This is a genomic window from Pseudomonas sp. WHRI 8519 (assembly GCF_040224055.2).
Lineage (GTDB): Bacteria > Pseudomonadota > Gammaproteobacteria > Pseudomonadales > Pseudomonadaceae > Aquipseudomonas > Aquipseudomonas putida_X.
The window spans coordinates 3,366,479-3,424,149 of sequence record NZ_CP167996.1 but is presented as its reverse complement, the minus strand read 5'-3'; the positions used below and the strand labels follow the sequence as shown (position 1 = coordinate 3,424,149).

Annotated in this window: 44 protein-coding genes and 3 pseudogenes (2 of these 47 running past the window's edge); 16 read left to right on the top strand and 31 right to left on the bottom strand. The window is 60.9% G+C overall.

The window, feature by feature from the left end; genetic code table 11:
* Positions 1 to 595: the 5' portion of an ABC transporter substrate-binding protein gene (locus ABRP30_RS15600; RefSeq protein ID WP_349975787.1), read on the bottom strand. Its footprint begins 458 nt before the window's first position; the window shows 595 of its 1,053 coding nt (coding positions 1-595); it begins with the start codon at positions 593 to 595; its stop codon lies beyond the left edge, outside the window.
* A 419-nt stretch (positions 596 to 1,014) separates the two neighbouring features.
* On the opposite strand from ABRP30_RS15600, the gene ABRP30_RS15595 reads away from it, so the two are divergent.
* The gene (locus ABRP30_RS15595) at positions 1,015 to 1,551 is read left to right on the top strand and encodes a 2,4'-dihydroxyacetophenone dioxygenase family protein (RefSeq protein WP_349975788.1); all 537 of its coding nucleotides are present in this window, start codon (positions 1,015 to 1,017) and stop codon (positions 1,549 to 1,551) included.
* A 110-nt stretch (positions 1,552 to 1,661) separates the two neighbouring features.
* A complete protein-coding gene (locus ABRP30_RS15590) occupies positions 1,662 to 2,546 on the top strand; it encodes a LysR family transcriptional regulator (protein ID WP_349975885.1) in 885 nt (294 codons plus the stop codon).
* Positions 2,547 to 2,834: 288 nt separating this feature from the next.
* On the opposite strand, the gene ABRP30_RS15585 is transcribed toward ABRP30_RS15590, so the two are convergent.
* The 7 genes and pseudogenes from ABRP30_RS15585 to ABRP30_RS15555 all read right to left on the bottom strand — a co-directional run.
* Positions 2,835 to 4,436 carry a GMC family oxidoreductase N-terminal domain-containing protein gene (locus tag ABRP30_RS15585; protein ID WP_349975790.1) on the bottom strand — a complete coding sequence of 534 codons (1,602 nt, stop codon included), beginning with the start codon at positions 4,434 to 4,436 and terminating at the stop codon, positions 2,835 to 2,837.
* The gene (locus ABRP30_RS15580; protein ID WP_349975791.1) at positions 4,433 to 5,269 is read right to left on the bottom strand and encodes a shikimate dehydrogenase; all 837 of its coding nucleotides are present in this window, start codon (positions 5,267 to 5,269) and stop codon (positions 4,433 to 4,435) included. Before ABRP30_RS15580 ends, ABRP30_RS15585 begins: the two co-directional genes overlap by 4 nt.
* 5 nt (positions 5,270 to 5,274) lie before the next feature.
* Entirely contained in the window at positions 5,275 to 6,708 is a 1,434-nt protein-coding gene (locus ABRP30_RS15575; RefSeq protein WP_349975792.1) for an aldehyde dehydrogenase family protein, read from the bottom strand.
* Between the two features lie 276 nt (positions 6,709 to 6,984).
* On the bottom strand, positions 6,985 to 7,617 hold the full coding sequence (locus ABRP30_RS15570; protein WP_349975793.1) for a cupin domain-containing protein: 633 nt from the start codon (positions 7,615 to 7,617) through the stop codon (positions 6,985 to 6,987).
* Positions 7,618 to 7,815: 198 nt separating this feature from the next.
* On the bottom strand, positions 7,816 to 9,225 hold the full coding sequence (locus tag ABRP30_RS15565) for an amino acid permease (RefSeq protein ID WP_349975794.1): 1,410 nt from the start codon (positions 9,223 to 9,225) through the stop codon (positions 7,816 to 7,818).
* 284 nt (positions 9,226 to 9,509) lie between these two features.
* Positions 9,510 to 10,274: a methyl-accepting chemotaxis protein gene (locus ABRP30_RS15560; RefSeq protein ID WP_372490495.1), complete on the bottom strand. Its 765-nt coding sequence runs from the start codon at positions 10,272 to 10,274 to the stop codon at positions 9,510 to 9,512.
* Between the two features lie 141 nt (positions 10,275 to 10,415).
* Positions 10,416 to 11,366 (bottom strand): annotated as a pseudogene (locus ABRP30_RS15555) (cache domain-containing protein); the annotation flags it as partial.
* A gap of 360 nt (positions 11,367 to 11,726) precedes the next feature.
* Here ABRP30_RS15555 and ABRP30_RS15550 point away from each other — a divergent pair.
* The 5 genes from ABRP30_RS15550 (at position 11,727) to ABRP30_RS15530 (ending at position 17,745) form a co-directional block, all read left to right on the top strand.
* A complete protein-coding gene (locus ABRP30_RS15550) occupies positions 11,727 to 12,272 on the top strand; it encodes a PepSY-associated TM helix domain-containing protein (protein ID WP_349975796.1) in 546 nt (181 codons plus the stop codon).
* 998 nt (positions 12,273 to 13,270) lie between these two features.
* Positions 13,271 to 13,924, top strand: a complete 654-nt coding sequence (locus tag ABRP30_RS15545; RefSeq protein ID WP_349975797.1) for a hypothetical protein — start codon at positions 13,271 to 13,273, stop codon at positions 13,922 to 13,924.
* Positions 13,925 to 14,420: 496 nt separating this feature from the next.
* Complete coding sequence (locus tag ABRP30_RS15540) at positions 14,421 to 15,848, top strand: hypothetical protein (protein WP_349975798.1); 1,428 nt, start codon at positions 14,421 to 14,423, stop codon at positions 15,846 to 15,848.
* 17 nt (positions 15,849 to 15,865) lie between these two features.
* Positions 15,866 to 17,032, top strand: coding sequence for a hypothetical protein (locus ABRP30_RS15535; protein WP_349975799.1), 1,167 nt, complete (start codon positions 15,866 to 15,868; stop codon positions 17,030 to 17,032).
* Positions 17,033 to 17,079: 47 nt separating this feature from the next.
* A complete protein-coding gene (locus ABRP30_RS15530; RefSeq protein ID WP_349975800.1) occupies positions 17,080 to 17,745 on the top strand; it encodes a hypothetical protein in 666 nt (221 codons plus the stop codon).
* A gap of 165 nt (positions 17,746 to 17,910) precedes the next feature.
* Here the strand turns inward: ABRP30_RS15530 and ABRP30_RS15525 are convergent, their stop codons facing one another.
* The 3 genes from ABRP30_RS15525 to mobH form a co-directional block, all read right to left on the bottom strand.
* Positions 17,911 to 18,741, bottom strand: a complete 831-nt coding sequence (locus ABRP30_RS15525; protein WP_349975801.1) for an ATP F0F1 synthase synthase — start codon at positions 18,739 to 18,741, stop codon at positions 17,911 to 17,913.
* Between the two features lie 3 nt (positions 18,742 to 18,744).
* Positions 18,745 to 19,302 carry a hypothetical protein gene (locus tag ABRP30_RS15520; RefSeq protein ID WP_349975802.1) on the bottom strand — a complete coding sequence of 186 codons (558 nt, stop codon included), beginning with the start codon at positions 19,300 to 19,302 and terminating at the stop codon, positions 18,745 to 18,747.
* Positions 19,303 to 19,812: 510 nt separating this feature from the next.
* Complete coding sequence (gene mobH / locus ABRP30_RS15515; protein ID WP_349975803.1) at positions 19,813 to 21,513, bottom strand: MobH family relaxase; 1,701 nt, start codon at positions 21,511 to 21,513, stop codon at positions 19,813 to 19,815.
* Positions 21,514 to 21,734: 221 nt separating this feature from the next.
* Between mobH and ABRP30_RS15510 the strand changes: the two genes are divergently transcribed.
* Entirely contained in the window at positions 21,735 to 21,929 is a 195-nt protein-coding gene (locus ABRP30_RS15510; RefSeq protein WP_349975804.1) for a hypothetical protein, read from the top strand.
* 125 nt (positions 21,930 to 22,054) lie between these two features.
* A complete protein-coding gene (locus ABRP30_RS15505; RefSeq protein ID WP_349975805.1) occupies positions 22,055 to 22,420 on the top strand; it encodes a histone-like nucleoid-structuring protein, MvaT/MvaU family in 366 nt (121 codons plus the stop codon).
* 82 nt (positions 22,421 to 22,502) lie between these two features.
* Here the strand turns inward: ABRP30_RS15505 and ABRP30_RS15500 are convergent, their stop codons facing one another.
* From ABRP30_RS15500 to ABRP30_RS15490, 3 genes are all read right to left on the bottom strand, one after another.
* On the bottom strand, positions 22,503 to 23,441 hold the full coding sequence (locus ABRP30_RS15500) for a zincin-like metallopeptidase domain-containing protein (protein ID WP_349975806.1): 939 nt from the start codon (positions 23,439 to 23,441) through the stop codon (positions 22,503 to 22,505).
* An 85-nt stretch (positions 23,442 to 23,526) separates the two neighbouring features.
* Complete coding sequence (locus tag ABRP30_RS15495; RefSeq protein ID WP_349975807.1) at positions 23,527 to 23,850, bottom strand: hypothetical protein; 324 nt, start codon at positions 23,848 to 23,850, stop codon at positions 23,527 to 23,529.
* 297 nt (positions 23,851 to 24,147) lie between these two features.
* A complete protein-coding gene (locus ABRP30_RS15490; RefSeq protein ID WP_085663843.1) occupies positions 24,148 to 24,513 on the bottom strand; it encodes a DUF3085 domain-containing protein in 366 nt (121 codons plus the stop codon).
* Positions 24,514 to 24,965: 452 nt separating this feature from the next.
* Here ABRP30_RS15490 and ABRP30_RS15485 point away from each other — a divergent pair, with 452 nt between their 5' ends.
* Positions 24,966 to 25,328, top strand: coding sequence for a hypothetical protein (locus ABRP30_RS15485; RefSeq protein ID WP_349975808.1), 363 nt, complete (start codon positions 24,966 to 24,968; stop codon positions 25,326 to 25,328).
* 4 nt (positions 25,329 to 25,332) lie between these two features.
* Here the strand turns inward: ABRP30_RS15485 and ABRP30_RS15480 are convergent, their stop codons facing one another.
* The 13 genes and pseudogenes from ABRP30_RS15480 to ABRP30_RS15420 form a co-directional block, all read right to left on the bottom strand.
* The gene (locus ABRP30_RS15480) at positions 25,333 to 26,871 is read right to left on the bottom strand and encodes a conjugal transfer protein TraG N-terminal domain-containing protein (RefSeq protein WP_313854448.1); all 1,539 of its coding nucleotides are present in this window, start codon (positions 26,869 to 26,871) and stop codon (positions 25,333 to 25,335) included.
* 9 nt (positions 26,872 to 26,880) lie between these two features.
* Positions 26,881 to 27,186 (bottom strand): hypothetical protein, encoded by a 306-nt coding sequence (locus ABRP30_RS15475; RefSeq protein WP_349975809.1) that lies wholly within the window; start codon positions 27,184 to 27,186, stop codon positions 26,881 to 26,883.
* Positions 27,183 to 28,538, bottom strand: coding sequence for an integrating conjugative element protein (locus ABRP30_RS15470; protein WP_349975886.1), 1,356 nt, complete (start codon positions 28,536 to 28,538; stop codon positions 27,183 to 27,185). Before ABRP30_RS15470 ends, ABRP30_RS15475 begins: the two co-directional genes overlap by 4 nt.
* Positions 28,538 to 29,515 carry a TIGR03756 family integrating conjugative element protein gene (locus ABRP30_RS15465; RefSeq protein ID WP_349975810.1) on the bottom strand — a complete coding sequence of 326 codons (978 nt, stop codon included), beginning with the start codon at positions 29,513 to 29,515 and terminating at the stop codon, positions 28,538 to 28,540. Before ABRP30_RS15465 ends, ABRP30_RS15470 begins: the two co-directional genes overlap by 1 nt.
* Before the next feature lie 226 nt (positions 29,516 to 29,741).
* Positions 29,742 to 32,481 (bottom strand): annotated as a pseudogene (locus ABRP30_RS15460) (conjugative transfer ATPase).
* On the bottom strand, positions 32,481 to 32,900 hold the full coding sequence (locus ABRP30_RS15455) for a TIGR03751 family conjugal transfer lipoprotein (RefSeq protein WP_313854454.1): 420 nt from the start codon (positions 32,898 to 32,900) through the stop codon (positions 32,481 to 32,483). The pseudogene ABRP30_RS15460 and the gene ABRP30_RS15455 overlap by 1 nt, the downstream one beginning before the upstream one ends.
* Positions 32,863 to 34,371 carry a TIGR03752 family integrating conjugative element protein gene (locus ABRP30_RS15450; RefSeq protein WP_313854457.1) on the bottom strand — a complete coding sequence of 503 codons (1,509 nt, stop codon included), beginning with the start codon at positions 34,369 to 34,371 and terminating at the stop codon, positions 32,863 to 32,865. The genes ABRP30_RS15455 and ABRP30_RS15450 overlap by 38 nt, the downstream gene beginning before the upstream one ends.
* Positions 34,361 to 35,167 (bottom strand): TIGR03749 family integrating conjugative element protein, encoded by an 807-nt coding sequence (locus ABRP30_RS15445; RefSeq protein WP_313854459.1) that lies wholly within the window; start codon positions 35,165 to 35,167, stop codon positions 34,361 to 34,363. Before ABRP30_RS15445 ends, ABRP30_RS15450 begins: the two co-directional genes overlap by 11 nt.
* Positions 35,167 to 35,805, bottom strand: a complete 639-nt coding sequence (locus ABRP30_RS15440) for a PFL_4703 family integrating conjugative element protein (RefSeq protein ID WP_258641841.1) — start codon at positions 35,803 to 35,805, stop codon at positions 35,167 to 35,169. Before ABRP30_RS15440 ends, ABRP30_RS15445 begins: the two co-directional genes overlap by 1 nt.
* Positions 35,802 to 36,203 carry a TIGR03750 family conjugal transfer protein gene (locus ABRP30_RS15435; RefSeq protein ID WP_186556100.1) on the bottom strand — a complete coding sequence of 134 codons (402 nt, stop codon included), beginning with the start codon at positions 36,201 to 36,203 and terminating at the stop codon, positions 35,802 to 35,804. Before ABRP30_RS15435 ends, ABRP30_RS15440 begins: the two co-directional genes overlap by 4 nt.
* A 7-nt stretch (positions 36,204 to 36,210) precedes the next feature.
* A complete protein-coding gene (locus ABRP30_RS15430) occupies positions 36,211 to 36,588 on the bottom strand; it encodes a TIGR03745 family integrating conjugative element membrane protein (protein WP_186556099.1) in 378 nt (125 codons plus the stop codon).
* 15 nt (positions 36,589 to 36,603) lie between these two features.
* A complete protein-coding gene (locus tag ABRP30_RS15425; RefSeq protein WP_186556098.1) occupies positions 36,604 to 36,843 on the bottom strand; it encodes a TIGR03758 family integrating conjugative element protein in 240 nt (79 codons plus the stop codon).
* Positions 36,830 to 37,159 (bottom strand): RAQPRD family integrative conjugative element protein, encoded by a 330-nt coding sequence (locus ABRP30_RS15420; protein WP_186556097.1) that lies wholly within the window; start codon positions 37,157 to 37,159, stop codon positions 36,830 to 36,832. The genes ABRP30_RS15425 and ABRP30_RS15420 overlap by 14 nt, the downstream gene beginning before the upstream one ends.
* A gap of 282 nt (positions 37,160 to 37,441) precedes the next feature.
* Here ABRP30_RS15420 and ABRP30_RS15415 point away from each other — a divergent pair, with 282 nt between their 5' ends.
* From ABRP30_RS15415 to ABRP30_RS15390, 6 genes are all read left to right on the top strand, one after another.
* Positions 37,442 to 40,723: a non-ribosomal peptide synthetase gene (locus ABRP30_RS15415; protein WP_125859239.1), complete on the top strand. Its 3,282-nt coding sequence runs from the start codon at positions 37,442 to 37,444 to the stop codon at positions 40,721 to 40,723.
* A 40-nt stretch (positions 40,724 to 40,763) separates the two neighbouring features.
* Entirely contained in the window at positions 40,764 to 42,428 is a 1,665-nt protein-coding gene (locus ABRP30_RS15410) for a cyclic peptide export ABC transporter (RefSeq protein ID WP_349975812.1), read from the top strand.
* Positions 42,429 to 42,503: 75 nt separating this feature from the next.
* On the top strand, positions 42,504 to 44,723 hold the full coding sequence (locus ABRP30_RS15405) for a TonB-dependent siderophore receptor (RefSeq protein ID WP_104961193.1): 2,220 nt from the start codon (positions 42,504 to 42,506) through the stop codon (positions 44,721 to 44,723).
* A gap of 164 nt (positions 44,724 to 44,887) precedes the next feature.
* Positions 44,888 to 45,196, top strand: a complete 309-nt coding sequence (locus tag ABRP30_RS15400; protein WP_125859237.1) for a hypothetical protein — start codon at positions 44,888 to 44,890, stop codon at positions 45,194 to 45,196.
* Positions 45,196 to 46,743, top strand: coding sequence for a PepSY-associated TM helix domain-containing protein (locus ABRP30_RS15395; protein ID WP_349975813.1), 1,548 nt, complete (start codon positions 45,196 to 45,198; stop codon positions 46,741 to 46,743). The genes ABRP30_RS15400 and ABRP30_RS15395 overlap by 1 nt, the downstream gene beginning before the upstream one ends.
* Entirely contained in the window at positions 46,736 to 47,047 is a 312-nt protein-coding gene (locus ABRP30_RS15390; protein WP_104961196.1) for a DUF3325 family protein, read from the top strand. The genes ABRP30_RS15395 and ABRP30_RS15390 overlap by 8 nt, the downstream gene beginning before the upstream one ends.
* A gap of 37 nt (positions 47,048 to 47,084) precedes the next feature.
* On the opposite strand, the gene ABRP30_RS15385 is transcribed toward ABRP30_RS15390, so the two are convergent.
* The 4 genes and pseudogenes from ABRP30_RS15385 to ABRP30_RS15370 form a co-directional block, all read right to left on the bottom strand.
* A complete protein-coding gene (locus tag ABRP30_RS15385; RefSeq protein WP_349975814.1) occupies positions 47,085 to 51,710 on the bottom strand; it encodes an amino acid adenylation domain-containing protein in 4,626 nt (1,541 codons plus the stop codon).
* Between the two features lie 58 nt (positions 51,711 to 51,768).
* Positions 51,769 to 52,821, bottom strand: coding sequence for a TauD/TfdA family dioxygenase (locus ABRP30_RS15380; RefSeq protein WP_125859235.1), 1,053 nt, complete (start codon positions 52,819 to 52,821; stop codon positions 51,769 to 51,771).
* 3 nt (positions 52,822 to 52,824) lie between these two features.
* Positions 52,825 to 57,453: pseudogene (locus ABRP30_RS15375) on the bottom strand (amino acid adenylation domain-containing protein); the annotation flags it as partial.
* A gap of 142 nt (positions 57,454 to 57,595) precedes the next feature.
* Positions 57,596 to 57,671 carry the 3' end of an amino acid adenylation domain-containing protein gene (locus tag ABRP30_RS15370; protein WP_349975816.1) on the bottom strand. It continues 3,029 nt past the right edge of the window, so the window shows 76 of its 3,105 coding nt (coding positions 3,030-3,105); its start codon lies beyond the right edge, outside the window — the gene reads right to left on this strand; its stop codon occupies positions 57,596 to 57,598.

Below are 57,671 nucleotides of genomic sequence, written 5' to 3'. Positions count from 1 at the left end.
TGAAGGCACGGTCTACGCCTTCGGGTGTACGCAGAACGTCGTAGACCTCATTGGACTTCACCCCGTCAGCGAGGAGCGCGAATTCGAGCGCGTATTTCGGCCCTTTACGCAGACCACGCTTGCCTGGGAATTGCTGGGTGTTGAAGAAGTCCGCCCACGAAGTGGGAGCGCTTTTCAGCTTGTCACCGTCATAGGCAAGGCCCGTGTTCCACACGATGTTGCCTACACCGCATGGACTTACGGCCTCATTGATGAAGTCTTTCTTGTCGCCAACCTTGGCCCAGTCGATCTTCTCGTAGAGTCCGCTTGCGCAGCCCAGTGCCAGATCCTCTGCTTCGACTTCGACCACATCCCAGTTCGGAGCGCCGGCTTTCACCTTGGCTTCCAGCACCCCGACGCCCCCGTCCCAGCTCTGATCCAGAACAGGTTTGCCGATCTGTTGGCTGTAGGGTTTAAAGAAAATTTCGCGCTGAGCATCTTGGAAATTACCACCCCAAGACACGATCGTGAGGTCGCGAGCGAATGCCGGAGCGACGATTGAAAGGGAGGCGCCTGTCAGAATGACTGCAAGGACGTTACGGCATGAGTTATGCATTTTTATACCTCAGTGACGCAGCAGGGTGGTTTGTGGTAGAAATTATTACCACTAGACCTATGGGCTGGCAAGAGATTTCGCAGCACCCTGTTTCTAGCAAATCCTCGCTTTTCGATGCATTTCGACACAAGATCAACCTTGTAATGCTCTGTTACATAGGAATATGACAGTTCTTATGAGGTTTTTTTCTTGCGCCCCGTTACGGTTGCCGCTGTTTCCCCTCTACCCAGAATGTGGCCATGTGTGGTGCGTTTGCACCAAGTAAGCCCGCGAGGGTGCTCAGGCCCTCACTCTGCTTTGACTCCCAGGCACAGCTGATGTGAACAGATGGGGTCTTATCGGCACAGCATCATTTAGATACTTTCTCTAGCATTGGTTTACGCCGCTGGTTATGGCGTTGACCTTGACCGGAGAAAAAAATGACTAGCCTGAATAAACCCGACCAGCTTCCAATTCCTTACCAACTTCCTCAAGTGCCGTTCATGTCCCCTGACCTGGTGCATTTGGGCGTCATGACCGACTGGCTTGCAGACGACAATCTGTGGGTGCCGGTTACCGACAGCGTGTCATTCAAGCCTCTGCTGCTGAGCGTGAGCGGCGGCTACTACGTCAACTTGCTGCGAGTGCGCCGCTCGGGCGTCCTGTCTCGCCATCGTCACACGGGGGGCGTACACGCTCTGGTTCTCAAGGGCCGCTGGTACTACCTGGAGCATGACTGGATCGCCGAGGAAGGTTCCTTCGCCTTTGAGCCACCGGGAGAGACGCACACTCTGTTCGTACCGGAAGGGGTCGATGAAATGATCACCTGGTTCCATGTTCAGGGTGGTTATACCTACGTTGACCCGCAGGGTAATGCGGTCGGGTATGAGGACGTCTTCACCAAGCTTGAATCGGCCCGTGCCCATTACAAGGCGATCGGGCTTCCGGATGACTACATCGAAAAGTTCATCCGCTAATTAACAGGGCGCCCGATGGGCGCCTTGTTTTTTTGGAAGATACGCTGCGCTAGCATGTGGACTACTCACCTTGCAGAGGTCGCCCAGTGGACAAAGAAAATTACTCGCAGATGTTGGCGTTCCTCTGGGCGCATGAGCACGGCAGCTTCTCATCTGCGGCCAGGGCCCATGGCCTATCCCCTTCAGCCATCAGCAAGCTCGTGACTCGGCTGGAGAATCGACTATCCGTGCGATTGTTTCAGCGCGGAACCAGGAGCCTGACCCTGACCGAAGAGGGGGCGATCTATCTGAGCAGTGCCCGCTCTGTGATGGATGCGATGGCCGAGGCCGATTCGCTAGCGGAGTTCTTTCCGGCAAAAATCAGTGGAACATTGCGTATCCACACGATGGCAACCTTTGCGAAGCACCAGATCCTTCCGTGGCTCCCGGACTTCCTAGAGGCACATCCCGACCTTTCAGTCGAGATTGAAGTAGGCGCCCAGTACGTCGATCAGTTTGAAAAAGGTTTAGATATCGCTATCCACAGTGGCGTGCTGCCTGACTCGTCGCGCGTGGCGCGGCGAATCGGGGAGTCGAGTTGGATTACCTGTGCAACGCCTGAGTACCTGTCTAGGAGAGGCACTCCAGAGGTTCCTGAAGACCTGCTCAAACACGACTGCTTTCATTTCACCTTTAGCAGCCCTTGGAACGTATGGAGCTACGAGGTGGATGGCAAATCGATAGTGGTGCCGGTCAAGCCCCGATCGACCTTCACCCAGGGTGATTTGCTACGTTCGGTGGCATTGAGTGGCGGAGGGATCATACGTCTTGCAGACTTCCATATCGGCGGCGACATCAAGGCTGGACGTCTAGTGCCCGTGCTGGATGACTTCCGATCACACGTCGTGCAGCCTATCTATCTCATTTACGCCAATCGCAACAACTTAAGTCCGCGCATTAGGGTCTTTGTGGAGTATCTAGAGCGACAGATTGGCTTACGTCCTTGGAAGGTCTAGGTACCTTCATCCAATTCTCAATCCTCAAGGGCCAGAACGTCCATATCGAGTCTTGATATGCACCCCTCGGCTGTCGCTAATGGCGACTTGCTGTTCATGATCATGAACATGATCTGGCGATCCAGTCGCGACAACTTCTTCGCACAACGCTTAGCTGTTGATCTCACAGCCGCATCCGTTTTATGAATGCGCGCAGCCAGTCCTATGCACAACGTTGCATGAACAATATCCATTATCCACCTCATCTACAGCAGGCACGGTTAGGTGCCTGCTGAGCTTTTGCGATGTTTAGTTGATCAATTTGGCGTCTTCGATGATCAGGTCTGCAGCACGCTCGGCGACAGCCATAACAGCACCTTGGATGTTCCCCGAGATCATGGTGGGCATTACCGAAGCATCGACCACCCGAAGCCCTGACAGGCCGTGAATCCGCAGCCGGGAATCCACTACAGCCTCTTCGTCCTCACCCATCCGGCAAGTACCCAGCGGGTGATAGATGGTTTGGCCGTTGCGACGAGCGAAGTCGAGCCACTGCTCATCGGTCTGCACGTTCACACCGGGGCTAGTTTCCTCTTCAAGGAAAGGCTGCATTGCCGGCTGCATCACGATCCGTCGGGCAATTTTCATACCCTCGATCAAGCTGACCTGGTCTTCGCGTTCGCCGAGCATGTTCGGGCGGATCGCTGGCATTGCGTAGCTATCACCCGATTCGATGTGAATCGAACCTTTGGATTTCGGGCGCAGTTGGCTGACGCCGATGGTCATGCCTGGATGCTTGTCGAGGATGCGATTTGCTGCGTTGGCGTAGCTTGCATGGACGAAGAAATACTGGATGTCCGGCGTCGTTAGGGATGGATTGGTCTTCACGAAGCCATGCACCAAACCGGTACCCAAAGTCAGGATCCCAGTCTTCTTAGCGAAATACTCCGACACCGCCATGCCCAGACGCCAGCCGCGAGCCATCTCGTTCAACGTGACTGTGTTCCGCATCCGCCAGTTCATGCGGGTTGCGAAGTGATCAATGTAGTTTTCACCAACGCCGTTCAACTCATGCTTGAGTCGAACGCCAGCGTTATCCAGCACGTCGGCACGACCAATGCCCGAGAGCTCCAGAATCTGGGGCGATTGGATGGAGCCCGCGCAGAGAATCACTTCCACTTTTGCGGTTACCGTCACTTCACGCCCATGCTGCTTGTAGGTGACCCCGGTGCAGCGCTTTCCTTCCAGATTGAGCTTCAGAACATGAGCACCTGTCTCGATGCTGAGGTTGCTGCGGCCACGTGCGGGCTTCAGGTAGCCGTCTACGACGCTCCAGCGTTTTCCAGCGTGCTGGGCGACCTGGTAGTAACCAAACCCGGATTGCTCATCACCGTTGTAGTCAGGGTTCAGCGCATGGCCATCCTGCTGCGCGGCTTCGATGAAGGCGTTCGAAAGCGGGTAGCGCTCTGTGACTTGGTGAATCCGCATCGGCCCTTCGTGCCCACGGGTTGCGTCGCCCTGGGCATAGTTTTCCATATTGCGGAAGTAGGGCTTGAGGGTCTCAAAGTTCCAGTCCTTCGCACCGGTTTCGGCCCAAGCGTCGTAATCACCTGGCTGGCCCCGGACGTAGATCATGCCATTGATGAGAGTAGATCCACCGAGACCTTTACCGCGTGGAACGGCGATCTCTCGTTGGTACGTACCCGCTTCAGGTTTGGTTTTAAAGTTCCAGTTGAAGCGCTTGTCGACCATCAGTTTGGTAAAGCCTGCTGGAATGGGAATCCACCAGCCATTGGGCTCACCACCGGCTTCAAGAACAAGAACGCGATGCTTACCTGAGGCACTCAGGCGGTTTGCGAGAATGCAACCAGCAGTACCGCCGCCGACGATCACGTAGTCATAGCTGCTCATTTTTGAACTCGGTTTTGTCTTTGTGAGTGGATATCTACACCCATGGCCATGGCCATGTATTCGATCTGGCACTTCAGCATTGGGCGACCCAGATGCACCTTGCAGCCCAGTGTGGCGGCATAGGTCAGCAATGGGGTGTACTCAGGCTGCATGATGATCTCTGCGACAACTTGGTCGGCTGTCAGGCTTTCTACGTCCAGCGGATAGGGGTCAGTTTCATTGAGCCCCATCGAGGTCGCATTGATGACAAGCTCGTGACCGGAGGCGTCTGGTGAGCCAGCCTCAAAGTCGATTTTTGGGAAGATCTCTCGCAGTCGCATAACCAGAAGCTCAGCCTTGGAGCGCGTACGATTTGCAACGGTGAGCTTTCTGACCCCAGCCTCGGCCAGCGAGAAAGCGATTGCGTTGGCGGCGCCGCCGGCACCTGCCAGATAGGCAGTCTTTCCTGTAGGTTCAAAGCCTGCGTTACGCAATCCGGCCACAAAACCAACGCCATCAAGCATGTCGCCGTGCAGGCCGTCTTTCGTGCGCCGAACGACGTTGGCGGCACCTACCATCTTGGCCGCAGGGGACAAGGTATCGCACAGGTCGATAATCGAACTCTTGTGAGGTACGGTGACAATGAACCCATCCAGGCTTTCAATGCCCCGCAGGCCAGACACGACGCTGGCCAGGTTTTCAGGTTTGACGTGAAATGGAACCATGATCTGATCCAAGCCGAGCTCGGTCATCAGGTTGTTCATTTCTTCAGGTGTTTTGACGTGATGAATAGGGTCAGCAAGGATCGCGAAGACGCGAGTCCTGCCGCTGACCGGGCGCAAAATATTGGTCATTTCAATCACGCCTGAGTGTAGGTGGTCTTGATAGAGGTATAGAACTCACGCGCATAGGCGCCTTGCTCCCTGGAGCCGTAACTGGAGCCTTTGCGACCACCAAATGGAGCGTGATAGTCCACACCTGCCGTTGGCACATTGACCATGACCATGCCTGCAGTGGAACGCTGTTTGAAGTCCGACGCGTACTTGAGCGACGTTGTGCAGATGCCAGACGACAGACCAAACTCTGTCTCATTTGCGACGTGCAATGCTTCCTCGTAGTCCTTCACGCGAACCACGCTTGCGACCGGGCCAAACACTTCTTCCTGGTTGATGCGCATGTGATTCTGGGTTTCAGTGATCAGTGCGGGAGTCAGGTAGAAGCCATTGGTTGCGCGCTGGACGAGCTCTCCACCGAAGGCAATGTGGCCTCCCTCGCGCTTGGCAATATCGATGTACTCCAGGTCTTGCTTCAGCTGGGCTGCCGATACCACTGGGCCGATGTCAGTGCCTTTTTGGAGTGCATGATCCACTTTCAAGCCAGCGAGGCGTTCTTTGACGGCAGCGACGAATTTGTCGTGGATACCTTCTTGAACAATGAAGCGGCTGGAGGCGGTACAGCGTTGGCCTGTAGAGAAGAATGCCCCCTGCACTGCGACCTCGACAGCTTGGGCGAGATCGGCATCGTCCAACACCACCAATGGGTTTTTACCGCCCATCTCAAGTTGCACCTTCGCGCCTCGCGTTACGCACTCGATGCCTACTGAGCGGCCAGTCGAGGACGAGCCTGTAAAGGTCAGGGCCTTGACCTTCTGATGCTTGGCAAATACATCGCCAACTTGAGAGCCAGGGCCCATTACCAAGTTGAAGACACCTGGCGGCAGTGCGCCGGCACGGGCGATGATTTCCGAAAGTGCCCATCCGCTGCCGGGGACGAGATCGGCAGGCTTGAACACAACCGCGTTGCCATAGGCCAGGGCTGGAGCAATCTTCCAGGCAGGGATCGCGATGGGGAAGTTCCATGGCGTGATGATCGCGACGACACCTTCCGGTTCGCGGCGCACATCAGTCTCTACACCAGGGCGGATGCTGGGTAGGCGCTCACCGGAAAGGCGGAGCGCTTCTCCTGCGAAGAATTTGAAGACGCGACCAGCGCGTGTCGCTTCACCGATTCCTTCTGGGAGTGTTTTACCTTCTTCTCTGGAGAGCAGTTCACCGAGCTCTTCTTTGCGCGCGAGGATCTCGGTGCCAATGCGGTCGAGTGCGTCACTGCGCTGCTCAGCCGTCATTCCGGCCCAGACTGGTTGGGCGTCTGCTGCAGCTTCTACGGCAAGCTTTGCCTGAGCAGCGTCGGCGCGAGCGTACTCGCCCACCAGGTCATCCGTATCCGAAGGGTTGATGTTGCGGTTAATACTGGCGCCTTCAATCCATTGGCCAGCAATATAGTTTTTATTCATGCAAACTCCCGGTGGCAATTCAAAATTGACGACCCGGAACGCCCGTCGCGAACGAAGTGTTTCGATTTGATATTGACGAGAATTCTGTGGCAGAGGCCGTGGCTAGAACATACCGGAAGCCTATGTCAGTAAATAGAGACATAGCCTTGCCTGCAGGGCATACCAGCTATGAATGCCAGTCAAAGCTGGTTGGCAAAGTGTTTGCCGAAGATGCTTGGCTATGTAAATGTAAAAAGGCGCCTATTTAGGCGCCCTTTAATATAATCAAGTTGTCAATTAGAAGGTTGGTGGTGAAACAGCGCTCACAACCACGCATTCCTCATCAAAGGGGTTATGCATTTTATGCGGAATCCGGCTGTCGAAGTAATAGGCATCACCTTCCTCAAGTATGCGGGTTTCCTCACCTAGAGTGATGACTAGCCGACCTTTGATGACCACTCCACCTTCTTCGGCTTCATGGGAATAGCACTCATCGCCGGAGTCTGCTCCCGGCGCCCAGCGTTCGTGAAGGATCATCATAGAGCGATTGGTTAGGTTCGCCCCCACCTGGCGGTAGGACAACATCTTCCCATCAGCAATCTCAGTCAGTTCGTCTGCTTTATAAAACACAGCGGCGTCAACGTTGGTGGCATCCGAGAAAAAGCCACTCAGGGTTACCTCAAGGGGTTTGAGCAGACGGTGCAGCACGCTGACGGATGGGCTGGAGAGATCACGCTCGATTTGCATGATGGCAGGATGACTCACGCCGCTTAGCGCGGCCAGGCGACGAAGGGTAAGTTCTTTCTGCTCGCGGAGGGCGCGCAGGCGCTGGCCAACAGTTTGCTGAAGCTCTGGAGTGGGGGGCTTCACCGGATCCTGGTGGGGATTAGACGTGTCAGTCGTCTCCGTCAGATTAGCCAAACCAGTCACACTGCATCCTCCAGAACAGCCAGGCAGCAGCGCCCGGCAAGCATTTGTATACACATGCAGAGGATGCTATCACAGCGATGGGAGCGAGAGCAGTCGTCCGATGGCTGACGCCGGGAGAGGGCGAGCGGAGGTGGAGGGAAAAACCTGCTGCCCAAAGCGTGGTTCTAGGCAGCAGTGGAGGAAAGATTTGCTCTCTATTTAGGTCATTTTCATGGCCAATGACATGCTGCTTCGCTTGGCTGATAATTCTGGCTGGCTCTTCTGCAGGTACAAGCCGATCGCAACCAAGACGGCGGTCAACCCAAGCGTCGAGAGGAGTTCGACTCGCTGGCCAGGGAAGCAAGCCATCACGACGAAAATCAGCATGATGAATGCGATAGTAGCCTTGGTCAGGTGTGGGAATAGCCACATTTTGACCTCCAGCTTCTCGCCGGCAGCTTCAAGCTTTTTGCGCATGTAGAGCTGGGTAACTGCGATAACGAGGTACATCAACAGTGCGATGGCGCCACTGGTAGCCAAAAGGAATTCAAACACCTGCTTGGGAAGCATGTAGTTGGCCACCAGTGCGAGGATGGCCACCAGCGAAGTCAGGCCAATGGCTGCCAGCGGAACGCCATTTGGAGTGGTATGAGATAGTGCGCGTGGGGCATCACCGCGAAATGCCAGCGAATAAACCATCCGAGAAGCGGTATAGATTGCCGAGTTCAGGCAGCTGGTAACCGCGACCATGACCACGATGCTCATGATCCCAGGTGCCCAAGGGATATTCATCGCGTTGAGCACGGCTTGATACGAACCTTGCGAAAGGCCAGGAGCATTCCAAGGAATTAGGCAAACAACCACGAACATCGAGCCGAGGTAGAACAGGCCCAGGCGCCAAACTACAGAGCGGATGGCTTTCTTGATATTGGCCTTCGGCTCCTTGGTCTCAGCGGCGGCGATGGTTACGACTTCACTGCCTTGGAAGCTGAACATCGCGGTCAGCAGGGCTGCGACGATGGCTACGTAGCCGTTCGGAGCGAAACCGCCATTGGCTGTGAGGTTCGAAATACCGCTAACAGATGAGCCTGGCAGTACGCCAAAAATCGCCAGGCCACCCAAAATGATGAACGTGACGATCGCGATGACCTTGAACAGGGAAAGCCAGTATTCCATCCGACCGAAGCTGCCAACGCTGAGGCAATTGGTTGCGATCAACCCAGCGGTCACGATCCCTGCTGCGAGCCAATGGGGTATGCCGATCCAGTCGCCCAAGATGTTGCCTGCTACGATTGCCTCGATGCTGATCACCAGCACGTAGAACCACCAGTAGAGCCAGCCGATCGAAAACCCTGCCCAGCGCCCAAGGGCCTGGTCGGCGTAGGATGAGAACGATCCGGTGTCAGGTTTTGCAGTAGCCATCTCGCCCAGCATTTGCATGACGAGAATAACAATGAGGGCTGCAGCCAGATAAGCGATGAGTACAGCTGGGCCGGCCTTGGCGATCGCATTTGAGGATCCAACGAACAGTCCTGCACCAATCACTCCTCCAATGGAGATCATGGTTACTTGACGGCCCTTAAGGCCGCTTCCTAAGCGGTTGTTGTGCTTATTTATCTTTGTATTCATACCACTACCACGCTTGCACACAGTTGTTTTTATGTCGCCCACAAGGCTTCACACGCGAAGAAGCAAAGATACGCATATCGGTTCGTTACGATTATGGTGTCTTTAGTCAAAGCGGGTTTGCCTGGAGATCAAAGCGTGAGTGTGTTGGTTGGGGCATGGCGCAAGTGCACTAGACAGCCACTACTTATGATCGGAGCGAAGGAAGCCGTGGCTCCCGGCGCAAGACCACGAAGACCTGAGGCTTCCAGCTACCGCTTGATCGGCGGTCTGAGCGACCGAGTGCTTTATATTTTAAAGCCGTCCACCAGCTTGATCAGCCGATGTGTTTGATGATCCAGGGCGGTGCAAGCATCCAGCGTAGCCTGCAAGTTTTCCACCGCAGCCTGGTTCAGATCGCTGATGTGGCTGATGTCGACGTTGAGCGCTTCAACCACTGCAGTTTGTTCCTCCGTTGCTGCCGCCACTGATTGGTTCATCCCGTCGATGTCTCCAATCCGAGCGGTAACGCTGTTGAAATGTGAGCCAGCACGGTTGACTGCCTCCACGCTGCCGGCGCTTTTTTCTTGGCTCTTCACCATCATCGATACAGCACCGCTTGCCTCGACTTGAAGCTCTTGGATCATCTTTTCGATCTCTTGAGTCGACTGCTGGGTGCGGTGGGCCAGGCCACGGACTTCATCGGCGACCACGGCGAAGCCACGACCTGCCTCACCAGCTCGGGCAGCCTCGATGGCAGCATTGAGCGCCAATAGGTTTGTCTGCTCTGATATGCCGCGTATCACGGCCAGAATTTGGCCAATGTCGCCTGTACGGCTGTTGAGCGATTCGATGGCGTTACACGACGCCTGGATGGCTTCCGACAGCGACCCCATGGCTTGAATGGTCTGCTCGACTACCTCTTGCCCATCGCGTGTCTTGGACTTGGCCGACGAGGCTTGCCTGGAGGCTTCGCTGGCATTGGTTGCGATTTCATGAGCTGCGGCCCCGAGCTCGTTGATTGCGGCGGCAACGGAGGTGGTGCGCTGGGTTTGCTCATCCGTGTTCTGCATTGAGTGATTCGAGGTATCCAGCACCTCCTGTCTCACCTGGTAGAGATCTTTCGTAGCCGCAGCTACATCTCGGATGGAACCGTGAACACGTTCTACAAAGCGATTGAACGCTTGCGCCAATTGCCCAAACTCATCATTGGCCGTCACCGTTAGCCTGCGCGTCAAATCTCCTTCACCGGCTGCGATATCTTGCATGGCGGAGGTGATGCCCCGCAGTGGAATGAGCAGGTATTGGATCAGGAAGCCCAGGAGCACGATGGTGGCAAGCACTGTGACGGCGATCGCTACTACCGCTGTCATCCGGAAGTTTTTGAGCGGCTCGAATGCTTTCTCCTTGTCGATCGACAGGCCGAGGTACCAATTCACAGATGGCAAGCCGCTGATCTTGGCGAAGTGGATCAATCTGCCTCGCCCCTCAAGCTCGACGTCATTCAGGTCTTGAGTAATCGACGGTTTATGCCCAGGGTAAATCTCCGCTAGCGATTTGTTGACCTGCTCAGCGATCGGGCTAACCAGCACCTTCCCATCAGAATTGATGAGAAATGCGTAACCTAGCCCGCCAAGGTCAATGGAGTTCACCGCTTTGACCATTGCCTCCAGGCTCAGGTCACCACCCCCAACACCGATCAACTGCCCCTTGGAGCGAACCGGAGCCATTATCGAAAGTACGAGGGTTTTTGTGACCATGTCCAGATAGGGTTCAGTGATGGTGGTGCCGTCTGCGGCAACGGCATTTTTGTACCAAGGCCGTGACCGGGGGTCGTATCCTTCAGGCATCTCAGAGTGGGGTGAAGTGATGAACTCTCCGTTGCTGGTACCGATTGACCTCAAGCTGAATACGCCACTGACGGTTTTCCCGCTCAGGTGTCCATCGATGCTAGTACGTGACGGGTCGAGCTCAATCCCTTGAAGCATCGTCTCGATGGTTTGCACGCGCCCCAATAGCCAATTCTGAATATCGCTCGCGTTGGTTTGGCCGGCTTCTGCCAAATTTTGGGCAATCGAGTTTTCGAGGGCGCTGCGCTGGTAGGAGTCTGTGTAGAGCGTGAAACCGGCGAATGCCGCGATCACTACCAAAGAAGCCGCGCACATGATCTTGTGACTGAATTTCAGACTTGATTTCATTTATTGTACTTCGCAACAAGCCAAGGAATGGTCGGCCACGCCGTTTCTCACGGCACCACCAGGGCCGGCTGTGTCTGGTGGTGGAGCAGCGTCATTGGGTGAGCCTATAGAGCTAGACGCTTCCCTTCCCAGAGGGGGATTCCAGGAGAGGTGTGTGGTATTTTTTTTTACCACTTGTGGCGGCGCTTATCAATGGCTGAGTGACATGACCTGAGGTCTGGGGATCTTTGCCGCGATGGTCGGACTGATCGCCCTAGTCGCCGGCGTTTACACTCATGCGCGGCTGTTCCAGGACCTGTGCCTCTTGAGGGCAAAGGCCCCCGCCGGTTGCTCCACCTGCACAACCTGGGCGGCGTGTTCGCCTTGCCGTTTCATGCGTTGATCTTGCTGAGCGGCCTGCTGATTCAGTTCCCGCTGTACCTCTCTGCGGCCATCGATGCGCTGTATCCCGGTCAAACCGGGCAGTTCGAGGTGCAGGCCAACGCCGACTACAGCGGTGCGGCGACGGGCACCGCGGGGCCATTGGCCTCGCCCGACGGCATGCTGGCTCAGGCCCACCAGCATGGAGCGGTGGTGAGCCTGCGTTCGTCAGGGTCTGGCACCCTGGCCACGCCAATGCTTACGTCGAAGTCAGCCGCAGCGTGGCCGACCGCCCGAGCCTGGACGGCCAGACCTTGTACTTCGACGCCGTTAGCGGGCGGCGGCTGCATGAGTCGCGGCTGCCGCCCGCAGCCGAGAGCCGAGCTGTGCAGGCCGGGCTGCACGTGGCGCCCTTACATCAGCCTAGCTTGCACGGCCTGTACTTTTCGCGGGCCTGAGTGGTTGCATATGCTCGCCAGCGGCCGCCGTACTGATTGGCCAAGCGCCACCTGAAGCAGCCAGCCCCGAGAGAAGGATGCGATGGCTTCAGGGAAGCCAAACCACTTTCGTGCAGTGATTAGAAATTTGGTAACCCAAAGTACAGGGCTACACTCGAGCTCTTCCAGGCTTTTGACTCACATGTTTTCATCGCTGCCAAAAAACATTTGGACATGGCTTTAGGGCGGTATTTCTGCTCCGAAAAAGCAGAAATGTACCCCCGAAAATATCCCCGATACCCCCAACAACATTCGCCATCGCGAATGGCGATTTTCTGACAGTTGTCGGAGTGGCGCACAGTGGACCTCAGTGTACCTCCATGGCCGGATCGACGTAAGCAGGGCGGGGCTGTATCAACATGGGGCGTATGTCACGAACGGCAGCTATCGACCTAGGCTGTGTGAAAACCTCACCTGCTTTTTTCCAATCATGTTCCTACGCGAATTCTGAAAAAGCTTGGCTGCTCAACTAACCCAGAATTCACATAGAACGCGATTTTCAGGTTGTTTTTTGATCAGTTGCATCGGTCGGGAGGTTTTCACACAGCCTCGGTCGAAAGCGGCCGGTCACGACGGACCGCTATCGAGCCATATGGCTCTTGCATGGGGTGCAAGGGGTCGAGTGTTCGAATCACTCCGTCCCGACCAAAAAACTCCAAAGAATCCAGTCACTTAGCGGTGACTGGATTTTTTTATGGGCAGCAAGAAATTCACGCTGAAAAAAATACCCCTACTTATCCCCCTACTCGAAACCGTGGCCTCACTCAGTGAGAAAGTGACCAAGCGTCTCTTGCCACCCTGGGTACCGCTACCGAGCTGTGCTCACCAAAAAGAGCGCGCTGATATCCGGGTCATGCTCTCATTTCCACCGAGCAAGCCGCCAAGGTGATCGCGCATTCGGGAGGTTCCATGGACACAGCCCATCTCCTGTATCAAGCATGTTATGGCGGCAAAGGCCATCATTAAGCTATCATTTGTGGCTACTAAGGGATTGACGCACGCACAGGGGGAGATGTGTCTCACGCGCTTGAACATACCGCTCGTAAGCGAGATGCGATTCGCATTTTGTTTATATTGGACCAAGCTGGTACTCCACCAGGTGCTGGAGCCCCTCCGGGGGCGGTTGCAGTGATAAAAGCAGAGAAGCGCTTGCAGGCACTGGACTTCTGGATTCGTTGCCCGGATTACCTGGCAGCAGAGTTGCTTGCGATGCATGTTCAATACCCCGATCGGGGCTATCTCGCCGAAGCGGTATGCGTCATGGAGGGGGATGAGCCTGATGTTCGTCGCCTTGGAATGATCCGTTTCCTGTTCGGTGCGTGGGAGCAGATTGATGATTCCATGTCTCTTTTGATCTCGCTTGGGCTTGCGAGGATCAAGCGCAATATCAAACCTGATGGAAAGGTTACCCGTACGGACTTCTACTTATTGGACGCGGGCCGACAGCTCGCCAATCAGCTCTCATCAGGCTCAACACATCTCGCCTGGTATCGAGACAGAGCCAGACTCGTTGCCCTGGTAGCGGGTAACTGTAGCGGTGACGACTTGAAAGAACGCCAATACGCCCAGGCGGAATATCAGGGCGCCCGCTGGGGACAAGTCATCGGCCCGATCAAGCAAAGGGTTCAGGAAAGCTTGAAAGAGCTCACCAAGGAAAGTATCCAGTGAACAGCTCATTTATAGAGTCAGTGGCAGCTAAAGCTGGCCAATCTCCCGAGTCGGTGAGTGAAGTACTTCTCCGACACAATGTTGTCGAATCGCCAGCCCCACCTGCGTCAAGACAGCTACGTGTTCTCAATGTGGCCTTCTCAGGCGAGAAGATTATCCATGGCCGCACTGAGGGGATCGATTTCAAATGGGAGCCCAAGAAAAGTGGCGTGAACATCATCGCTAGCGACGATAACTTCGCCGGCAAATCCAGCATCCTGCAAATAATACTTTGGGCCTTGCGAGGCGAGCCCAAATCATTAACGAGTACCGTACAGAGCTGGATTCGGAACACTCAGGTAGAGCTCCTCGCAGGTGATCGTCGAGTTCGAGTTAAAATAGACGTGCAGAGGGTCGCCCCCACGGTTCCGTAGATCTGCTGACTAATGATGGATCGATTATTCACTCTCTGCCGTTCGCTTCAGCAGATATGTTCAAAGCTCGCATGAATAGCCTAATGCTAGATGCGCTGGCACTCGAGCCCATTGCCACATCTCGGGAAATGCCTTCACAGAACAGAACAGTGCTCTATTCAGACGGCTGGACTGCATATACTGGTGCTTTTTTATTTGACAGCGACAGCAGTGCACTGATCGGTGAGCATGTTGGATCGGATTTCACGCAGCGTTTGCTTCAAGTGTTTCTGGGCATTCCATGGGCAACAACGCTTTTCCAGGCCCGGGCAGCTAAACGAGTAGCTGAATCCCAGGTCCAGTCTCGCCGGCGCGCAATAGGCAAATTGGGCGATCAATCTGTTGAAGATCTTCAAGCCAGGCTCGCGGAGACCAGGCGCAAGATTGCGGACGGGACTGCTCGTGACCAAGCTTTAGCAAAACTCGCCTCCGCCAAGGCTAAATTTTCCGAACTTAGTTTGAAAGTTTCGGGGCTCCAAACGGCGATATTCGTTTTGAGTTCAGAGATTTCCGCAGGTGAGGATGGTTTAATTCAGAAGAAGCGCGTCCTCTTAGCATGCGAAGAAGAGCTTGCAGCATCCAAATTTCTTGGAAGGCTAAACCCTACATGCTGCCCACGCTGCACGCAGACCTTTACTGAAAATCGGCTCAACCAAGAGCGCCTCTCCGGAGACTGCTCCGTTTGCTTATCACCTGTACAGGCAGAGTCGGCCGTCGACTATGAAGCCCTGAAGGAAACAACAAAGAAAGACATAAAAAAGTCTGAAAAACTACTTTCGGCAGTGAAGTCAAAATCCGTAGAGTTCGCAGCTGAGCTTGTAAAAACTAGAGCAGACCTGGACGCCACGGCCGAAGAGGTGGCGAAACTTTCAGGCCGTGGTACCGCTCTGGAAGAGCAAACGCTTTGTTTAGAGGCTGCACGAATTGAGGGGATTCTTGAGGCGGTTACTAAGCTGGTAGGGAGCGACACGGGTGAAGAAGCCGCAGTTGCAGTGTTGGCGGCTGCAACGGACGAGGCGAAAAGGATGGTCGAGGCATCGGCCGAGGCTATCCTAGAACGATCTAGTGAGTTGATTTGCGGCCTATTAACACGCCTTGGGATGAAGGACGTTGAAAGAGTTGTTTTGAAGCGCAACGCCAGCATCGAAATTCACAAGGGGGGAGGCAAGTCCACTTTTACTAAGCTCTCGGCTGGAGAGCGTCTTCGGGTACGTATCGCAACAATCATTTCTCTTCTCCAAGCTTCAGAACAATCCGGTGTGGGCCGACATCCTGGGCTACTGATAATCGATTCGCCAGCAAAAGAAGAGATGGCTGATGCTAACGTGGAAGAGATGCTCGGAGCCCTTTCGGAGCTATCTAAAGACGTGAATGTGCAGCTGTTCGTTGCGTTTCGGGGTACCAAGCGCGCACTGGAGCACTTTGAAGAGGAGCGCTGCTTGCTGGCTAAAGCCGGTACAACGCTTTGGTAATAGCGCAAGGAGGCGTTATGTGGGCCGCACACTCAAAACTTGAGCATCTATTGCAAAGCGCCGTCGAAGCAGGCGACGAAATAGACGTTGATGCCTTTCCTGAGGCCTTGCTAATGGCGGAGTGGGACCAGTTGGTGCGTACTCCACTGTTTGGGGATTTTACTGATCTGCTGCTGAAACAGTGGCATGATTTGGATGACTATGAGACTGCTTTAAAAGCCATCTGTGTGGGAATTCGGACGAATCCTTGGCGTGATGCATTTATTCATGCAGTTAATACCATCATGGAGGCCGAAGCAGTTGACCATAGGTTAATTGTAAAGGCACTCGATGCGCGCGCTGCGGATGAAATCAGCTCACTGGACATCCGTATTGAAGCTGTCACGTGTTTAACACAGCTCGCTTTGCACACTCCCAGTCTAAAAAGCTTTGCGATCGCTGGTGTAATGCGCCTGATAGATGCTAAAGACGATTGGGTGAAAGCCAAACTCTGCCGTGTCACATCGGTGCTACATGATCACTTGGGTTGGGAAGACGCTGTTGAATCGTTGCAGGTTTTGACGCAGTGTGAGGGGTGTGCTGTCGAGGCAAGGGTGGAACTCGGCTTCGTAGAAATGGCCAATGCGTTTGGTGCTGAAGATTTGAGCGAGATGATGGACAGTTTTTCTCGATCTGCTACGTGGTTCAGAGCAAGTGCATGTCTCTCGGAAAACTCTGCAAGAGCCCGGATGTATGCTGCCGTAACGGGCGAACTCGCCAGATCTCTGAAAACTGACTGTTGTGCAGGCGACCTTCTCGAATCATTAAGTAAAGATGCGCATTTTGTAGTCCAATACTCTACCCCTCGAGCCGGGGCCTCTTGGCTTTCGCCCCCCGCAGAAGCTGAGCTTGAGTGGATTCCCCTTATGGCACCCATACAGAGCGATATTTCCTATAACCCCCTCCTGCTTTTAACTAACGCTATGGCACTGTTCGAAAAAGTAAGGGCGGTGGGCGTAACGCTAAAAGGGGAGCGAACGTTTAGAAAGCCGAACCGGTCAGGTAAGCTTGCAGAAAAGGGGCGCCTCGTAGCCATGGTACATAATTGGCTATCAACCCCAGCTTCCAGAGTTCTCACAGCTAAAGGAAGGCAGGTGCTAGAGCAAAACCTTGCATTTACGGCCACCTCGTTGGGAAAGTACTGACGGAGGCCTCTTCTCAGCAAGTTGGCCTCCCTGATATCTTCGCCAATGTGCCCAGCCAGGATCAGGAAAGAATTCTCGCGTTTGAAGAAGGGCACGCGCTGGTCAGGCTGCCGCTGTCGCTTACCGAGCAGCGTCTGGTTGAAGGGGTAATCTCGAAACTAGAGCATAATCGTGACTATCGTGAGACGACCGTAAAGGCTGCAGTAGACCTTCTTGTCGTCAGGCTTTGTAAGTTTTTGACATCGCGTATCGATGCCAGTCCTACTAAAGGATTTTATCGTTACTTAGCCAAGCCTGAAAAAGGACATTCCCTACCCCATGAGACTGAGCTTCAATTCGACCTTAGGGACTATTTGCAAAGCTGCTATCAAGCACCTCTGGTAGAGGTGCCGCATGTAGCAGCTGGACGAACAGATATATATCTACCATTTCAGGGTTTTCGTTTGATTATTGAGGTCAAGCGCTCCACTAAATCCAAGTGGTCTTTGTTCAGTGTCAGACCCCATTCACGTCAAGCCTCCTCCTATAGTGCAAGCGACATTCGAGTTGGCGTGCTGGCCACCCTAGATTTATCTGCACGTCAACCCGGCACTCCTCATATAACTCACTGTTTTGGGGCTTTACATCAAAAGCGTAAAAATGGAGATTTAAGGACGATTATTACAATGAGAGTGCCTGGCAATCGTGACACTCCTTCATCATTATCCGCTTAGGTCCGGGATCCGTTCGACGGATCCCCTGGTGAGATTGCTGTGCGCTATTACCTACTTGGATAGGTCGTGAATCGACACGCCGGATCCTAACTAATCAGAAAAAACGAAATGCCGCGTTTCAGTGTCAAGTCATTTCGTGTGTTGACTGCGATGATATTAATTTACCTACAGAATTTGCACGGAATTGGCCAGCCGCTTCTGATTTCCAAAAAGAGTAGTATAGAAACGTTGCTCAATGCCGTAAATGAGGAGCTTTAGTTGGTGGTCGCTACCGATATCAAAAATCCCTTTAGCTTTATCGAAGTTTAGATGACCAGTGCAGTAGTCATCGATATATCCGACCATTGCAGCTCGTTGCTTAGGGGGGAGTGCTGCCAGCGTGGCCATTGCCAAACCGATCCGTTTCCGGTTGGGTGTGGATACACGAGAGGCGTTAAAATCATTTGAGAGCTCAATGAAGGGTTCCTTGAGGAAATTTTCTACTTCCTGTTGGGTTGCTTCCTTGAACAACAAATCGATTCCTTTAAAAATGTTTGAGATTGCAGCAAGGTTTTTAAAAACTAGCGAGTCAATTTTGGGTAAATAAATGGCATCTGGTGTTTGGTTTACCACGACTCGTACTTGCCCATCGTCAAGCTCTGCAACTTCCCCAAAAATTATGCTTTTCCGCCGCATTAGCAGCGACGGCGTAACTTTTTGAAAGTAGAATGATTCATTCTGTACGCTACAAAGCCATGCGATTTTATCAAATTGACTCTTTTTGAGGTCGATATGGTTCTTGCTGTCGAATGGGTGTTTTAAAAGGTCGATACAGAAATCTTTCTGTGAAAATTTTGGTATCACGAACCACGATTCTTCATCCAAGTTATGATCAGGGTCGTACGGAACACATGCTGCTGCGTCGATTATGACTTCTTCGTAGAGTTTGTTGTCTGACAATACTTTTACTATTGGATGCTTTTGGGCACGTTTTATCTTTGCGAGGACGAAGTCCATTTGTTAGTCTCTGTCGATAAGGGTGTAGTCATTGATTCTGAATGCTTTGTCAATCACAACGTCTTTTGGGGAGCGAAAATTTTCCCTGCTAATCAAAAAAAGTGTTACGTTGGATGACGTTGTAACGTTGTAAAATTCGTAGCCGTAGAGCAGGAAAAGCGGATTAAAGTAGAGGGCTTGTGATCTGTAAGTAAAAACGAATAGTGTGGTGTAGACAAATGTCAGCGTTTGCCAGCTATTGATGCTGAGGGCTACAAAAAAATAGCCTAGATAGCTGGGTAGGAAACTGTTGTTAGCGTGCTCAATGCTCACAACGTCTCCGGTTTTAAAAAAATCCCTTCCCAGGAAGCTGCTTAGGCGCAGACTAAGACCTGTTAGGAGAATTGGGACAGCCAGGTACAAAGCATAAGATGACCCGTCAAGCGCAGCCTTGAGCCAGATTAGCTTCGCATCGGTAATGAGCTCACCAATTTTGATTTCATGCTGCACCAGGTAAACGATGACCAATAGTGAGGTTGCATTAAACGTCAGTAGTAGTCTGAATAATAGGTTGAAGTCCACGCACGTGTCTTCCAGTTTATCGGTTTTCGATGGGTCGATGCTAACAAGAAGTCAAACAGTTGGCCAGTAGGAGTTGCGAAGGCTTGGGTGTTTTTCTGACGTCAAAAAAACAACATTAATCCGGTGCGAGCAGTGAAATTGATTGCAGGATGGGCCTTGCTTTGTTTCTTGGTCTGGAATGTATTCTGATAAAAAATGTGCAGGATTTAAATTTCAGGTTTTGTGATTTACTATTTGAAATTTGTACCATGGTTTGGCTAGTTGCTAAGTATATATATATCATATCCAGCTGTCATGCCCGGTGTTGGTGGTAATCCGCTCTCTAGCCGTCGTTGAATGGTGAATTTGATCTGCATTTTCTGATTGTCGTGGGAGTGATACTCTACAGTTCCGGCTTGCTTGATTGATTCCACTGCTCATGATTGAAAGTGCTAGTGGTATTTTGTTCACAGGTGCTTATGTCAAAGAGAAGGAGTCTTTCATTGTGCTAATTGCAATGCTCTTGATGGTCTACGGTTCAAGCACTAGAAATGGATTGTTGGGATGCTTGTCATTTGAGATGATCTTCGGCTCACGTAAGAGGTAACCATTGAGCGAGCTTTTTTTTCGAGGTCCCTTAACTTTGCATGTCCAAATGTTTTTACCATCGGCTCGCTTCAAGTGAACGGAAAGTTTCTCAAACTCTCGTTGAATGCTGCGCCACTCATCGTTTTTTTGAAATTCGTTGGAACCCCTTGACTGCTCGGCCACGTAACGTTTGAAGATACTTGGTGTCACTAAGAAGAATGTCCCGTTGACCGTATGAACAACGGCCTTACTATCGTTGACGATCAAATGATGACTTCGAACTCCCTCAGTTAGCCATTCTATAAATGTTTTTTCACGCCTGTCGTATGATGGCGCCTCGGTAGGATTGGCGATGTCTTCACACTTGACCTCATCCTGCAGGAGGTCATCCAACTCGCTGAGAAAATCGAAGTTTGGTGTTTGGGGCTGATCAGACGAATTAGTATCGATTGCTGGGCTCGGCCTGTCCTCGCACAGTCCATCTGATTCGTTGGTCAATGGGGAACTGTTCGAAATAATCTCAACTGTCCCTATAAAACTTTGCGGGCGAGTGTCACTGGACCATATCAAGCTCGGTTGCAGGCGAAGGAAGGTGAAGCGGTGCTGCCAGTCACCGTCCGTGACAGTGGCGTTCCAAACCGCTTTGCTTTCCGGTGTCGCTTCCACCAATCCATGTGACTGCAGCTCATCGAACAAGGCGATGTTGGAGGTGGGGATACCGTCCACAGCCTGGGCCAGTAGATGTGCGCGCAGTTTGTCGGTCGTGGTCTTGCTGACCAGCCATAGGTGGTCTTCGGTGAGCCAGCCGGCCGCGCCGGGCTGGTTGAGCTTAAACTCGTTCTTCACCAGATGGCGCAGTCCCGTTAGCAAGTGGTGCTGCAGGGAGTGCTTGGGCGCCTGCAAAGCCTTCGCAGGATTGCCACCGATGCTTTGCGCGGTGGAGACACGGTCAGCCTGCAGCACCAATTCCCCGAGGGTCCCAGCGTGCTCGTAGTGGTCGGCGAGCAGAAACAGCAATTGACTCCACAATTCGGGGTAATCGCTGAGCCAGTCGAGCAGGGCGGGCGACAGGATCTGCGTATAGAGCAACCCCGCCGCGGCGCCGTGCACCTTGTAATTGCGGCCTGGGTGGTAGCGGAAACGGTAGGGCTGGTTCAGCGGGCCGTGCCAGGGGTGCCAGCGTTTGGCATTCTGATACTCGACCTGCAGGTCGACGGCGATTTTGCCGATGTCGTGGAGCAGGGCACCGTAGGCAATCGCGGCGCTCCAGGCATCGGCCTGCGCGGCCTGGTCCTCCGGTGCAGCACCGCTGGGGAGAAGGTAGGACTGGCGTAGCTTCAAGCTGCAGGCGACCAGCTCCAACCCGTGATCGAGCATGCCCCCGGGATAGGCGTGATGATGGCTTTCGCTGGCCGGAAGTTGCTGTACGTAGCGGGCGTAGCGGCGGATGGGCTCGAGGTAGAGCCGATCAAACTGCGCTTCGGAGAGGGCCGTGTACTGCCAGATGCGTTCGAGCAGCTTTCTCCGGTGATCGGCGGCGAGTAGAGATTCGGCCGACAGGGGGAGCATGAAGCCCTCGGCGATGGGCGTGGGGGTGGGCTCTGCCGCCTCACCTTTTTGAAATGTTAACCACCAGCGTTTCATCGCATGACCTGCTGTTCGTTCGGGAGGTCCTTTTGCCTTTTCGGATAGAGCTCTTACCCTTGCGCCCCTTCCATTGCCGCCGTTACCCTTTACCGCCTTGGCCCTTTTCACGCGTGTGATAATTCGAAGCCAGGCACATCGGGATCGGCAACGTATTGGCATAGCGGACCCTTTGTTCAGGGGGTAGACTGCCCGGCATGATTTCTAGAGCAGGGGCACGGATGACGTTGAGTGATGCGGTATTGGTCGTGTTATTGGCCGATCGGATTCATGGCACTGATGCGGCCGTCCGATCTGCAGCCAAGCGCTGTGCGAAAAAGCTGCCCCGCAGCCAGCGCGATATCGTGTTCAAGATTGGAAACAGCGCAAATCCGCGGCAACTTGTTGCGCACCTGTGTCAGCACTTGTCTGATTGAGCGACCAAGCGAGGTGGTTTAAACCGGCGCTATGCAGAAGAGCGCGCGCTTCAAGTAAACCCTCGGTTAAATCCGCAGTCTCAGTTATTATCCCTGCACTTATCCCACGCCTAGGAATAGCATTCATGTCCAAACTTGCCGAGTTCAAAGCACTGGAAGCGCAACTGGCCGCGCAGCTGCAACAGTTGGATGCGATGAAAAACGACTCCGGTTTGAAGCAGGAGATCGAGTTTGAACAGAAACTCAAAGCGTTGCTGGAACAGTACGGCATGGGCCTGCGCCAGGTGATCAGCATTCTGGATCCGTCCAAGGGTCTGAGCGTACCGACCGCGAGTCCGTCCAGCAGCAGCCAGCGCAAGCCTCGGGAGGTGAAACGCTACAAGCATCCACAGAGCGGTGAGGTTGTGGAAACCAAGGGCGGCAACCACAAGATCCTCAAGCAGTGGAAGCAGGAGCACGGCTCGGACACTGTCGAGAGCTGGCTGCAGTAATCAGTGGCTTTCTGACGGCGGCGGGTATCGCGCAGCAGACAAAACAAAGGCCCCGGTTAGGGGCCTTTTTACTGGGTGTGAATCACGCGGTGAGGCGTGCGGGTGTATCCGTGGCTTGATCGGACTGCAAGGCCAACAGGTACTCAGAGGCTTCCCGGGCCCGGCCACTGGCGCGGAAAATGGCTCGTTTGTCTTCCTTGAGTATCTTCATCCAGGACGCCAAGTATTCCTCGTGACGCAGCTCACCCTTAGTACCGGTGAGTGCGCAGAGAAACGCTGCGCCCATTTCTGCGACCAGCTCCTCGAAGGCATACGCCGTGGAGCCGAATGCATGCCCGCCGGTGATGCCTTCACGGTTCAGACGAGTACGATGGCCCGACCAGTGCGTGAGCTCATGCAGTGCCGTTGCGTAGTAGCTGCCGACGTCTTCGAATTGCGCCTTGGTAGGCAGTTGGATCAAATCACGAATCGGCTGATAGAACGCGTCATCGCCGTAGCGATGCTCGATGCGCGCACCGCTGGCGACCAGCAGTTGCTCTGCCGGTTCATGATCGATGAAGGTCGCCGGCTCAGTGTGCTCGGTGGAGGCTGGCTCCTCGCTCGGTAAGCCTTCGGTCTGTTTGATGTTGAACAGGCAGTGCGTCCGAAGCAGCGCAAACTGCACCATCTTGATATTGCCCTGTTCATCACGAACGACTTGACCGTCCTCGTCGTGCGCTTCCTTGCTCATCGGTTTGTAGAGCACCGCGAGGGTGGATTGCTCGCCTTTGCGCACATGGCCTCCGGCTTTGCGCGCCTGGTTGTAGGTCAGCCAGCGATCTTGGGTGAAGCCTCGCAGTCGCGCCTCCGCCCACAGCAGCGGAACGTTGATGCCGGCGTAGGGGCGCCGAGTGATGGCGTTGATGGGAAAAGGGCCGTCAGCGCTTGAACCTGTGGTGGTCCAGGGCTTGATCCAGGGGATCACACCTTGGCTAAGGGCGTTGAGGATCTTATTGGTAACGTCCAGATAGATGTCGGACATGACGTTCTCCGATTGTGAAGGGGAACGCCACCCCATCCGGGAGGTGTTCCCGGTTGGGGTAAGGGCAGAGGAAGTGCTGGTCGTGTCAGAGGATTGTGAGATCCACGGAATGTTCAGCTGGCAAGCGGATGTGCAGGAAAGAAGGGGCGCTACGTGGCGTGATGTGGGCCAAACGCAACAGCGAAAGTTGTTCGGCCGCAGATGGCACGCCGTCCTGTGGCAACTGAATGTGCAGATCAGTTGGACAGGGTGACGAATGAGTAGCAGCCGCCAGAGCACTGGTGAGCAGGATGGCCAGACGTTGTGCTACCTGATCTGCGGAGACGTCTCCTGGGCCAGGCTCCATGAGTTGCTGCCATACGCCAGGGCTGAGCACGACGGCCGTGGAGAGGCTGCAGTGGCTTGACATGAGTACCTCCAGAGTAGATCGCGCGAGCACCTCAGTCGAAGTGTGGCGGGGCTTAGTCGCTGTAAATATTGCCGCGAGCTGGGAGTGCCTAAGCAGTAAAAAACCTGTGTTGAGCGGTGGTCAATGGCCACTCAGGAGCATCGCAAATACGCCTATCCAGAGCGTTCCAAGGAAGGCTGGGCGCTTTAGCTTTCTGATAAATGGCGACCTCGGATGGAACGGAAGGCACCCGGAAAGGCGCTTCCAGAGGTCCCGACAGCGAGCCCTCTGGAAGCGCCTGTGACTTAGGTCAGGTGGTCAAGATTTTCCCGTGGGCTCGACCTCGGCGGCCAAGTACAGGTGAGTGGAAGTGGCTTCAACCACCAAAGATCCTGCTGTCCCGCGAAGACTGGCCAGGACAGGATCTTCGATGTCGAAGTACTCAGCGAAATCGTCACCGCCGAATTCGTCTTTAGCGCGATTCCACCAGGTATCGAAGTCGTCGACCTCGGGGTTGCAGCCAATGGCATACGCCACTCGCTTGCGGCCACTTCCATCGGGTTTGCTCTCGCCGATCTCCGCCATCAGGTAAACGCCGTGGTCCTTTACCAGCATCACTTTGCAGCCATTGATACCGGCCTCGGCTAACACCGCGTGAAGTTCAGAGCCTGTGAAGCGCAGCATGATGAAATCCTCCAAAAGGTGCAGAGGAATGCCACCCGTGCGGGAGAATTCCCAGCACTGGAATGTTTGAGTAGGCGCGTCGAGGGTGCAGGCTTTGGGAGCCCGGGGATTTAGAGGGCGTTCATCACCGCGGGAGCGGTGACCATGCGAGCTGCCGAACGCGAATCGCACTTGGGACAACCATCACATGTGTGACGTAGCCTCGAAGGTCATGGCTACCTGGGATGCTGGATAACCAGCGATTGCATAGTTGGTTTAACAAGCGGACCGGCGGAGCGTCAAGGGCGTTATATGTGAGTCAGAGCGATGTGAGTCCGGGGAGTGCCACCAGTGATCACCACTACCAAACGAGGTGATCAGCGGTAATCGAAATCGGCGGAACAGGAGTAAGCTTTAGCTTGGATCCAAATTCTCACTAGCTCGTAATAATGAGCAGAGAAGGGCGGTGCTGAATGACTCATCAAGCCTTTTCGATTGCCGGTCGTACTACTCTTGGCAGGCATTTAATTCGCGCTGCTGTTCGCACAGGACGCGTGGCAAATCATCTCGAAACCCGCATTCTGCGATCGTCGTTATTGGCTTTTGTACCGTTTCAGTATCGAAAGGTAGGTATCCATATTATCAAGTTGGTGCTGGTGCTTGCCGTTGCATCTGTTGCGTTGTTCTTGGCGATTGGGATGATTGCGATATGGGCCCTAGCCGCACTGCCCATTTCTGAATCTTGTGATGATGAACCCGAGGTGCATGAAGTTAGTCACCCTCAGCATCAGCAAAAGTACCCAGAGCTGTATGATGAATATGGCTCGCTCAGATGAGCCGCTACTTCATTTTCTGAACACCAGTCATGAGGTGTGATGAACCTTTTCCGGCTTGTGTCTGGGCAGCTTCTGTCCCTCTGGTGAGGAGGGTTTGGATGCCGCTCCCTACGTTGTAGCCTGCCCAGCTCATAGCTCCGATGAAAAACATTGGCAACAGCACAAACATCGCGCCCATCACATATTCGATAACCTGAGCAGTGAGTGTTCCATCCATGAATCCGGCTGTCGGTAGCGACAACAACGCCTGATCTGTGGCAGAGACTTGGTTGTACAGGGTTTCGAGCATGCTCGAATCGATCCAGCGCGCGAGCTCCCACCAGAATGTCAGCATATGCAGGGTGAACAGCGCGAACGTGATCGTCATGAGCGCCTTGAGCTGGTAGGTGCTAATCAGCAGCACCAGTGGCAAGCTGATGATAGTGCCCATGATCAGGAAGGCTTGGACCATCGGTAAGGCGGCACGCAGCGCATTCATCGCCGGGAAATTGCTGAATGAACCCAGGGCCAGACCGGTGTTGGTGGCTAGGTTGTTGAGACCTTGTGTCAGGGAGCCGCCTCGGGCGCTGCTGCCGTAGTCCTGGAACACCTGCCCAGGTGCCATGCTCAACGATTGCTGCCGTGGGCTAACCAATTCGCGCAGGGTGGCGTCTTCAATCTCAGTAGAAGTGCGCCCGGTGAGCCAACCTCGCAGCTGCGACATCAGCGACGGATTGACCTCGGCCACCAAGCGGTCTCGCAGTCCGATCGTGCCATCGCTCCACCACTGTTTGCAGGTGGGATAGCCCGCACCGTTGTCGAGCTGGGGCAGCGAGGTATCCCGAGTCTCATCGTATGGCCAATCGACCCTGGGCATTCGCGAGCGATCGGTATCGTAGTAGCCCGGTGTGTTGAGTAGGTAAGTCGAGCCAATCCAGGACGCGTCGTAGCTCTGCGATTCGTCCAATTCAGGTCGATTGGTAAACAGCCGCGAGCGCGAAAAGCCGTAGCAGTCCCGGGTGAAGTCGGCGACCTCCTGCAGCAGCACCTGGTCGTTGATCCGCGAGCTGTCTATCTCCATGCGCATCGCACGGATGTCGGGTGCGCAGGGGATCGACGCCGTGGCGGCGGCGGTGATGCCTTTACTCATGGCATGCACCAGGAACCACCACACCGGGACATTCGCTGACTTCTCGCCGATAGTGTTGAAGGTTGTGCCCCAAGCGGTGTCTGCTGGCTTAGCCATGGAAACGCCACAGCGCTGGCTCGCGGCATCGTCGAAGCTCACCGATGAAAGGTTCAGCGGGAAAAACGGCATGCAGCCAAACAGAATGACCACGTAGCTCATCCACAACCGGTTCTCGACGCGAGGGATCGACAATAGCCCCTTGTTGCCCTCGTCGGCACCCTGTTGGCGGGCTGACAGCCATTCCTGCAGGATGATTGCACCGAAGGGCGCGGCGAACAGCCCGGTGTCTGCCAGCGTGTTCCAGATGCCGTTATTGATGATCCAGGCCAACAGTGAAAGGTAATACTCGAGGTAGCTGTTGGTGCTCATGTTCATGTCTGCACCTCACACGCGAGACAGTTCGACCAAGATGATCGAGCTGAAGCCGATCAAGCCCAGGCGCTTCAGCCGTTGCTCATCTTCAGGCTTGAGCCGCCTGCGCAACGCTGCGACCCAACCGGTGAACATCAGGGTGTACAAGAGCGCGCGCCAGCACGCGAAGTAAGGCGCTGTCGCTCGCGTTGGTTCGAGCCAATTCAGCTGGATCACGGATAGGTGCAGCACCATCCAAGCAATCAACAAAATGCTCAGCATGGCACCGAGCACCAGCAGTACACGCACGAGGGTGAACCTCACCGATAATGAAATCATGGCGTGCTCCTCTCCTGTCCGGCTCGGCGCAAACGGTCCGGCTCCGGATCGCGCTGATCGATGCTGCGCGAGGCGTCGGCACCGCCGGCGTGGCGATCGAGGACCAGGCTGGCGGTGTTGGTGGCCAGCGACTGGCGTACCTGTAGCTCGGTTTGCAGCAGGCGGATCTCGCGCTCGAGGGTTTCGACATTGCTGTTGAGGGCGCTGGTGGCTGGCTGGGCCGAAGCCACGTTGGGCTCGTGGCTGCCGGCGAACAGCGTGCGCTGCAGCAGCATTGCCTTGTAGATCACGCTGGAAAGCGCGGTCTCGCTGGCCAGGCGTTGGGCTAGCAGGTTCTGGTCGGGGTCGTCGCGTAGCCCCTCGATGACGCCACGGGAGACCTGCAGCAACGGGCTGGAGACTTTGCCGAGGTTCTCCGGTGTAGGCTGCTCGGCGCCTGAGACCATGCGTTGCAAGCCTTCCAGGTTTTCCGTGTAGGTTTCCTGGATCAGCGGCGACAGCCCGGTACCGGCGGTTACGCGCAGCGTCTCGCAGTCGTCGCAGGTCTGAACCTCGGTTTCCCCGAGCACACGCGTCGCCCACTCGGAGGCCACTGCGGGACTCGACCAGGCTTGGCAGATGGCGCCATTCTGGCAACTCGAACCCAGAGCTGAGGTATCCTCGACCGCCCGGTTGTGCAGCAGGTTGTAGCCGGCCTTGACCACATCCGACGTCACCCGGATGGGTTGCTGGCCGTTGCCACCGGCTTTCTGCCCGCCGACCCAGCTGACGCCGTTGTTGCCGTTGTTCGCTTCGGTGTCCTTCACCGCCGTCACAGCGTCACCGCCGGACTGCTCGAGGTTATGCTGCATCTCCTGGTTCTGCGCCAGCGCACCCCAACCGGCTTGGTCGACCTTGTCGGCCATTTTCGCTGCCATCGCCTGGCAGGTGAGCTTGGAGCGGTCGAAGTCGATCCGTCCCTGCAGAACACCATTGCTGAGCAGCTCATACAACCCGGGGTTGGCCCGCTGGATGATCATCGCCGGCAGTGACATGACGGCCTGCGTGGCGTTCTGGATGACGTTGCCCATGATCTGCTGGAAACCCTGGGTGGCGCCATTGAGCTGGTTTTGCAGGGTGTTCGAGAGGTTCATGTTTCCGCACATCATGTTGGCGCGCCAAGACATGCCCACGCCAAGGCCATTGGGTCGGTAGAGCGAGGAGGGCGCTCCTGCCGCTGAACCCCCGCCGATGGTATACATCACCCGGTCGTCCAGCACCGGAGCCTGGTCACCAAGGTGGTAGCCGTTCTCGGCGGCGTGGCCCACGGCATAGACGAGGAAGCACAGCAGACCGAGCGCGAGGGTCTTCATCATTGGCCTCCGTCAAAATCGATACTGAACAGGAAGGTCTGGCCCATGCGCTGGCAGCAGCGGTAGGGCCGCCACAGCGACCAAGCATAGGCGCCGTCGGCGCTCTGGATCGTTGGGCTGGGGAAGATGGCGCAGGTGCCTTGGATCACCGGCGTGAGCAATTGCCAGCGGTGGTTGTTGACGTTGTTCTCAATCACCGGCTGTGGCGGCCAGTAGCCGGGCGCAGGCATCGGCTGCAGCGGCAGGTAGACATGCGGCTGGCCAGCGCGGGTGATGAAGTCGCTGGCGCGCTGAGCCATCACGGCACCGGCCTTGAAATCGTCGGGCTGCACCAGAAATCCGTGGCGTGGGTAGACACTACCCCACATGTCGCCGAGTGCCTGGTTGCCGATCTCGCGCATTCCCGGCACCAGTGCCTGCGGGTAGACGGATTCGGGAATGGCCTGGCGCCACGCCAGCGGGTCGAGGGTACTGAGGTAGTAGGGCGCAAACGGCACGGCACCGCTTGGGCACGCATAGCCGAACGTATGCGCCAGGGCGGTAAGGGCAGCCCCGCCGGGGTGCCCGATGCCGTCGACATTCTTGAACCGTGGCAGGTTATCGCGCTGCGGTGACGGTGTGATCAGGTTGCCACCTCCTTGTGACGCTGGCGTCGGTGTCGACAGTGCCGACATCTCGCTCCAGGGGTTGGCGCCGGTGTCGGCGTAGCTCGACACCACTAGCTCGGGAATGAAATGACGAATCTTCGGCGAGGTGCGCACCGTGCAGCCGAACGGTGTGCACAGCAGCCAGTAGCAGATCCCGACGATCCGGTACTCCAGGCACTGCAGCGAAGTGACGGAGGCGATGATGGTTGAGGTGGTCAGTGCCAGGCACTGCTCGGTAGCGATGAGCAGAACGGCCGCAATGAATGCACGACTTCGACCAGTCTTCTTGGGCATCGGTGATCTGCAGCGGGTGGAGGCGGTCACGTTCATGGGCAACGCTCGGCAGGTGGCAGCGGTGTGCGTCCATGCGCCAAGTCTCAGCATCCCGGATCCGGTGCTGGAGGAGGGGAGACAAACTGAGCCTGGGTTTATCGATTTCGTCTGGCGAGCTGATTTGGCAGAGCGAGTCAGGCAAAATAGCGAAAGAGTACAAATGTGCTCTTTTCGATTTTTTGCTGAACTAAGGGATTGCGAACAGTCCTGGCGGTATCGGTCACTACATGCCGCGCAGGCGATCGATGTCCGTCGCGACCTGCAGGGCGGCCTCCAGCTCGGACTGCTGGTGCTCTTCCATCAATCGCCAGCGCTGGGCCTTTTCCTCGGGTTCGGTCATGGCCAGAGCGAGGTACAGGCTCGGCGGCACTGCGCGGAACAGTGTCTCCAGATTCTTCGACAGGACCACGCCCTCGGTGTACTTGCCCGAGGCCTTGCTCGCGGAGAGCAGCAGCGCCTTCTGCGCCGGCGTGAGTTTCTTGAAGCGAGCGATTTCCTCGATTTCCGCCGGCGGCATGTTCAGGCAGATCCACCACTCGATCATGTTGAGCATGGTCTGCGCCGCGTCTGGGAAGTCGGCCAGGTTCTGCGTGGCCAGCCAGAACCAGGCGCCCAGCTTGCGCCACATCTTCGTGCCCTTGACCACAAAGGGGGCCAACAGCGGGTTCTTGGTAATGATGTGACCCTCGTCGGTGACCATAATGATCGGCCGACCCAGGTACTGATCGCGTTCGGCAAGGTTGTTCACCGTGTTCATCAGGCTGATGTAGCTGATCGACATCTGCGCCTCGTAACCCTCACGGGCGTAGGTGGCGAGGTCGACGATCGTCACATCGCTCTCCGGCCAGGGCGTGCCGGGCCGGTCAAACAGGGCGCCCTCAAAACCCTGGCAGAACAGGTCGATGGACTCGGCCATCTCCTGGGCGCGCTCCCGGCGTTTTTCAGGCAAATGGGCGTCGCTGGCGACCTGGCGCAGGGCATCGCGCACATGGCGCGTCAGCACCTGTTGTTCGGTCGCGGCGCAGTGCTGGGCGGCATCGAGGATGCACTCGCGGATCAGGCTGCGATCCGCGCGGGTCAGGCGTGCCTCTTCCTTCGCTTCACCACCGGTGATCATCAGCCGTGCGGTGATCTCCAATTCGCCCAGCACATCGCGCTGCTCATCACTGTCCGGCGTGGCTTCATCCAGGTCTTCGGTTGACAGGCTGGCCACCTGATCCGGGTGCTCGATCAGCCGCCGAGCATCGGCGAACGGCGCCAGGCTCAGGCCACTGCCAGGTTTGAGCTGCACCTTGTTGACGGACAATCCGAGCGTGGCGAAGTAGTCGCCCTGCAGGCCAAAGGAGTTGCCTGCTTCGACGATGAACAGCCGCGGCCGGTACACGGCCATGACCTGCATCAGGATCGAGACCAAGGTGGCCGACTTGCCGGCGCCAGTCGGCCCGAACAGCAGCAGGTGGCCATTCATGGAGCGGTCGAAGCGGGACAGTGGATCGAACGAAAGCGGTGCACCACCGCGGTTGAAAAAGGTGATGCCTGGATTGCTGGTACCGACGCTACGGCCCCAGAGTGGCAGCAGGTTGGCTATGTGCTGTGCGAACAACAGGCGGGTGTACCAGTTACGCGTGTCTCGGACCGGGTTGTAGATCATCGGCAACCAGCGCAAATAGCTGTTGCAAGCCGCCACTTCGTCGCCCTCGCGCACCGGCTGCAGGCCAGCGCCGAGCAGCACGTTGGCGGCCTGCAGCGAGCGCTGGCGCAGCTGTTGTTCATCCGCACCGCGCAGGTACAACGCCAGCGTGCCGCGGTACAGCTTGTGCTGGCGCCCAATCAGCGCGCGCGCTTCTTCCACGTCCTGGCGGGTCTGGGTCGAGGCGAGGTTCTCGCCGATGGCTTTACGCGCGAGGCGGTTGAGCTGCTCCTCGAGCACATCCTGGGGCGTGATCACCAAAGTCAGGCACATCACCGCCTGCTCGGGTAACTGATCGAACAAGGCGTTCAACGCCTCGCCTTTACGCGTCTCGCCGGTCAGTTGGCCGATATGTGGCGGCCTGCGCAGCTTGTCGACCACCATCACCGTATGAGGCTGTTGATCGAAGTACCAGAGACCTTGTTCGCTATCGGAGCGCGGTTCCTGGAAAAACAGCCGCTCAGCAAAATCGTGGTCGAATGGCAGCGGCAGCTCCTCGCCGTCGTCCGTCTCCGGATAGGGCACGCGTCGATAGAACGCCGCGGGAGATTCGTCGGTGAGGGCTGGAGAAGGGTTGAACCAGGGGAGCAACCAGGCGTAGAAGTCGCGGCCGTTCAACCGTCGAGGGGTTGACCCCGCAGGCCTGCAGCGAGGCGACTAGGCGGTCGCAGGTGCGGCTCAGCAGCTGAGTGGGGCTCTGCCCGTCTTCGTCACCCTGGCCCCCGAGCCAGCGGTAGACCACCAGGCGAATCCGCCGATTGCTGCCGCGCCACGGCAGATGTGACACGACCTGGTCGTCGAATAGTCCACCCGGTTTAGCAATGGCGTCGAGGTGACGCTGCATCGACGTGAAGAAGGCTTGGGTAAACGGTGTGCCGCGGGCGCGGGGCGCGATATAGCGCTCCAGGCGTTCCAGATATGGGGCAAAGTCACAGTCGTCTTGGCAGAAGAACTGCACCACCCAGGGCGCCTGGTCCAATTCGTCGAAGCTGTCCTGTAGCGCATCTTCCAGGGCGTCGCGGGCCGCCATCAACCAGTCAGGCTCACGACCCTCGGTCCCGATCGGCTGCAGCTCGAACACCGCGCCTACTGACCGGTTGTCGTCGAGCAGAAAACACTGCTCGTCCTCGAGGTATTCGACCCAGGGCAGGTGATCGGTGAAGCTGGGATTGTGCGCATACTGGGCGGCCTCATCGGTTAGCGTGGCGCGCCGACGCTGCGCCGCGCGCCAGGGTTTCCAGCGTGGCGGGTTGCTACTTGCGTCATCGGCCATCACAGATCGTCCAGGCGTTCGCCGGGCAGCGCGTACTGGACCTTCTCGTACAGCGGGAACACGGTCGAGTAGCCTGGCACCGGGGTCTGCTGAGTACCGGCCAGGTGCGGGTACACGTACATGACCAGATCCGGATTGGGCAGGCGCGGGAACTGGGCGCGGATCTCGTTGGCGGCGGTGCGCGTGTAAGCGCTTTGGTCGCCTATCAGGCGTTCGGGATCCAGCACCGGACGGCGCAATTCGCCACGAGCTTCCTGCAACTGCTGCTGGGAACCGACGGAGCCACCGCCATTCCAGATGTCCAGCATGGTTTGATCGCCGTGGGGCAGCATTTCCTCCTTGCTCGTGGAGCAGCCGCTCAGGTGCAGGGCGAGCAGCAGACTAATCCAGATCCAGTACTGAAACGGATGGGTTTTCATGGTTCACTCTCCGGCCTTTCGGCTCGTAGTCGATGCTGATTTCGTGATCCAAGTGCAGGGCAACCTTGGCCCCCGGCGGCACGTAGATGGCGGCAAAGGCTTCTCCATAGAGCTTGTTGATCCACTCCCGGATATCGCCAATACCACCGCTGATGACTGAGTTCAGTGCGCTGTTGCCGTTGCTCTGGGTCATGCCTAGGCTGCCGCCGGCCGAGTTGATGAACGAGGTGTTGGTCTGCTCGCTGCCCAGGGCCGCGGCGAAGCCGGCGCCGGCCGCGGTGATCAGGCTCTGGCTGCCCAGGTATTGCTGGGCGTTGGAGCTGCGCTCCCCAGAAATGCAGGGAATGCCGTAGGAATCGGAGATGTAGCCCAGCCCGCCGCGGATCTTCTCGGTGTCGGAGGTCTGGGTGCTGCTGCGATTGCGGCTGACGACCTTCTGCGGCTGTGGCACCGTGCGGACGGTGCCATCGCTGAAGACAAAGGTGATCGACTCGACCTGGCCGCGTACGCAGGACAACGTCCAGTCGCCGGCGGCGGTGCCGCTCATGACCGCGCCGACCACATCCGGCAAGTCGATGCCGTTGGCGGTGAGGTTGTCCGGGCCCACCAGCACCTTGAACGGGTAAGGATCGTTCACCGTGCCATCCACCGGGACCCGGCCAATCAGCGCGGTCATGGCGATCGAGCCCATCAGCGTCGAGTTTTCAGGGAGGGTGTAAACAGGCTTGGCGCCCTCGGCGCGATCCTGAGCGTTCTCCAGATCACGCTCGCCTTTGGCGACGGCACGCAAACGGTCCTGGCCTCGATCAATGGCGTTGTTGTCCAGGCCGTGCAGGTCCTTGAATGTCGACGTCAGCGATGACAGCGGACCATCAGCTTTGCTCGCGTCATCCTGGCCGACGCGGACATTTGACGGCTCGATCCACTGCACTGCATCAGGCGCTGATTGCGCACCCGAAAACTGTTGCTCGTCGCCGGGCTCAAGGCCAAAGCCTGCGGGGAGATCCGACTTCGCGGCCGGCTTGTTGGTGAGCTGGTCCTTGAGCCTGGACAGCAGACCCTGTGTTTCGCGGTGCTGCTGTTCGGCCTTTTGCCGGGCATCGTTGGCTTGCTGGCGCTGCTCGGTGACCTGCTGGGTGACGCTGCTCAAGGTGCTCTGGATGCGCGTGTCGATATTGCCTTCGCGCGAGCGCAACCGGTTGTTTTCGGTTTGCAGCGCATCGTTGCCTTTCTTCAGCGTCTGCATCTCACTACGCATCGCCTTGACTTGGCCGATCAGCGTGGCCACGGTGTCGCGTGGGGTGTCGCCCGCGATGCCCAGGGCCTTGGCTTGTTCCGCGCTAAGTGTGGTCTTGTCCGGATCGTGCGCGGTCTGGCTTTCCGGCGAGGCCATCCAGGATCTGCCGATGATCAGCACGATGCCCAGCAGGACCCCGGGCACCAACCACTTCAGCAGGCTGTTAGCTTTCATGACCGGCAGCCTCCGGTTTTGGTGGAGGCAACAGCAGCGCGTGCTTCAAGTCCCCGCCGCGGGTAACCAAGTAGGCGACGGTGGTGTCTTCAGGCGTACCAGCGAGGCCGAGGTCTGCGTGCTGGAACGTCGCAGCGTACAGCGTGGCCTGCAGGTGACGCGGGTCCAGCGCGACTTTGCCGGGGCCGCGGTTCACGATCTTCACCGCCGTTACCCAGTAATCGCCCAGCCGCCACGCTGCAAGCGCCTTGATCGAAACTCGCTCGGTCGGTAGCAAGGTGCTGAATGCGATGGAGTCGGTCAAAGGCACACGCCGCACACCGGGCAATGGCGCCACGGTACGCAGAGGCGCATAGAGGTTCTGCGCCGCATAACGAGTAAGCACCACCGGCACCGGAGTCGCTTCGGGTGCTGCATCTTTCTGGGGCTCCGTGTCCGGCGCCTGAGCCTGGGCCACGATCTTGACCGGTTCCAGCGACTCGCTGCCCTCGAGCGCTTCGATATCGATCAGGATGATGTCGCCCGACTTTACTGATTGCAGTTGGAGCCGGGTAGGGGGGAGTGCTTCGGCGGCGCGTAGATAAACTGTCCCGCCGACCGACTGTACGCGAAGCTTGCTGGCGATCGCACTGGGTAGCCCGATGCGAACGTCTTCGTCCAGCATCAAGACCCGCTCCTGGCCCACCGTGAGCGGAACGGCCAAGGGCAGGCGGTCCCAGTATTTGACCTCGACGGCGCCGACCGCTGAACACCAGCCGCTGGCCATCACCAGAATCAGGATCAAGACACGCATCATTACGCACCTCCCGGCAGCGTCAGCTTCTGCGGTGTGCCTTCGTAGCAGTCCAGCGCCAGGCCCCACTTGTTGCGTTCAGGGTCGACGTCGAAGCGCACCACCCGCAGCGGATAGCGCACTACCACGCGTTTTACCGGCTCGGCGGCGTAGTACTCGTCGGCGTTGAGGTCGAGCTTGACCAGCCAACTGTGCTTATCCAGCTGCTTCACCCGCAGGTCTGGGTCGTCGCTGTAGCCGCGGCCGAGCACCTCATACACCCCTCGCACCCGGCCACGCAGTTCGCCAGCAGCCTTGCGATAGTCGAAGTCACCGTCAAAAAACGTTTTACACGCGGGCGTCAGGTAGGGCTGCAGGGCAAAAATCGCGCGGTGGTAGTCGACTTCACCGTCGGTGGGCCAGCGGTTGAGTTGACCAAAGATGTACAGGGCGAAGGCGTAGATGTTCTCGGGCGGCACATCCCACCACTTGCGCGTGCTGCCGGAGCGCAGATCGGGCGGTACGTGAATGGTGAGTTCGGAGGGCGCTGCCTGCCAGCCGTACCACAGCCCGCAGCACAGCAGTGCCAGGATGGCCACGGCAAGGCGCAGGCTGAAAATATGCGCCTGCTGCGCATCCACCTTGTTGCGGAAGCGGCTCATGGGTTGGCCCTCCTATGCCGGCGCGTCCGACGCACGGTCCACGGCCCCGAATGCAGGATCAGTTGGTGCGAACTGATGCCCCAGTGCACCGCCAGGTGCCACTGCAGGCGCCGGTACAACCAGGTTTCCGGGCGGGCGCGCTTGGCCCGGCGCAGCAGCTTGCCGCCGCCGAGCAACACCAACGCCATGCAGACGAACATGCAGGTGGGGAGGGTGGCGATGGAGGCGGTAGCCACCGCCAGCGGCGCACCGAAGATCACACCAAGCCCGGCACCGACGATCAGGGATACCCACATCTCGTCGTTGGTGAGGCCGCGCAGGACCGCTGGGTCACGGTTAAGGCGCTCCGGCAGGAAGGTCAGCGTGCCGTCAGGCAGCGTGGCAGGGGTGTCGGACATGCGGACCTCACAGAATAGTCGCGGCTTTAGTGAGGAACCACAGGATCACCACCACCAGCAGCGCGCCGACCCCGACCACGGCTCCGAGGTCCTTCCAGGTCTTCCGCTGGTTCTGTACGTCGGCGTAAACCGTGAGCGAATGCCAGGCCACGCCAAGGAAGGCGAGGGTGGCGATCAACAGTCCGAGTAGGATCCCGCCGTCGTAGGCGTAGTTCTTGATGGTATCGATCAACCCCGAACCTTCACCCCGAGAGGGGGCCTCCATGGTCGGCAGGTCGGCCCTGGCAAATGTCGAGCTCAGCAAAACCAGGCCGCCGAACAGGACTTTCGAACAGAATTCCCGCAGCAGGAGAAGCGGGCGGTGGCGATGGTGGAAGAGTTTCATGGCAGGGCCTCCGGATTACGACAGCATGAAAAACATCAGCACGATCAGGGCGAGTGCTAGGCGCAGCGTGCTGCCGCCGAGTGCGCCAAAATTGAGGTTGCCGGCCGCCCAACCGCGGTAGCCGGTCCACAGCGCCCAGGTGCACCAGAGCAACGCGAGCACCAACACCGATGAGCGCCATAGCGCCGAGCTGAGTTGCGGCGTAAACCCGGCCACGGCAGAGAACGCGCTAAGTTGGGCATCACTCATGCTCATCGGAGTTACTCGAATGAAGCGCATCGGCACGGTAATCGCCGCTCAGCTCGACCAGGTCAGCTGGCTGCGCGCGGGAAGGCGACAGATAGTTGTTGATACCGTCCCGCACGCGCTCCAAGTCCGCAGTCAACCTGGGATAGTCGAAGCGATAACGAACTCGGTCAGCACCGGTAGCGCTGCTACGAGCTCGATCGGCCAACAGCTCGATGGCATCGATCTGCCGCTGCATCAAGCCAAAATCTGAATTTTCACGAATGTCTTGAGCGAAGGCGCCAAGTGGTACTGAGCATATGAGCAATAGGCAGGGAGGTCTCATGGCAAAATCCTTCTGGGGATCTGGTATTTACCTTGAGTTGGCAGACTGCTTTCAGACATGCGTTAAATGAAAAACGGTCCCTTCATTTTTAAATGTGATGATGGTGATAGGCGAGGCACAGGACTCGTCTAGGTGGTTGTATACGATGCAGGAGTGGCTAGAAGCGCCTTGCGCGGCAGCAGAGGTAGTGAGTATTTTACTCAATTGACATCAATTATCATTTGCGAATAACATCTCGCGCACAAATAGCTGGTCGGTTTTTATAAGGAAGTATGAGCGCCGATGGACAATCTTGATGAAGCGTTGTTTGCCCTCCTGCAAAGCGATGTCCAGGCGCAGCCAGACCCGCTCGTATCGCGCGCCCATGACGGTCCGCAGCTCCTTTCCTTCGCGCAGCAACGCCTGTGGTTCCTGCAGCGCATGGCGCCGCTTTCCACTGCCTACAACCTTGCCCGTGCCTTCCTGTTCAACGGCGAGCTGAACGTCCAGGCCCTGCGCCAGGCGTTCAGCGCCCTGGTCGAGCGGCATGGGGTGCTGCGCACGCGCTTCATCGAGGTCGATGGCGAGCCGCGCCAGGAGTTGCTGGCCGAGGCCGTGTTCGTCCTGCACGAGCGGGCCATGCCAGGTGTGGCTGAAGCCGAGCGGCGCGAACATCTGCAGGGCTTGCTGAGCATCGAGGATGGCATTGCCTTCGACTTGTCCCAGGCGCCGCTGCTCAAGGTCGAGCTGATCCGCTATGACGCCGCCTGTCACGGGCTGTTGCTGAAGATGCACCACATCGTCAGCGACGCCTGGTCCAACCCGATCCTCGTGGCCGACCTGGCCAGCGCCTATGCCCAGGCGCTGCGCGGCGACACCCCGCGCCTGCCGCCGCTGGCGGTGCAATACATCGATTACGCGCTGTGGCAGCGCGAGCGCCTGGGGGGCGCCGGGCCCCAGGCCGACCTTGACTACTGGAAACACTACCTGGGCAGCCAGGTACCGGTGCTCGAACTGCCCACCGATTTCCCTCGCCCCGCGCAGCAGGGCTTGCGCGGGCAGCGCCTGCGCTGGCAACTGCCAGAGGCGCAGGCCGAGCAGGTCCAGGCCTTCTGCCGCAGCAGCGGCAGCAGCGCCCTGGTGATCCTGCTGGCGGCCTGGCAACTGCTGCTGGCTCGCCATAGCGGCCAGCAGGCCTTCGCGGTGGGCGTGCCCCATGGCGGGCGCAACCGTGAAGAGCTCGACGAGCTGCTGGGCTTCTTCGTCAACACCCTGGTCTACCGCGTTGACCTGGGCCCGCGGTTGACCGGCCGCATGCTGTGCGAGCGGCTGCGCCAGGAGTCCCTCGACGCCCTGCAGCACGCCGAGATGCCGTTCGAGCTGCTGCTCGAACACCTCGACGTCGAGCGCGACGCCAGCCGTACCCCGGTGTTCCAGGCCATGTTCAACCTCAGCAGCGGCGCGGCGGTGAACTTCAGCTTGCCGGGGCTGCAGATCGAGCGTGTCCTGCCGGCGCAGGACAGCGCCAAGTTCGACCTGACCCTAGATGCCGCGGTACGCCCCGACGGCATCTTCTGTGAGCTGGAATACAGCCTGGAGCTGTTCGCCCCGGCGACCATCGAACGCCTCGCGGCCGGCTACAGCCTGCTGCTCGACGGCCTGATGAACCAGCCCGACACCCCGGTGTGGCAGTTGCCGCTGCTCGATCCGGCCCAGCGCACCCGCCAGCTCGACGGCTGGAACGCCAGCGAGCAGGCACTGGTACCGGGCGAGGACATGCTGGCGCTGTTCGAGCGCCAGGTCGCGGCCGCGCCGCAGCGCTGTGCGCTGATCTGCGGCGAGCAGACCCTGAGCTACGCCGACCTCGATGCCCGGGCCAACCGCCTGGCCCATTGGCTGGTGGCCAATGGGGTGGGTTGCGACGAGCGGGTGGGGATCTGCCTGGAGCGCGAGCCCGACCTGCTGGTGGCGCTGCTGGCAGTGCACAAGGCCGGTGGCGCCTACCTGCCGATCGACCCCGGCCAACCGGCCGCGCGCAACAGCGACATCATTGGCCAGGCCCGTCCTCGGCTGGTGCTGACCCGGGCGAACCTGCGGCAGGTGGTGGGCAGCACGGCCCGGGTGGTACTGCTGGAAACCCTGGACAGCGAGCTTGCACGGCTGCCCCAGAGCGGCCTCGGGCTGCCGGTACACCCTCGGCAACTGGCCTACACCCTGTATACCTCCGGCTCCACCGGGCGCCCCAAGGGCGTCGACATCGAGCGCGAGGCGTTCGTCAACTTCCTCCATGGCATCCAGGCCCATGTGCAACTGAGCGCCGCCGACCGGCTACTGGCGGTGACCACCCTGGGCTTCGACATCGCCGGGCTGGAGCTGTTCCTGCCGCTGGTGCATGGCGCTGCCGTGGTGCTGGCCAGCCGCGCGGATAGCCTCGACCCGGGCGCATTGCTCGGCTTGATGCAGCGCCACGGCATCAGTGTCATGCAGGCCACGCCAGCCACCTGGCAGATGCTGGTCGAGCACGACTCGCCGGCCTGGGCCGGGCTGCGCCTGCTGTGCGGCGGCGAAGCGCTCAAGGCCGAGCTGGCCGAGCGCCTGCTGGCCCGCCAGGTACGCCTGCTGAACGTCTATGGCCCGACCGAGACCACTGTGTGGTCGGCGGTACAGGCCGTCGAAGCCGTCACCCGCGCGATCCTGCCCATCGGCCGACCGCTGGCCAACAACCGCTTGTATGTGCTCGACGACTACCTCGAGCCGCAGCCGGTGGGTGTGGCGGGCGACCTGTACATCGGTGGCGCCGGCGTGGCCCGTGGCTACGCCGACCGTCCGCAGCTTACCGCCGCCGCCTTCGTGCCCAACCCCTTCGTCCAGCCGTTGGCGCCGGGGTGCGGGGCCGGCAGCCGCCTGTACCGCACCGGCGACCGGGCGTGCCTGCGCGAAGATGGCAGCCTGGAGTTTCTCGGGCGCAGCGACTTCCAGGTCAAGCTGCGCGGTTTCCGAATCGAACTGGGTGAGATCGAAAGCGCGCTGGTGGCCCTGCCGGGTGTCTCCCAGGCGGTGGTCACCCTGTGCCGGGCGCCGGCAGGCCAGGAACTGCTGGTGGCCTATCTGTGCCACGGCGCGGGCGCGTTCGACAGCGCCTGGGCGCAGCAGCAGCTGCGCGAGCGCCTGCCGGCCTACATGGTGCCGAGCGCGTTCGTGATCCTGGGCAGCCTGCCCCTGAATGCCAATGGCAAGGTTGACCGCAAGGCCTTGCCCGAGCCCGAGTGGGAGGGTGCCGGCGAAGCTGATGACGAAGCCTTGGCCGGTCCATGGCAGGAAGGCCTGGCGCATATCTGGCGCGAGGTGCTCGGTATCTGGCCCATCGCCCCGCGCGCCGAGCTGTTCCGCCTGGGGGCGCAGTCCCTGCAACTGGTGAGGATCCAGGCGCGCATCCGCCAGCACTTCGCCTGTGAGGTCGCCCTGGCCCAGTTATTCGCCAATCCGGTGCTGGCCGACATGGCCACGGTGATCGAGCAGGCCTGCGCCACGCCGGTCGTCGATGAGCTGGCCGAGATCGAAAAGCTGCTGCTCGCCTTCGAGTGAACCATTTGGGCCATTGCACAGGCCACCCCGAGGATTTCGCATGACCCTGTTTCTATCACTACTCAAGCGTCATCGCGCCCTGCTCAGCCTGGGCTTGCTGGCCAGCCTGATCAGCGCGGCGGCCGGCATCGGCCTGATCAACGAGATCAACCGGCTGATCGCCGGCAGCGTCAGCATGAACCCGGCCCTGGGGGCCAAGTTCTTCGGCCTGTTGGTGCTGCTGTTCGGTTGCGGTTTCGGTTCCCAGGCATTGCTCACGGCCCTGGGCCACCGGGTGGTCTACGAACTGCGCCTGCAGATGGTCAAGCGCCTGCTGGACACCTCCATCGAGCAACTGGAAAAGATCGGCGAAGCCAGCCTGTACGCGACCCTGAGCAAGGACATCGTCAGTATTGGCCAGGCCTTCAACCGCATGCCGTTCGTGTTCTACAACCTGGTCCTGATGCTGGGGGGCTGCCTGTACATGGCCTGGCTGTCCTGGCAGTTGCTGCTGATCTGCGCGGTTGGCCTGGGCCTGGGCACCTGGCTGGCCCATGGCTGGTTCGCCAAGATGCGCCAACTGATGACGCGCGTGCGGGAAACCGACGATCGCCTGTATGCCGCTTACCAGGGTGCCATCGAGGGGCGATTCGAGCTGGCCCTCAATGCCCAGCGCAAGGAGCGCTTCTACACCCTCGACCTGCAACCGGCGGCCGAATACGCGCGGCGCAACGAGGTGCACGCCGACCGCTACTGGACCTTGAGCCTGAACTGGACCGTGGCGCTGATCCTCGCCCTGGCCGGCGGGCTGTTCGCCGCGGGCACCTGGCTGGGGGTGAGCAATGGGGTGATCGGCGCCTTCGTGCTGGTGCTGATGTTCCTGCGCATGCCGCTCAACGACCTGATCGGCAGCCTGCCGACCCTGGTGGCCGGCAACGTGTCCCTGGCCAAGATCCAGACCCTGGCCTTCGCCGACTACCGCGAGGCACCCTCGGCCAGCGGCGGCGAGGTCGATAGCGGCCAGCCGATGCTCGAGCTGCAGGCCCTGAGCTACGACTACCCGCACCAGGCCGACGAATATGGCTTCCGTCTGGGGCCGGTGAACCTGAGTATCGCCAAGGGCGAGATCCTGTTCATCGTCGGTGGCAACGGCAGCGGCAAGTCGACCTTGGCCAAGCTGCTCACCGGCCTCTACGAACCCAGTGCCGGCACCCTCAAGCTGCAAGGCGTGGCGATCACCCCGGCGTTGCGCGACTGGTACCGCGCGCATTTCTCCACGGTGTTCTCCACCTTCTACCTGTTCGAGCGCCTGGTCGGCCCCCAGGGCGATTTCGACCCGCAACTGGCCCAGGCCTGGCTTGAGCGCCTGCGCATGCAGCGCAAGGTCAGCATCGACGCCCAGGGCGGGTTGTCCACCACCCGCCTGTCCCAGGGCCAGCGCAAGCGCCTGGCCCTGCTGGTGGCGCTGGTCGAGGAGCGGCCGATCCTGCTGCTCGACGAGTGGGCCGCCGACCAGGACCCGGGCTTCCGGGCGTTCTTCTACCGCGAGCTGCTGCCCGAGCTCAAGGCGCAGGGCAAGACCATCATCGCCATCAGCCACGACGATCACCACTTCGCCATTGCCGACCGCGTGCTCAAGTGCGACGGCGGCCAGCTCTATCCCTATGACCCTGTTGCCCTCGGCAGCGGGGCAGGCGCGTCCAGCGAACTGCCGGCGCCGGTGTGACCGGCGCGCGATTTTCATAGCACAACACTTAAAAAAATAATGGCCCGAAAAAGGCCATGCACAGGAGCTTGCGATATGAGTCAAGTTGAAAAGGGGCGCCAGCCAGGCAAGGCGGGTAACTGGCTGCTGGTGCCGCTGGTGAGCAGCGGCATGCTGCTCGCCCCGGCGGTCTGGGCCGAGGAAAGCACCGAGGAAAAGGCGCCGCCGGCGTCCATCACACTGCCTGACCAGACCATCGTCGGCATGCAGACCGAAGCGCCGACGGTCTCGGTGGGCACCAAGGTGCCGCTGCGCCTGAAGGAAGTGCCGCAGACCATCAACGTCATCGGTCAGGAACGCATCCAGAAGCAGAACCTCTACACCCTCGAGGATGCCCTGGGCAAAGTGGGCGGTGTGACCGTGCAGCGCATCGACGCCAGCCGCCTGAGCTTCTTCTCGCGCGGTTTCGAGATCACCTCGCTGCAGTTGGACGGCACGCCGACCACCATGGACAACCGGATCTTCCTGTCGCCGGACCTGACCATGTACGACCGCGTCGAAGTGCTCAAGGGGCCGTCCGGCAGCCTGACCGGCGCCGGTGGTTCGGGTGGCAGCATCAACCTGGTGCGCAAGCGCCCGCAGGCTGACGCGGCGGTATCGGCAGAAATCAGCGCCGGCTCCTGGGACGCCTACCGTGGCATGGTCGATGTCACCGGGCCGTTGACCGAAGCCGGCAACATCCGTGGCCGCCTGGTGCTCAGCGAGAACAAGACAGCGTTCCCCTACGATGGCAGCGGCAAGCGTGAGACCAGCCAGGCCTACGGCATCGTCGACATCGACCTGACCCCGGACACCGTCTGGACCATCGGTGCCAGCAACCAGAACACCGACATCCGTGGCGCCCAGCGCTCGCTGCCGGCGTTCCGCTACACCAACGCCGCCGGCGAAGCGGCCATGTCGCTGCCGGACGTCTCGCGCAAGAATTTCTACGGCGCCAACTGGAACCGCGATTACTTCTGGAGCACCGCGGTGTTCACCGAGCTCGAGCATCAGCTCGGCGGCGACTGGAAGACCAAGCTGTCGGTGCGCCACGCCGACAACAACTACGACCTGACCCAGGCCTACGCCCGCAATGGCGGTGGCATCGACCCGGCCGACAACCTGGTGTCGATGAACTCGATCATGTTCGACTACCGCGAGAAACAGGACGAAGTCGACCTGTACGCCGACGGCCCGTTCAGCCTGTTCGGTCGTGAACACAAGCTGTTGGTGGGGACCAACTATTCGCGTTCGGAGTTCGCCTCCAACGGCGGCTACTTCTCCAGCTTCCTCGGTGACGTGGACCTCTACGACCCGCAGCCGAGCTTCGGCTACCCGGCGTTCCCGGATGCCGACCGCCTGCCGACCAACGTCGCCAACACCCGCTCCAAGGCGGTCTACGGCAACATGCGCATCAGCCTCGCCGACCCGCTGACCCTGGTCCTGGGCGGCCGTGTCACCTGGCTCGACATGCACCGCAGCCAGCACCAGCCAGAGGCCGGCTCGCCGTCGGAAAAGGCCAGCCAGAGCGAGTCGCAGAAGTTCACCCCGTTCTACGGGCTGATCTACGAGCTGAACGAAAACTACTCGCTGTACGCCAACTACGCCGAGGTGTTCAACCCGCAGCCGGTCAGCAACCTGGACATCAACAACAACATCATCGAGCCGATCGAAGGCAAGCAGCACGAGCTCGGCATCAAGGGTGAGTTCCTCGACGGCGCGGTGAATGCCTCGCTGGCGGCCTTCCAGATCGAGGAAGAGAACCGCGCCATCCCCGACATGAACGACCCGAACTCGCGGGCCGTGGTGGCCGGTGGCAAGGCGCGTACCCGTGGCTACGAGCTGGAAGTGACCGGGCAGATGACGCCTGACTGGTTCCTCACCGCCAACTTCACCCACACCTACAAGCGCTACGACAGCCCCAACGAGCAGCTGCAGACTTACCTGCCGAAAAACATGCTGCGGGTCTGGTCCCTGTACAAGCTGCCTGGCGAGCTCGAGAAGTGGAGCGTGCAGGGCGGCGTGAGCGTTGTCAGCGAAACCTACAACAAGCTGCACGTTCCCGGCATCGGCATGGAAGGCACCAAGCTGCAGCAGAGCGGCTACGCGTTGTACGACGCAGGTATCGGCTACCAGATCAACGAGAACCTGTCGGCTGACCTGCTCGGCACCAACCTGACCAACAAGAAGTACTACCAGCGCATCAACACCTTCCAGGATGGGAACATCTTCGGTGACCCTCGCGCGGTATCGCTGACCTTGCGCGCCAAGTTCTGACCCGCGACAGCAGCGGCGCCGCCCGGCATACTGCGTCGGCGCCGCTGCCGAGCATCAATGCTCGGCAAGCACGCCCCCGCCGGTGCCCAGCTGATCCAGTAGGGCACCGGCGGGGGCGTGTTTGTTGGGGCGTCGAAACACCGTGAAGCAACGAGGAGAACAGGGTGAAACGACCGGCGTCACACAAGGCAAGCGTCCGGGGCCGACAGCGCGGGTTGTGGCTGCTGCTGGCCTTGCTGCTGGCCTACCTGTTCATCTGGCCACTCAGCGCCCTGGCCGCGCTGGCCCTGGCCTGGCTTGGGCAAGCGCCCAGCGAGGCGGTGCTGAGCAGCTCTATCGCCGCCTTCGTGCTCTATCCGCCACTGGTGCTTTGGTTGTTGTGCGCGCGACGGCTGGTGCGCAACAGCCTGTGCCTGGCCGCTGTGTCGCTGGTGATGCTGGCGACGCTGCGCGCGCTGGCGGGGGCGAGCTGATGTTCGACAGTGTCCGCCAGGCCATGCTGTGGGCGCACCGGGTACTGGGCCTGGGGTTTTCCGCGCTGCTGCCGGTCGCGTTCTTCATGGGCAGCCTGGCGTTGTACGACCGCGAGCTGGACAGCTGGATGCTGCCGGCGCTGCGGGTGGCGCCGGCGCCCGCGCCGCTGTCGCTGGACCAGCAGGTGCTGCCACGGGTGGCTGCCCTGAGCGAGGGCAAGGCGCTGCTGCAGTGGTACGTCGAGTTGCCCGATGCGCGCCGCCCGCTGCTGCGCTTCCAGGCCTGGAGCGTCGAGCGCGAAGGCTTCAGCCGCTTCCTGCAGCCTGGCGGCGACGGCGTGCTGGCCGCCGCCGGTAGCCGTGGCGGCGACTTTTTCTACCGTCTTCATTACACCCTGAACATCCATGCCTGGAACCTCGGTGCCCGGCTGTTGGGCCTGGCCGCGATGGTCGGGCTGATCGCCCTGATCGCCGGCGTGTGCATCCATGCGCGGCTGTTCCAGGACTTGTTCACCTTGCGTGCCGACAAGGCTCCCCGCCGGTTGCTCGACCTGCACAACCTGACCGGCGTGTTCGCCTTGCCGTTTCATGCGCTGATCCTGCTGAGCGGCCTGCTGATCCTGTTCCCGCTGTACCTGCCGGCGGCCATCGATGCGCTGTATCCAGGCCAGGCCGGGCAGTTCGCGGTGCAGGCCAACGCCGCCTACAGCCGCCCGGCGACGGGCACCCCAGGGCCAATGGCCTCGCTCGACGGCATGCTGGCCCAGGCCCGCCAGCATTGGGGCGGTGGTGAGCCTGCGTTCGTCAGGGTCTGGCATCCCGGTGACGCCAATGCCTATGTCGAGGTCAGCCGCAGCCTGGCTGACCGCCTGAGCCTGGATGGGCAGACCCTGTACTTCGACGGCGCCAGCGCACGGTTGCTGCATGAATCGCGGCTGCCGCCAGCGGCCGCGACCCTGGATGTGCTGGCCGGGCTGCACGTGGCGCACTTCCACCAGCCCGCCTTGCGCGCCCTGTACTTCTTCGCAGGCCTGAGCGGTTGCGTGATGCTTGCCAGCGGCCTGCTGTACTGGCTGGCCAAGCGCCGCCTGCAGCAGCCTGCCCGGGAGCCGGGCGGGATGTCGGTGACCCTGTTGTGCAGCGTGCTGATCACCGGCATGCCCCTGGCCACCTTGGCCATGCTGGTGGCCAACCGCTGGCTGCCGTTGGCCTTGAGCGGGCGTGCCGAGTGGGAGGTGCGGGTGTTCTTCGCCGCCTGGCTGCTGGCCGGGCTGCACGCGCTGTGGGTGATTGGCCGTTGCGCGCAGGCCCGTGCGCCGTGGGCGACGCAGTGCATGGCGATCAGCGCGCTGGCGCTGCTGGCCGTGCTGTCGAACGCCTGGAGCACGGGTGATCATCCGTGGCGAGCGCTCAGCCAGGGCTTGTGGGCGGTGGCCGGTGTCGATCTGGCACTGCTGGCCTGCGCCCTGATTGCCGGCGGCCTGGGCTGGCGCCTGCGGCGGCGCGCCGCGGCTGTGCGCAGGTTGGCGGAGGTCAAGGATGCCTGAGTGGTTGGCGAGCGGGGTGGGGTTGGGTCTGCAGACGCTGGGCCTGGCGTTGCTGGCCCTGAGTCAGGCCGGCCATTGGCGGCAAGTGATGCAGCCGCAGGCGTTCCCCGGTACTCGGACGCTGCGCCTGTCAGCGTTGTTGGCATCGGGCCTGGCATGGCTGGTGGGGCAGGCCGGCCTGGGGCTGGCGATGGGGACGTTGTTCTGGGTGCTGGCCCTGGTGCCTTGTGGCCTGGGCGTGAGCCTGTTGTTGTGCTGGCGCAAGCCCTGGTTGCACCGGCTGGGCCGGTGCTTTTGCCGTTGAGCCCGCCCGCTGGCCCTGGCCAGCGGGCGGGTCAGGGTCAGGCGTGGCTGTAGCGGCTCAGCACGTTCAGCAGGTCGTCCAGGCGTGGGTTGAGGAACACCAGGTGGGCCGGTACCTGGGTGCCCCACAGTTGTTGCACGCGGGCACACAGCAGCACGGCCTTGAGTGAGCTGCCGCCTACCTCGAAGAAGTGCGCCTGCTCATCCAGCGTCTGCAGTTCCAGCACCTCGCGCACCAGCTGCGCCACTTGCTCCCGGGCCTCGGGCTGCTGCCCGGCGTGCGCCGCCGGCTGTGGCCGCAGGCGTTGCACCAGCGCTTCGAACGACGGCGCGGGTTGGCCGGGCAGGGCTTCGAGCAGGGCCTGCAGGTCCTCGCCAAGGGCCTCGATGCTGGCAGGTTCGAACAGGTCGGTGCTGTAGGTGAAGGTGGCGATCAGCCCTTGCTCACGCTCACTGACATCCAGCATCAGGTCGAACAGCGTGCTGCGCTTGCCGTGGTCTTCGCTCAGCGGCTCGATGCTCAGGTCGCCGAACGCCGACGAACGCAGGTTGCGCTCCTGGTGCAGGTCGAACATCACCTGGATCAGCGGCACGCTGTGCTGCTGGGCGCCGGGCAGGGCCTGCAACAGTTGCTCGAACGGCAGGTCCTGGTTGGCGTGGGCGTGCAGCAGGTTGTCGCGCACCTGGTGCAAGACGCTGTCGAAACGCGGGTTGCCGGCCAGGTCGGTGCGCAGCGCCAGGGTGTTGACGAAGAAGCCGACCAGCCCCTCCAGCTCCTGGTGATGGCGGTTGGCGATGGGGATGCCGATGCGGATCGCCGATTGCTGGCTATGGCCTGCCAGCAGCACGTTGAATGCCGCCAGCAATGTCATGAACAGCGTGCAGCCCTGTTCGCGGCTGTAGGCGTGCAGGGCCTGGGCCAGTTGCGGGCCCAGCATCAGGCTGTGCTCGGCGCCACGATGGCTGGGCAGGGCCGGGCGCGGCAGCATGCATGGCAACTGCAGCAGGCTGCGGTCCTCACCCAGGTGGCCCAGCCAGAAGTCCAGCTGCGGCTTGAGCGCCGCCTGGCTCAGCTCACGGCGCTGCCATTGGGCGAAGTCGGCGTACTGCAACTGTGGCTCTGCCAGCGGCGAGTCCTGGCCGTGGCTGAAGGCGCTGTACAGGGCGATCAGTTCGCGGGTGAAGACCCGCATCGACCAGCCATCGAAGGCGATGTGGTGCAGGGTCAGCCACAGCACGTGTTCGTCGTCCGCCAGGCGCACCAGGCCGGCACGCAACAGCGGCCCGTGCTCCAGGTCGAAACGGTGCGCGGCCTGGGCCTGGAGTTCCTGGCCCAGGCGCGCGCTGCGCTGCGCCTCGGGTAGCCGGCCCAGGTCGATCAGGCCCAGGGCGAAGTCCTCGGCCGCTCGCACCCGCTGCACCGGCAGGTCACCGTCTAGGGCGAAGGTGGTGCGCAGGCTTTCGTGGCGCTGCAGCAGCACGCTGAAGCAGCGCTCCAGGGCCGGCAGGTCGAGGGCACCGCGCAGGCGTACGGCCTCGGGCACGTTGTAGGTGGTGCTGCCTGGGTGCAGGCGGTCGAACAACCACAGGCGCTCCTGGGCATAGGACAGTGGCACTGGCGCTTCGCGGCGCTGCGCACGGATTGGTGGAAGTGTCGACGCCTCGGCCCGGGGCAGGGCCTGTTCGACGAACGCGCCCAGGGTCGGGTGCTGGAACAGCGCTCGCACCGGCACTTCAAGGCCCAGGCTGCTGCGCAGGCGCGAAACCAGGCGGGTGGCGGTCAGCGAGTGGCCGCCGAGCTCGAAGAAGTTGTCGTCCAGGCCCACCTGTTCAACGCCGAGTACCTCGGCCCACAGCGCCGCCAGCGTGGCTTCGCGCTCGGTAGCCGGTGCCCGGTAGCTGGCCCGGCGCTCACGCACCGGTGCCGGCAGGGCCTTGCGATCGAGCTTGCCGTTGGGGGTCAGGGGGAAGGCCGCCAGCATCACATAGGTTTTCGGCACCATGTGCTCCGGCATCTGCAGGCCCAGGTGCGCCTGCAGCGCGGTGGCGCCCGGGCAGGCATCGCGGGCGACCACGTAGGCGACCAGCTCGTTGTCACCGGTGTCGTTGGCGCGTGCCACCACGGCGGCCTCGCGCACGCCTGGGTGGTTGAGCAGGCGCGCCTCGATCTCGCCCAGCTCGATGCGGAAACCGCGGATCTTCACCTGGTCGTCGATGCGGCCGAGGAACTCGATGTCGCCCTGGGCGTTGACCCGGCCCAGGTCACCGCTGCGGTAAAGCAGGCTGCCGGCCGGGTTCAGCGGGTTGTCCAGGAAGCGCTCGGCGGTGAGGTCGGGGCGGCCCAGGTAGCCTTGGGTGATGCCGGCGCCGCTGAGGTAGATTTCGCCGCTGACGCCGGCGGCCACCGGGCGCAGCTGGGCGTCGAGCACATACATCTGCATGTTGGCGATCGCCTTGCCGATCGGCAGCACGCCCTGTTCGTCCCCCTGGGCGCGGTAGTAACTGCACCACACCGTGCCCTCGGTCGGCCCGTACTCGTTGTACAGCTGCGCCTGGGCGCACTGTTGGCGGTGCTGGCGGGCCAGGCTGGCCGGGCAGGCTTCACCGGCGACGATGGCGCAGCGCAGGCTGCCCAGCTGGTCGGCGGCCTGTTCCAGCACCTGCCCGTACAGCGACGGCAGCATCAGGGTGTGGCTGATCCGCCGGGCGCCGATCAGTCGGCCCAGGGCCAGGGCGTCCTGCACCTGGTCGTCCTGGGGCAGGCACAGTTCGCCGCCTTGGGCCAGGGTCCAGAACAGCCCGGCCACCGAGCTGTCGAAGGCCAGCCTCGACACCAGCATGAAGGCTTGCAGCGGCTCCTGGTAGGCGAGCAGGCGTGCGGCGGTGGAGTGCACGGCATTGCGGTGCGACACCATCACGCCCTTGGGCCGGCCGGTGGAGCCGGAGGTGAAGATCAGGTAGGCCAGGCTGTCGCCGTCGTTCAGCGGTTGCGGACGCTGCGTGGGCAGGTCGTGCTCGGCGAGGCGGTCGAGCCACAGGGTGCGGTAGTCGCCCTTGGGCAGCTGTGTCTCCAGGCTGCTCAGGCTCAGCAGCAGGTTGGCGCGAGTCTGCTCGAGCACGTCGCTCAGGCGTTCGGCCGGGTAGCTTGGGTCCAGCGGCAGGTAGGCGCCGCCGGCCTTGAGGATGCCGAGGATGCCGACGATCGCGTCGAGGCCGCGGCCCATGAACAGGCCCACGGCCTGCCCCGGCGCCAGGCCGGCGTCGCGCAGCTGGTGCGCCAGCTGGTTGGCCCGCGCCTCCAGTGCCTGGTAGCTCAGTTGCGCATCACCGTGGCGCACGGCAATGGCCTCTGGCCGGGCGGCGACCTGTTGTTCGAACAGCTGGTGCAGCAGCGCCGGGGTCTGTTGCCGCACCTCGGTGCGGTTCAGCGCCGCGAGCCAGTCCTGGTGCGCGGCACTGATGCCCGAGGCCTCGCCCAGTGCGCGCTGGCTGGCGGCGCTGGCCTGCAGGGCGAGGGTGAGGAACTGGTCGAGTAGCAGCCCGGCGGCGTCGGCGTCCAGGCGGGCGGCATCGTAGTGCAGGTGGAAGGCAAAGCCTTCGGGCTGTTCCAGGACTTCCAGCAACAGGGCATGGGCACAGGTTTCACCGTGCACCGCCAGCACCGGCCAGGCCGAGGCCAGCGGCTGGCGCAGGCGGAAGCCGAAGGGCGTGTCCTGGGCCTGGGCCGGCCATTCTTCCTGCCAGGTGCGGGCCTGTTCGAGCAGCTGGGTGAAGCCGGCGAGGGCGTTGGCCAGGGTGTCCTGGTCGTCCGGCTGCAGGTGCAGCGGCAGGCGTTTGCCGTAGGGGCCCTGGGCGTTCGTGGTGGCGCTGTTGCGACCATCGTGGGCCCAGCCCAGAAGCACCTGTGGTTGGCCCAGGTGGCGCTTGAGCAGCAGTGCCCAGCACCAGCCGAACAGCGCCTCGGCCGGAGCGTCGAGCCCGGCCAGGGCGCTGCCGATGTGGTCCTGGAAGGCCGCGTCCGGGGTGCGCGCAAGGCAGGCTGGCTGTGCCGGCAGCGCGGCCTCGCCGCGCTGGAACGGGTGCTGCACCAGGTACTGGTCGGCGGCGTCGGCCTGCTGGCGCTGCCAGAAGGCCCGCCCGGCGTCGCTGTCGCTGCTGCCCAGGTGCTCGAACTGCCATTCGGCGAAATCGGCGAACTGCACCGCTTCCTCGTCCGCTGGCAGGCCCTGGTAAAGCGCCTGCCATTGCTGCAACAGCAGCTGCAGGGTGGTGTGGTCGGCGTTGGCCGCCGGCAGCGCCAGGCAGGCCCGTGGCGGCGTTGCCTGGGTCAGCGCGACGGCCAGGCTGGCCTCGGCCAATGCCGCGCCCAGCAAGCTGTGCAGGGCGTGCTGGGGCAGGTCGTCGGCGACCTCGCGCCAGTCGATCAGCAGTTGCTCGGCGATGACCTGTACCGGCAGTTGCATGCCGGGGCTGGCCACCAGGCGGGTGCGCAGGATCTCGTGCTGCTCCAGCACCTGCTCTAGGGTCGTGCGCAGGCGGCTGGGGTCGGTGCCCTCAGGCAGGCTGAAGGTCAGGAACAGGGTGGCGTCGCGCCCGCTGGCATGGGACCAGTGAGCGTTTTGTTGCAGGGCGGGGCGAAAGCCCTCGATGGCGATGCTGGACATGATGTGGAGGCCTTGAATAGGGGGCAGAGTCGAAAACCGTGAACCGTGTGGGGGCGCGTCAGGGCTTGAGCGCCACGTCCGTGCTGTTCAGGGCTTCGGCCATCGACACCAGGATGCGTCGGGGGCTGTCGTATTCGTTGCGTGCGTGCACCGAGAGCATGTTGTCCAGCAGCAGCACGTCGCCGTGGCGCCAGGGGAACTCGGTCATGTGCTGCAGGTAGATACCGCGCAGGTGTTCCAGCACCTGCGGCTCGATCGGGCTGCCGTCGCCATAGAAGGTGTTCTGCGGCAGGTCGTCATCGGCGAAGTCGGCCTGCAGCGCATCGCGCACGCTGGCCGGCAGGGTGCTGACGTGGAAGAAGGTGGCGTGGTTGAACCACAGCGTCTCGCCGGTGCGCGGGTGGCGCACCAGGGCCGGGCCTACCTGGCGGGTGCGCAGGCGGCCGTCGGCTTTCCACTCGGTCTGGATGCCGACGCTGGCGCAGTAGGCATCCACCTGGGCGCGGTCCTCGGTCTGGAACACGGTCTGCCAGGGCAGGCCGAAGCCGTCGCCATAGTTGCGCACGTACATGATGCCCAGGCGGGCGAAGCGCTCGCGCACCTCGGGGTCGATGGCCTGGCTGATCGCCCGGGTGTCGCCGATCGGCGTTTCGCCGCGGGACAGCGGCGCGATATCGCACCACAGGAAGATCTTCAGCGGGAACACCGGCGAGTAGGAGTGTTCGTTGTGCGGGAAGATCCGCTGGTCCTTGGGGTAGTCGGTGGAGGTGTAGATGTTCAGGCGCGGGTCCACCTGGGTGCGCGGCGAGGCGCGGAACTTGTATTCCAGGGCGCCGCCGGACAGTGCGCTGATGCAGTTGTCGAAGGCTTCGGCGTTGTCCACCTGGAAGTTGCGAAACAGCAGCGCACCGTGTTCGAGCAGTTTGCGCTCGATCAGCTCACGGTTGGCCTCGGCCCAGGCCACCAGGCTGATGCCGGGGCCGGCCGGTTCGCACACCGCGGTGTAGGTGCTGCCCGGGTTGAGCGGGGTGAAATGGACCAGTGCGTCTTCATCCACACGGATGGTTTTGCGGCGCATGCCGCCGAGTTTGGCAATCGCGGGGCCGTTCATGTCTTATCCCTCCATAGAGTCGGTGCTGATGCGGGCGCGGCGACGGCTGCTGCCCAGGCGGGCCAGGCTCTGTTCGCTGCGTGCGCTCACGTGCTGCATGCGTTGTTCCTGAAGCTGCCGGCGCAGCGGTTCGACCACTGTCTGCACGGGTACTTCAGGGGCTGCGACCAGCTGTTCGAGCAGGCTCACGAAGGCTGCGGCAAACGCTTCGGCGCTGTGGGCCTCGAACAGGTCGGTGCTGTATTTCAGGGTGCAGGCCAGGCTGCCCTGGCTTTCTTCCACGCTCAGGTGCAGGTCCAGCTGCGACTGGCCATGCTCGATGCGTTCGGGCGCGATCGTCAGGCCCGGCAGCTCAAGGGCGCCGTCCGGGTGGTTCTGCAGCACCAGCTTGGCCTGGAACAGCGGGTTGCAGGCCAGGCTGCGCGGCGGGTTGAGCACCTCCACCAAGGTGTTGAACGGCAACGCCTGATGGCTGAAGGCTTCCAGCACCTGAGGCCGCAGGCGTTGCAGCAGGGCGTTGAAGCTGGGGTTGCCGCCGACATCGACGCGCAGCGCCAGCTGGTTGATGAAGAAGCCCACCAGGCCCTCGGTCTCGCTGTGCTCGCGGTTGGCCACGTCGGTGCCGATCACCGCCTGGGCGCGTTCGCTGTGCAGGTACAGGTTCAGTTGCAGCACCCCCAAGAGGCCCATGAACAAGGTCGCGCCATGGCCCAGGCACAGCTGTTTCAGTGCCTGGGCCGGGGCCGCGGCGACCTGGAACGACAACCGTGCGCCCTGGCCGCTGAGCACCTGCGGGCGCGGGCGATAGCTGAACAGTTCGAGCGGCGGCAGGGGCTCGCCCAGGGCCTGTTGCCAGTAGCCCAGGTGGGCTTGCTGGGTGCTGGCCAGCTGCTGGCGTTGCCAGGCGGCGTAGTCGCTGTACTGTATCGGCAGTGGCGCCAGGGTCGTCGCGCTGCCGCTCAGGGCCGCGCTGTAGAGTTGGCTGAGCTCGCGCACCAGCACGCCCATCGACCAGCCGTCGGAGACGATGTGGTGCATCACCAGCAACAGCAGGTGCTGGCGCTCGTCCAGGCGGACCAGGTGCAGGCGCAGCAGCGGTGCCTGGCGCAGGTCGATGGGGCGCGTCGCCAGTTCGATCAGCAGGCGCTTGGCGCTGGCCTCGCGTTCGGCCTCGGGCACAGGGCCCAGATCATGCAGCTCGAACGGCAGTTCGAGGGTGTCCTGTACGCGCACATGCAGCGTACCGTCCTGTTCGTGGAAGCTGCTGCGCAACGCTTCGTGGCGCTGGCCGAGGTGCTGGAAGGCCTGGCGCAGGGCGGGCAGGTCGAGCTGGCCGAGCAGCCGCGCGGCACTGGGGATGTGATAGGCCGCGCTGTCCGGCTGCATCGCCTGTACCAGCCACATGCCCTGCTGGGCGTGGGACAGCACCCGGCGGCCATCGGCCGGCAGCGCGGCCACGGTGATCGGTGCCTGGCGGCTGGGCGCGGCGTTGTCCAGCAGCAACGCCAGCTGGGCGATGGTCGGCGCCTCGAACAGGCTGCGCAGGGGCAGTTCCAGGTTCAGCTCCAGGCGAATGCGCGCAACCAGTTGCGCGGCCAGCAGCGAGTGGCCACCAATGGCGAAGAAGTTGTCGTCCATGGCGATCGCCTGCTGCCCCAGCACGTTCTGCCAGAGCGCCAGCAACTGTTGCTCGCGCTCGCTCTGCGGCGCCCGCTGGCTGCTGCCCTGGGCGCTGTAGTCCGGTGCCGGCAGGGCGGCGCGGTTGAGCTTGCCACCGGGGGTCATGGGCATCTGCGCCAGGGTCACGAAGGCGGCGGGCACCATGTAGTCGGGCAACTGCGCGGCCAGATGCTGGCGCAGCTCGGCGGCTTGCGGGGCCTGCTCGTGGTACACCAGGTAAGCCACCAGGCGGCGGTCGCCGGGACGGTCCTCGCGTACCAGCGCCAGGGCCTGGCGCACCTGAGGGTGGCTGCGCAGGCGCGACTCGATCTCGCCCAGTTCGATACGGAAGCCGCGCAGCTTGACCTGCTGGTCGATGCGCCCGAGGTACTCGTAGGTGCCGTCGGCCAGGCGCCGGGCACGGTCGCCGGTGCGGTACATGCGGCTGCCGGGCGGGCCGTAGGGGTCGGGGCAGAAGCGCTCGGCGGTGAGGCCGGGCACGTCGTGGTAGCCGCGGGCGAGCAGCTCGCCGCCGACGCACAGCTCGCCAGGGACGCCCGGCGGGGTGAGGTTGTCGTCGCGGTCCAGCAGGTAGTAGGCGCGCCCGCGCAGCGGCGCACCAATCGGCAGTTGCAGTGGCAGTGGGTCGCGCTGCAGCAGCGCGTTGCAGTCCTGGATGCTGGAGACCACGGTGATTTCCGTGGGGCCGTAGATGTTCAGCAGGCGCACCGCGGCCAGGCCGGCCTTGCGCCAGGCATCCAGGCCGGCGCTGGGCATCGCTTCACCGCCGACGCTGACCAGGCGCAGCTCGCCGTAGGCCGCGTGCGGCTGCCGGGCGAAATCCTGGGCCAGCTGGAACCAGTATGCAGTGGTCAGGCAGGCTGCGACGGTGATCCGGTGGCGGTACAGGCGTGCATGGAACTCGGCGCTGTCCCACAGCTCCGGGCCGCGCACCACCAGAGCCGCGCCGCACACCAACGGCGGGAACAGCTGGTCGACGAAGCCGTCGAAGTTGAAGGTCGAGAACTGCAGCACCCGGTCGTCGGCAGCGACCCCGTAGTAGGCGCGCGCGACTTCGCTGTAGCCGGCCAGGGAGCGGTGGGTGACCGCCACGCCCTTGGGCTTGCCGGTGGAGCCGGACGTGTAGATGACATAGGCCAGTTGTTCGCGCTGCACCGGGCGTGTGCTCGGTACCCCGGCCAGTGCTGGCGCCGTGGCGTTCAGGGCGGTGACGTCCAGGCACGGGCGCTGGTAGGGCGCCATGACCGCCTGGGTCTCTGGGGTGACCAGCACCAGGCGGATATCGGCGTCGTCGATCATGTGCGCCAGGCGCTCGCCGGGGAACTGTGGGTCCAGTGGCACGAAGGTCAGCCCGGCATTGAGCGTGCCGAACACCGCGGCGACGATGTCCAGGCCGCGCGGCAGGCACAGGCCGATGCGCGCTTCGGCGGGCAGGCCCAGGGCCAGCAGGTGGCGGCTGATCAGCTCGACACGCTGTTGCAGGGTGGCGTAGCTCCAGGTGCTGTCGTCGTGGATCAGCGCGATGCGCTCGGGCTGCTCGGCCGCCTGCGCGGCCAGGCGCAGGTGCACCAGCTCCGGCAGTGGGCCGAGCGCCAGCGAAGCCTGGCAGTCGGCCAGCAGGCGCTGCTGTTGCTCGCCGTCGTACAGCGGCAATAGCGCGATACGAGCCGTGGGCGCCTGCACCAGGCTGTGCAGCAGGGTGGCATAGCTGTGGCCGTGGCCGACCAGGGTGGCGTGTTCGAACAGGTCGGCATTGCCGGTGAAGGTGACTTCCAGGGCGTCGCTGCGCTCGACGACGTTGAGCACCAGGTCGTAATGCGCGGTCAGCTGCTCGCGCTCGATCTCGTCGATCTCCAGGCCGGGCAGTTGCAGGCGGCGCGGGGTCTGGCCGTCGAGCAGGTTGAACATCACCTGGAACAGCGGCGAGTGCTGCAGCTGGCGCTCGGGTTCCAGGGCTTGGACCAGCCGCTCGAAGGGCAATTGCTGGTGGGCCAGGGCCTGGCGGCGGGTCTGCTCGATGCTGTCGAGCAGGGCGTTGAAGGGCTGGCGACCGTCGAGTTGGCAGCGCAGCACCAGGGTGTTGATGAAGCAGCCGATCAGGCCCTCGGTCTCGACCCGGGTACGGTTGGCCACAGGCACGCCGACGCGCAGGTCGGTCTGCCCGCTGAGGCGGTACAGCAGCACGTTAAAGGCGCCCAGCAGCACGCTGAACAAGGTGGTGCCACGGGCCTGGGCCAGCTCGCGCAGGGCCTGGCACAACGGCGCCTCGATGCGCAGCTGGTGACGCGTGCCGCGCCCGCTCGGCTGCCGGGGCCGTGGGTGGTCGGTGGGCAGCTCCAGGGTCGGCTGTTCGCTGCCCAGCTGCTCGCGCCAGTAGGCAAGGTCGGTCGCCAGCGCGCTGTCGCTCAGGCTGGTCTGCTGCCAGACCGCGTAGTCGTGGTACTGGATCGGCAAGCCCGGCAGGTCGCTGTCGCGGCCTTGCAGGGCGGCGCTGTAGAGGGCGGTCAGTTCTTTGACCAGGATGCCCAGCGACCAGCCGTCGGCGACGATGTGCTGGGCACACAGGATCAGCACGTGCTCATCGCTGTCCAGCCGCGCCAGCAGGCCGCGCAGCGGCGCCTGGCGCAGGTCGAAGGGGCGGTTGCTCTCGGCGTCGATCAGTTGTTGCAGGCGCACGGCCCGCTGCTCGGCGGGCAGCGCGCAAAAGTCCACCTGGGCCAGGGGCATCGGCAACTGCGGGTGGACGGTCTGGCGGGCCTGGCCGTCGACTTCGTCGAAGGTGCTGCGCAGGATCGCGTGGCGCTCGATCAGCTGGTCGAAGCTGCGTTGCAGCGCCGCGCTGTCCAGGTGACCGCGCAGGTGCAGGGCCGCCGGCATGTTGTAGGCACTGCTGGACGGCTCCAGGCGATGCAGGAACCACAGGCGCTGCTGCGCCCACGACAGTGGGTGCGGGCCAGGTTCGCTGGCCGCGACGATTGGCAGGCGGCTGAGGGCGAAGCCCTGGGCGGCCAGGGCCGCGGCGAAGGCCTGGCGTTTTTTCGGGGCGAGCCTGGCGATACGCTCGGCCAGTTGCTGGGGGTCGAGTTGCATGGCATCAGCTCCTTGGCGCAGCGGCGGATTGGGCGCGGGCCTGCAGGGCGGCGCGTTCCTCGGGCGACATCGCCGCCAGC

Bases quoted from the DNA above. Each gene is read 5' to 3' on its own strand.
- ABRP30_RS15510 (WP_349975804.1), top strand. From the start codon at position 21,735: ATGACGTTGAGTGATGCGGTATTGGTCGTGTTATTGGCCGATCGGATT.
- ABRP30_RS15380 (WP_125859235.1), bottom strand. From the start codon at position 52,821: ATGAACGGCCCCGCGATTGCCAAACTCGGCGGCATGCGCCGCAAAACC.
- ABRP30_RS15405 (WP_104961193.1), top strand. From the start codon at position 42,504: ATGAGTCAAGTTGAAAAGGGGCGCCAGCCAGGCAAGGCGGGTAACTGG.
- ABRP30_RS15465 (WP_349975810.1), bottom strand. From the start codon at position 29,515: ATGAACGTGACCGCCTCCACCCGCTGCAGATCACCGATGCCCAAGAAG.
- ABRP30_RS15580 (WP_349975791.1), bottom strand. From the start codon at position 5,269: ATGACCAATATTTTGCGCCCGGTCAGCGGCAGGACTCGCGTCTTCGCG.
- ABRP30_RS15595 (WP_349975788.1), top strand. From the start codon at position 1,015: ATGACTAGCCTGAATAAACCCGACCAGCTTCCAATTCCTTACCAACTT.
- ABRP30_RS15575 (WP_349975792.1), bottom strand. From the start codon at position 6,708: ATGAATAAAAACTATATTGCTGGCCAATGGATTGAAGGCGCCAGTATT.
- ABRP30_RS15505 (WP_349975805.1), top strand. From the start codon at position 22,055: ATGTCCAAACTTGCCGAGTTCAAAGCACTGGAAGCGCAACTGGCCGCG.
- ABRP30_RS15535 (WP_349975799.1), top strand. From the start codon at position 15,866: ATGTGGGCCGCACACTCAAAACTTGAGCATCTATTGCAAAGCGCCGTC.
- ABRP30_RS15470 (WP_349975886.1), bottom strand. From the start codon at position 28,538: ATGAAGACCCTCGCGCTCGGTCTGCTGTGCTTCCTCGTCTATGCCGTG.
- ABRP30_RS15390 (WP_104961196.1), top strand. From the start codon at position 46,736: ATGCCTGAGTGGTTGGCGAGCGGGGTGGGGTTGGGTCTGCAGACGCTG.
- ABRP30_RS15495 (WP_349975807.1), bottom strand. From the start codon at position 23,850: ATGTCAAGCCACTGCAGCCTCTCCACGGCCGTCGTGCTCAGCCCTGGC.
- ABRP30_RS15585 (WP_349975790.1), bottom strand. From the start codon at position 4,436: ATGAGCAGCTATGACTACGTGATCGTCGGCGGCGGTACTGCTGGTTGC.
- ABRP30_RS15425 (WP_186556098.1), bottom strand. From the start codon at position 36,843: ATGAGCATGAGTGATGCCCAACTTAGCGCGTTCTCTGCCGTGGCCGGG.
- ABRP30_RS15540 (WP_349975798.1), top strand. From the start codon at position 14,421: ATGCTAGATGCGCTGGCACTCGAGCCCATTGCCACATCTCGGGAAATG.
- ABRP30_RS15410 (WP_349975812.1), top strand. From the start codon at position 40,764: ATGACCCTGTTTCTATCACTACTCAAGCGTCATCGCGCCCTGCTCAGC.
- ABRP30_RS15430 (WP_186556099.1), bottom strand. From the start codon at position 36,588: ATGAAACTCTTCCACCATCGCCACCGCCCGCTTCTCCTGCTGCGGGAA.
- ABRP30_RS15565 (WP_349975794.1), bottom strand. From the start codon at position 9,225: ATGAATACAAAGATAAATAAGCACAACAACCGCTTAGGAAGCGGCCTT.
- ABRP30_RS15490 (WP_085663843.1), bottom strand. From the start codon at position 24,513: ATGCTGCGCTTCACAGGCTCTGAACTTCACGCGGTGTTAGCCGAGGCC.
- ABRP30_RS15500 (WP_349975806.1), bottom strand. From the start codon at position 23,441: ATGTCCGACATCTATCTGGACGTTACCAATAAGATCCTCAACGCCCTT.
- ABRP30_RS15420 (WP_186556097.1), bottom strand. From the start codon at position 37,159: ATGAGACCTCCCTGCCTATTGCTCATATGCTCAGTACCACTTGGCGCC.
- ABRP30_RS15440 (WP_258641841.1), bottom strand. From the start codon at position 35,805: ATGAGCCGCTTCCGCAACAAGGTGGATGCGCAGCAGGCGCATATTTTC.
- mobH (WP_349975803.1), bottom strand. From the start codon at position 21,513: ATGAAACGCTGGTGGTTAACATTTCAAAAAGGTGAGGCGGCAGAGCCC.
- ABRP30_RS15435 (WP_186556100.1), bottom strand. From the start codon at position 36,203: ATGTCCGACACCCCTGCCACGCTGCCTGACGGCACGCTGACCTTCCTG.
- ABRP30_RS15455 (WP_313854454.1), bottom strand. From the start codon at position 32,900: ATGAAAACCCATCCGTTTCAGTACTGGATCTGGATTAGTCTGCTGCTC.
- ABRP30_RS15385 (WP_349975814.1), bottom strand. From the start codon at position 51,710: ATGTCCAGCATCGCCATCGAGGGCTTTCGCCCCGCCCTGCAACAAAAC.
- ABRP30_RS15485 (WP_349975808.1), top strand. From the start codon at position 24,966: ATGACTCATCAAGCCTTTTCGATTGCCGGTCGTACTACTCTTGGCAGG.
- ABRP30_RS15395 (WP_349975813.1), top strand. From the start codon at position 45,196: ATGTTCGACAGTGTCCGCCAGGCCATGCTGTGGGCGCACCGGGTACTG.
- ABRP30_RS15445 (WP_313854459.1), bottom strand. From the start codon at position 35,167: ATGATGCGTGTCTTGATCCTGATTCTGGTGATGGCCAGCGGCTGGTGT.
- ABRP30_RS15450 (WP_313854457.1), bottom strand. From the start codon at position 34,371: ATGAAAGCTAACAGCCTGCTGAAGTGGTTGGTGCCCGGGGTCCTGCTG.
- ABRP30_RS15590 (WP_349975885.1), top strand. From the start codon at position 1,662: ATGTTGGCGTTCCTCTGGGCGCATGAGCACGGCAGCTTCTCATCTGCG.
- ABRP30_RS15560 (WP_372490495.1), bottom strand. From the start codon at position 10,274: ATGCAGAACACGGATGAGCAAACCCAGCGCACCACCTCCGTTGCCGCC.
- ABRP30_RS15480 (WP_313854448.1), bottom strand. From the start codon at position 26,871: ATGAACATGAGCACCAACAGCTACCTCGAGTATTACCTTTCACTGTTG.
- ABRP30_RS15415 (WP_125859239.1), top strand. From the start codon at position 37,442: ATGGACAATCTTGATGAAGCGTTGTTTGCCCTCCTGCAAAGCGATGTC.
- ABRP30_RS15525 (WP_349975801.1), bottom strand. From the start codon at position 18,741: ATGGACTTCGTCCTCGCAAAGATAAAACGTGCCCAAAAGCATCCAATA.
- ABRP30_RS15475 (WP_349975809.1), bottom strand. From the start codon at position 27,186: ATGATTTCATTATCGGTGAGGTTCACCCTCGTGCGTGTACTGCTGGTG.